The 56082-nt window shown below is 73.4% G+C and carries 53 protein-coding genes (1 of these 53 running past the window's edge); 23 read left to right on the top strand and 30 right to left on the bottom strand.

All coding sequences use genetic code 11. The features are described 5' to 3' along the window. Positions 1 to 496 carry the 5' portion of an ABC transporter ATP-binding protein gene (locus CXR44_RS27595; RefSeq protein ID WP_101789044.1) on the bottom strand. 245 nt of this gene lie to the left of the window's left edge, so only the first 496 of its 741 coding nucleotides appear in the window; the start codon lies at positions 494 to 496; its stop codon lies off the left edge, out of view. 68 nt (positions 497 to 564) lie between these two features. On the opposite strand from CXR44_RS27595, the gene CXR44_RS27590 reads away from it, so the two are divergent. After that, complete coding sequence (locus CXR44_RS27590) at positions 565 to 1206, top strand: TetR/AcrR family transcriptional regulator (RefSeq protein ID WP_101789043.1); 642 nt, start codon at positions 565 to 567, stop codon at positions 1204 to 1206. A gap of 111 nt (positions 1207 to 1317) precedes the next feature. Here the strand turns inward: CXR44_RS27590 and CXR44_RS27585 are convergent, their stop codons facing one another. Then, complete coding sequence (locus CXR44_RS27585) at positions 1318 to 2982, bottom strand: serine/threonine-protein kinase (protein ID WP_101789042.1); 1665 nt, start codon at positions 2980 to 2982, stop codon at positions 1318 to 1320. 150 nt (positions 2983 to 3132) lie between these two features. Further along, entirely contained in the window at positions 3133 to 3450 is a 318-nt protein-coding gene (locus CXR44_RS27580; RefSeq protein ID WP_101789041.1) for a DUF4190 domain-containing protein, read from the bottom strand. Positions 3451 to 3548: 98 nt separating this feature from the next. Between CXR44_RS27580 and CXR44_RS27575 the strand changes: the two genes are divergently transcribed. Together CXR44_RS27575 and CXR44_RS27570 are read left to right on the top strand one after the other, a co-directional pair. Further along, positions 3549 to 4025, top strand: coding sequence for a nitroreductase family deazaflavin-dependent oxidoreductase (locus CXR44_RS27575; protein ID WP_219602014.1), 477 nt, complete (start codon positions 3549 to 3551; stop codon positions 4023 to 4025). A 67-nt stretch (positions 4026 to 4092) separates the two neighbouring features. Beyond that, positions 4093 to 5007: an ion transporter gene (locus tag CXR44_RS27570; protein WP_101789040.1), complete on the top strand. Its 915-nt coding sequence runs from the start codon at positions 4093 to 4095 to the stop codon at positions 5005 to 5007. 67 nt (positions 5008 to 5074) lie between these two features. Here the strand turns inward: CXR44_RS27570 and rpsD are convergent, their stop codons facing one another. Then, on the bottom strand, positions 5075 to 5689 hold the full coding sequence (gene rpsD / locus CXR44_RS27565) for a 30S ribosomal protein S4 (RefSeq protein WP_101789127.1): 615 nt from the start codon (positions 5687 to 5689) through the stop codon (positions 5075 to 5077). A 77-nt stretch (positions 5690 to 5766) separates the two neighbouring features. Between rpsD and CXR44_RS27560 the strand changes: the two genes are divergently transcribed. Both CXR44_RS27560 and CXR44_RS27555 read left to right on the top strand, forming a co-directional pair. After that, a complete protein-coding gene (locus CXR44_RS27560) occupies positions 5767 to 6480 on the top strand; it encodes a DUF2470 domain-containing protein (protein WP_101789039.1) in 714 nt (237 codons plus the stop codon). A gap of 130 nt (positions 6481 to 6610) precedes the next feature. After that, entirely contained in the window at positions 6611 to 7219 is a 609-nt protein-coding gene (locus CXR44_RS27555; protein WP_101789038.1) for a hypothetical protein, read from the top strand. Here CXR44_RS27555 and CXR44_RS27550 read toward each other — a convergent pair. After that, on the bottom strand, positions 7216 to 7794 hold the full coding sequence (locus tag CXR44_RS27550; RefSeq protein WP_101789037.1) for an HAD family hydrolase: 579 nt from the start codon (positions 7792 to 7794) through the stop codon (positions 7216 to 7218). The two genes, CXR44_RS27555 and CXR44_RS27550, sit on opposite strands and share 4 nt — an antisense overlap. Positions 7795 to 8235: 441 nt before the next feature. On the opposite strand from CXR44_RS27550, the gene CXR44_RS27545 reads away from it, so the two are divergent. The 4 genes from CXR44_RS27545 (at position 8236) to CXR44_RS27530 (ending at position 13028) form a co-directional block, all read left to right on the top strand. Beyond that, positions 8236 to 8676: an SAM-dependent methyltransferase gene (locus CXR44_RS27545; RefSeq protein WP_245899445.1), complete on the top strand. Its 441-nt coding sequence runs from the start codon at positions 8236 to 8238 to the stop codon at positions 8674 to 8676. 17 nt (positions 8677 to 8693) lie between these two features. Then, positions 8694 to 9512, top strand: coding sequence for an SDR family oxidoreductase (locus CXR44_RS27540; RefSeq protein WP_101789036.1), 819 nt, complete (start codon positions 8694 to 8696; stop codon positions 9510 to 9512). A gap of 12 nt (positions 9513 to 9524) precedes the next feature. Then, positions 9525 to 10172, top strand: coding sequence for a carboxymuconolactone decarboxylase family protein (locus CXR44_RS27535; RefSeq protein ID WP_101789035.1), 648 nt, complete (start codon positions 9525 to 9527; stop codon positions 10170 to 10172). 141 nt (positions 10173 to 10313) lie between these two features. Further along, positions 10314 to 13028, top strand: coding sequence for a helix-turn-helix transcriptional regulator (locus CXR44_RS27530; protein WP_101789034.1), 2715 nt, complete (start codon positions 10314 to 10316; stop codon positions 13026 to 13028). A gap of 6 nt (positions 13029 to 13034) precedes the next feature. Here the strand turns inward: CXR44_RS27530 and CXR44_RS27525 are convergent, their stop codons facing one another. The 3 genes from CXR44_RS27525 to CXR44_RS27515 form a co-directional block, all read right to left on the bottom strand. Beyond that, complete coding sequence (locus CXR44_RS27525) at positions 13035 to 13751, bottom strand: hypothetical protein (RefSeq protein ID WP_101789033.1); 717 nt, start codon at positions 13749 to 13751, stop codon at positions 13035 to 13037. A gap of 71 nt (positions 13752 to 13822) precedes the next feature. Continuing rightward, the gene (locus CXR44_RS27520; protein WP_101789032.1) at positions 13823 to 14200 is read right to left on the bottom strand and encodes a hypothetical protein; all 378 of its coding nucleotides are present in this window, start codon (positions 14198 to 14200) and stop codon (positions 13823 to 13825) included. Continuing rightward, positions 14197 to 15414, bottom strand: a complete 1218-nt coding sequence (locus tag CXR44_RS27515; RefSeq protein ID WP_144070095.1) for a hypothetical protein — start codon at positions 15412 to 15414, stop codon at positions 14197 to 14199. Before CXR44_RS27515 ends, CXR44_RS27520 begins: the two co-directional genes overlap by 4 nt. A gap of 165 nt (positions 15415 to 15579) precedes the next feature. On the opposite strand from CXR44_RS27515, the gene CXR44_RS27510 reads away from it, so the two are divergent. Both CXR44_RS27510 and CXR44_RS27505 read left to right on the top strand, forming a co-directional pair. Continuing rightward, on the top strand, positions 15580 to 16182 hold the full coding sequence (locus CXR44_RS27510) for an HXXEE domain-containing protein (protein ID WP_180903726.1): 603 nt from the start codon (positions 15580 to 15582) through the stop codon (positions 16180 to 16182). A 128-nt stretch (positions 16183 to 16310) separates the two neighbouring features. Next, positions 16311 to 17321, top strand: coding sequence for an alpha/beta fold hydrolase (locus CXR44_RS27505; RefSeq protein ID WP_180903725.1), 1011 nt, complete (start codon positions 16311 to 16313; stop codon positions 17319 to 17321). A gap of 45 nt (positions 17322 to 17366) precedes the next feature. On the opposite strand, the gene CXR44_RS27500 is transcribed toward CXR44_RS27505, so the two are convergent. Next, positions 17367 to 18557 carry an ROK family transcriptional regulator gene (locus CXR44_RS27500; protein ID WP_101789028.1) on the bottom strand — a complete coding sequence of 397 codons (1191 nt, stop codon included), beginning with the start codon at positions 18555 to 18557 and terminating at the stop codon, positions 17367 to 17369. A gap of 138 nt (positions 18558 to 18695) precedes the next feature. Between CXR44_RS27500 and zwf the strand changes: the two genes are divergently transcribed. From zwf to CXR44_RS27470, 5 genes are all read left to right on the top strand, one after another. Further along, on the top strand, positions 18696 to 20207 hold the full coding sequence (gene zwf / locus CXR44_RS27495; RefSeq protein WP_281260304.1) for a glucose-6-phosphate dehydrogenase: 1512 nt from the start codon (positions 18696 to 18698) through the stop codon (positions 20205 to 20207). A gap of 47 nt (positions 20208 to 20254) precedes the next feature. Next, positions 20255 to 22249, top strand: a complete 1995-nt coding sequence (edd, locus tag CXR44_RS27490) for a phosphogluconate dehydratase (protein ID WP_245899444.1) — start codon at positions 20255 to 20257, stop codon at positions 22247 to 22249. After that, positions 22246 to 23415 (top strand): glucokinase, encoded by a 1170-nt coding sequence (locus CXR44_RS41200; RefSeq protein ID WP_245899443.1) that lies wholly within the window; start codon positions 22246 to 22248, stop codon positions 23413 to 23415. Before edd ends, CXR44_RS41200 begins: the two co-directional genes overlap by 4 nt. A 202-nt stretch (positions 23416 to 23617) precedes the next feature. Further along, positions 23618 to 24229 carry a bifunctional 4-hydroxy-2-oxoglutarate aldolase/2-dehydro-3-deoxy-phosphogluconate aldolase gene (gene eda / locus CXR44_RS27475; RefSeq protein WP_101789026.1) on the top strand — a complete coding sequence of 204 codons (612 nt, stop codon included), beginning with the start codon at positions 23618 to 23620 and terminating at the stop codon, positions 24227 to 24229. 262 nt (positions 24230 to 24491) lie between these two features. Then, positions 24492 to 26390, top strand: coding sequence for a serine/threonine-protein kinase (locus CXR44_RS27470; protein ID WP_101789025.1), 1899 nt, complete (start codon positions 24492 to 24494; stop codon positions 26388 to 26390). On the opposite strand, the gene CXR44_RS27465 is transcribed toward CXR44_RS27470, so the two are convergent. The 6 genes from CXR44_RS27465 to CXR44_RS27440 all read right to left on the bottom strand — a co-directional run bounded on the left by CXR44_RS27465 (position 26377) and on the right by CXR44_RS27440 (position 31760). After that, positions 26377 to 27174 (bottom strand): MauE/DoxX family redox-associated membrane protein, encoded by a 798-nt coding sequence (locus CXR44_RS27465; protein ID WP_101789024.1) that lies wholly within the window; start codon positions 27172 to 27174, stop codon positions 26377 to 26379. The genes CXR44_RS27470 and CXR44_RS27465 overlap by 14 nt on opposite strands. Positions 27175 to 27183: 9 nt before the next feature. Then, positions 27184 to 27783, bottom strand: coding sequence for a cell wall protein (locus CXR44_RS27460; RefSeq protein ID WP_101789023.1), 600 nt, complete (start codon positions 27781 to 27783; stop codon positions 27184 to 27186). Between the two features lie 8 nt (positions 27784 to 27791). Beyond that, positions 27792 to 28241 (bottom strand): RlpA-like double-psi beta-barrel domain-containing protein, encoded by a 450-nt coding sequence (locus CXR44_RS27455; RefSeq protein WP_101789022.1) that lies wholly within the window; start codon positions 28239 to 28241, stop codon positions 27792 to 27794. A gap of 149 nt (positions 28242 to 28390) precedes the next feature. Further along, positions 28391 to 29272, bottom strand: coding sequence for a carbohydrate kinase family protein (locus CXR44_RS27450; protein WP_101789021.1), 882 nt, complete (start codon positions 29270 to 29272; stop codon positions 28391 to 28393). Beyond that, positions 29269 to 30294 (bottom strand): LacI family DNA-binding transcriptional regulator, encoded by a 1026-nt coding sequence (locus tag CXR44_RS27445; protein WP_101789020.1) that lies wholly within the window; start codon positions 30292 to 30294, stop codon positions 29269 to 29271. The genes CXR44_RS27450 and CXR44_RS27445 overlap by 4 nt, the downstream gene beginning before the upstream one ends. Further along, a complete protein-coding gene (locus tag CXR44_RS27440) occupies positions 30291 to 31760 on the bottom strand; it encodes a glycoside hydrolase family 13 protein (RefSeq protein ID WP_101789019.1) in 1470 nt (489 codons plus the stop codon). Before CXR44_RS27440 ends, CXR44_RS27445 begins: the two co-directional genes overlap by 4 nt. 225 nt (positions 31761 to 31985) lie before the next feature. Here CXR44_RS27440 and CXR44_RS27435 point away from each other — a divergent pair, with 225 nt between their 5' ends. From CXR44_RS27435 to CXR44_RS27420, 4 genes are all read left to right on the top strand, one after another. Then, on the top strand, positions 31986 to 33263 hold the full coding sequence (locus CXR44_RS27435; RefSeq protein ID WP_101789018.1) for an ABC transporter ATP-binding protein: 1278 nt from the start codon (positions 31986 to 31988) through the stop codon (positions 33261 to 33263). A 91-nt stretch (positions 33264 to 33354) separates the two neighbouring features. After that, entirely contained in the window at positions 33355 to 34608 is a 1254-nt protein-coding gene (locus CXR44_RS27430) for a serine hydrolase domain-containing protein (protein WP_101789017.1), read from the top strand. A 278-nt stretch (positions 34609 to 34886) separates the two neighbouring features. Next, on the top strand, positions 34887 to 35678 hold the full coding sequence (locus CXR44_RS27425) for a cyclase family protein (protein WP_101789016.1): 792 nt from the start codon (positions 34887 to 34889) through the stop codon (positions 35676 to 35678). Between the two features lie 35 nt (positions 35679 to 35713). Further along, the gene (locus CXR44_RS27420) at positions 35714 to 37123 is read left to right on the top strand and encodes an MmgE/PrpD family protein (RefSeq protein ID WP_219602012.1); all 1410 of its coding nucleotides are present in this window, start codon (positions 35714 to 35716) and stop codon (positions 37121 to 37123) included. Between the two features lie 3 nt (positions 37124 to 37126). Here CXR44_RS27420 and CXR44_RS27415 read toward each other — a convergent pair whose 3' ends face one another. Then, the gene (locus tag CXR44_RS27415; protein ID WP_144070093.1) at positions 37127 to 38332 is read right to left on the bottom strand and encodes a hypothetical protein; all 1206 of its coding nucleotides are present in this window, start codon (positions 38330 to 38332) and stop codon (positions 37127 to 37129) included. A gap of 97 nt (positions 38333 to 38429) precedes the next feature. Between CXR44_RS27415 and CXR44_RS27410 the strand changes: the two genes are divergently transcribed. After that, a complete protein-coding gene (locus CXR44_RS27410; protein WP_144070092.1) occupies positions 38430 to 38930 on the top strand; it encodes a hypothetical protein in 501 nt (166 codons plus the stop codon). 233 nt (positions 38931 to 39163) lie between these two features. Further along, a complete protein-coding gene (locus CXR44_RS27405; RefSeq protein ID WP_180903724.1) occupies positions 39164 to 39811 on the top strand; it encodes a response regulator transcription factor in 648 nt (215 codons plus the stop codon). Between the two features lie 45 nt (positions 39812 to 39856). On the opposite strand, the gene CXR44_RS27400 is transcribed toward CXR44_RS27405, so the two are convergent. From CXR44_RS27400 to CXR44_RS27345, 12 genes are all read right to left on the bottom strand, one after another. After that, the gene (locus CXR44_RS27400) at positions 39857 to 40999 is read right to left on the bottom strand and encodes an RNA polymerase sigma factor (protein WP_101789013.1); all 1143 of its coding nucleotides are present in this window, start codon (positions 40997 to 40999) and stop codon (positions 39857 to 39859) included. Positions 41000 to 41005: 6 nt separating this feature from the next. Beyond that, complete coding sequence (locus CXR44_RS27395; protein ID WP_101789123.1) at positions 41006 to 41413, bottom strand: YciI family protein; 408 nt, start codon at positions 41411 to 41413, stop codon at positions 41006 to 41008. 97 nt (positions 41414 to 41510) lie between these two features. Further along, complete coding sequence (locus CXR44_RS27390) at positions 41511 to 42005, bottom strand: pyridoxamine 5'-phosphate oxidase family protein (protein ID WP_101789012.1); 495 nt, start codon at positions 42003 to 42005, stop codon at positions 41511 to 41513. A gap of 108 nt (positions 42006 to 42113) precedes the next feature. After that, positions 42114 to 42590, bottom strand: a complete 477-nt coding sequence (locus tag CXR44_RS27385; RefSeq protein ID WP_245899442.1) for an NUDIX domain-containing protein — start codon at positions 42588 to 42590, stop codon at positions 42114 to 42116. A gap of 82 nt (positions 42591 to 42672) precedes the next feature. After that, positions 42673 to 43005, bottom strand: coding sequence for a YybH family protein (locus CXR44_RS27380; protein WP_101789121.1), 333 nt, complete (start codon positions 43003 to 43005; stop codon positions 42673 to 42675). Positions 43006 to 43096: 91 nt separating this feature from the next. Beyond that, on the bottom strand, positions 43097 to 43978 hold the full coding sequence (gene sigJ, locus CXR44_RS27375) for an RNA polymerase sigma factor SigJ (RefSeq protein WP_101789011.1): 882 nt from the start codon (positions 43976 to 43978) through the stop codon (positions 43097 to 43099). Next, positions 43975 to 45144, bottom strand: coding sequence for an NAD(P)/FAD-dependent oxidoreductase (locus CXR44_RS27370; RefSeq protein ID WP_101789010.1), 1170 nt, complete (start codon positions 45142 to 45144; stop codon positions 43975 to 43977). The genes sigJ and CXR44_RS27370 overlap by 4 nt, the downstream gene beginning before the upstream one ends. A 102-nt stretch (positions 45145 to 45246) precedes the next feature. Then, positions 45247 to 46422, bottom strand: coding sequence for an acyltransferase family protein (locus CXR44_RS27365; RefSeq protein WP_245899441.1), 1176 nt, complete (start codon positions 46420 to 46422; stop codon positions 45247 to 45249). 304 nt (positions 46423 to 46726) lie between these two features. Continuing rightward, positions 46727 to 47890, bottom strand: a complete 1164-nt coding sequence (locus tag CXR44_RS27360) for an acyl-CoA dehydrogenase family protein (protein ID WP_101789009.1) — start codon at positions 47888 to 47890, stop codon at positions 46727 to 46729. A 16-nt stretch (positions 47891 to 47906) separates the two neighbouring features. Then, complete coding sequence (locus CXR44_RS27355; protein WP_101789008.1) at positions 47907 to 48425, bottom strand: MaoC family dehydratase; 519 nt, start codon at positions 48423 to 48425, stop codon at positions 47907 to 47909. 96 nt (positions 48426 to 48521) lie between these two features. Next, on the bottom strand, positions 48522 to 49130 hold the full coding sequence (locus CXR44_RS27350; RefSeq protein WP_101789007.1) for an ACT domain-containing protein: 609 nt from the start codon (positions 49128 to 49130) through the stop codon (positions 48522 to 48524). A 175-nt stretch (positions 49131 to 49305) separates the two neighbouring features. Continuing rightward, positions 49306 to 52419: a bifunctional cytochrome P450/NADPH--P450 reductase gene (locus CXR44_RS27345; protein ID WP_245899440.1), complete on the bottom strand. Its 3114-nt coding sequence runs from the start codon at positions 52417 to 52419 to the stop codon at positions 49306 to 49308. A gap of 67 nt (positions 52420 to 52486) precedes the next feature. Between CXR44_RS27345 and CXR44_RS39045 the strand changes: the two genes are divergently transcribed. Beyond that, a complete protein-coding gene (locus tag CXR44_RS39045; RefSeq protein WP_180903722.1) occupies positions 52487 to 53113 on the top strand; it encodes a TetR/AcrR family transcriptional regulator in 627 nt (208 codons plus the stop codon). Here CXR44_RS39045 and CXR44_RS27330 read toward each other — a convergent pair. Next, a complete protein-coding gene (locus tag CXR44_RS27330) occupies positions 53091 to 54260 on the bottom strand; it encodes a macrolide family glycosyltransferase (RefSeq protein WP_219602011.1) in 1170 nt (389 codons plus the stop codon). The two genes, CXR44_RS39045 and CXR44_RS27330, sit on opposite strands and share 23 nt — an antisense overlap. A gap of 179 nt (positions 54261 to 54439) precedes the next feature. Beyond that, positions 54440 to 56082 (bottom strand): glycoside hydrolase family 13 protein (locus tag CXR44_RS27325; RefSeq protein ID WP_245899439.1); only part of this gene is annotated, 1643 nt, incomplete at its 5' end.

Below are 56082 nucleotides of genomic sequence, written 5' to 3'. Positions count from 1 at the left end.
GGTCGAGCCCGGTGGTGGGCTCGTCGAGGAAGAGCAGGGCCGGCCGGTGCAGCAGGCCGAAGGCGATGTCGAAGCGGCGCCGCTGGCCTCCCGACAACGCGCCTCCCGGCAGGTGCCGCAGGTCACCGAGCTCAAGCCGCTCCAGCGCCTCCGTGACGCGCTCGCGCGCCTCGGCGCGGCTCAGGCCGTGCAGCATGGCCTGCAGCACGAGCTCCCCGTCGAGGGGGGCGGCCAGGTTGACGCCCCCGCCCTGTGACACGTAGCCGATGTGCCGGCGCACGCCCCGTGGATCCGCCAGCAGGTCGTGCCCCGCCACGGTGGCGGTGCCGGCCGTGGGCCGCAGGAGCGTGGTGAGCATGCGCATGGTGGTGGTCTTGCCGGCGCCGTTCGGCCCCAGGAAGCCGACGATCTCGCCCCGTTCGACAGTCATGTCCACGCCCCGGACGGCCTCGGCGCCGCCCTTGAAGGTCTTGCTCAGACCTCGTGTCTCGATCATTTTTCATCGCCTCCAAATTTAGGGTAGATGAAATTTTGGAGTCGATGCAAACTCGGTACCATGAGGGTATGGAGGAGGGCCTGCGCGAGCGCAAGAAGCGGGAGACGCGGCGACGCATCGCCGACATGGCGATGGGACTGTTCATGACGAAGGGGTTCGACAACGTCACGGTGGCCGAGGTGGCCCGCGCCGCCGACGTGTCCGTCAACACGGTCTTCAACTACTTCGGCACCAAGGAGGATCTGTTCCTCGACCGGGAGCAGGAGCTCCAGGAGTCCTATGACCGGGTGGTGCGCGAGCGCGCCCCGGGCGAGAGCGTGGTGGAGGCCTTCCGCCGTGACTACTTCGCGGCGATGGACGCGGGCGACTGGCGCTACGGGTTCAACGAGGGCGCCGACGTCTTCAGCAGACTGATCATGGAGAGCCCGTCACTGCGGGCACGGGCGCGCGAGATCGACCACCTGATCACGATGAGCCTGGCCGCCACCCTCGCCGAGGAGACCGGCGCCGACCCCGACGACCTCGCGCCCGAGCTGGTGGCCGGCCAGATCCTCGGGCTGACCCGGGTGGTCAGCCGCCACCTGCTGCGCCGCACGACGGCGGGTGAGGGCAGGCGGGAGGCCCTGGCCGCGCTCCGTGAGCAGGCGCGGGCGGCGTTCGACCGGCTGGAGTCGGGGATCGGCGGCTACGGCCGGCGTCCCGTGGAGTGACCGTGACGTCCGCCGGCCCGGCGTCCCGTCGCATGACCGTGACGTCCGCCGGCCCGGCGATCCGTCGCATGACCGTGACGTCCGCCGGCCCGGCGATCCGGCATGCACCGATCACAGGTCGACGGGCAGCGACACGAAGGAGGGTGACGGCAGCCACCGCCGGCCGCCGTATCCGGCGAGAGCCTCCATCAGGTCCGTCCGCTGCCGCTCCGTCATCGGACCGAGGACGCAGACGGGGATCCTCGAGCGGCTCCTGACCGTGTCCGGCCGGGGATAGATCCATCCCGCCGGTCGCGTCATCGTCGGCCGCGTGGCGCCGGGAGCGAGGTCGACGTGGACTCCGGTGTAGCGATACGGCGGCGACCCCTGGATCTCCTCGATGGAGACCCGCTCGATCCGTTCCCAGGCGAACTCATGCCTCCCCGCGGCGCCGTGGGTCACGATGCCTCGGGGGCCGACGTGCAGCTCCCAGGCGGCCCTCCTCTTGCGCATGACCGCGTGCTGCAACTCGCCACCCAGGAATACCGTCAACGCGACGAGGGCAACGAGGGCGAGAAGGCTTCCCATCACGGGGATCATCACCGCCGGGTTGTCATCGTCTGCGTGGGGTCCCAACTCGACGAGCCTCGTGCTGAACGGGAAGTAGATCATCGCCACCGCCGGCACCAACGCCAGTGCCGACAGGATGAAGACCTTGATACCCACCTTCCTTCCCGCGTAAGTGGACAGCCGTTCCTCGCCGGTCCAGGCCGTGTCGAACGGCATGGCCGAGCCGCGCAGCGGCCGGGTCGGCCGCGTCCCCTCGGGCGGCCGGAGTGCACCTTGCCCGAGGGGGAGGGTTTCCGCCCTGGCCAGCACCGCCCTCATCGCCCCCGCCGTCCTGGCCAGCAGCGCCTCGCGCGCCTCGGCTCCCGGACCGGCGGCCGCATCACCCCCGCCGGCGTCGAGACCGGCCCGGAGGCGGCCGAGGCGCGCGAGGACGTGCCGGGCCGACTCGGGGCGTCGCCCGGGATCACGGTCCAGGAGTTCGGCCACCAGCGCCGTCAGGGCGGGCGGCGAGTCCGGGCGCAGCGCGGCGAGTGGGGGTGCGTCCTCGTCCAGCTTGCGGCGGACGACCGCCAGAGCGTTGTGCCCGGTGATGGGCGGCCGGCCGGTCAGCATGGCGAAGAGCACCGCGCCGAGCGCGTACAGGTCCGAACGCCCGTCGCCCCGTTCGGCGCCGAACTGCTCGGGCGAGCCGTACTCGGGGGTGCCGGCCGGAGTCAGCTGCGACGAACCCGCCATCGTGAACATGGTCCGGACGAATCCCGCGATGCCGAAGTCGACGACTTTGACGCCCCGGTCGGGGGTGATCATCACGTTGTGCGGCTTGATGTCGTAGTGGATGACACCGGCCTGGTGCGCGGCGACGAGTGCCGCGCAGATCCCGTGGGCGATCTCCAGCGCGCGGGCCAGGTCCATCGGGCCCTCGTCGCGGATGTGCTCGGCGAGCGTCGCGCCCTCGACCTTCTCCATGATCAGGAACAGCGCGTCCTCGTGGACACCGCGATCGTGGAGGACGACGGCGTGGGGATGGTTGATCTGCGCGGCGGCCACCGCCTCGCGCTCGAACCGCAGGGCGAGGTCGGGGTGGGGCGCGTCGTCAAGGACGAGCAGCTTGACCGCGACGTCGCGGCGCAGGCTGCGGTCCCTGCCGGCCCACACCTCGCCCATGCCCCCACGGCCGAGGCGCTCGACCAGCTCGTACCGGCCCGCGATCAGCTCCCCGCGTTCCATCGCCCACCCCTCGCCGGCTCGCCCATGCCGGTGTCCGCCAGGATACGAGCCGGGTCATCGGCGAGCACGGCCTTTTGACGGCTTCGCGGCCGGACGCGGGCCCGCTCGGCTGAGATCCGCAGGAGACGGCCCTGTCCGCAGGACACGGCCCTAGCGGGCGATCCCGTCCAGGATGGCGACGCCGCCGAAGATCACCGCGAAGATCGCGTACAGGCCGATCACGGCGAGCATCAGGCAGGTGCCGACGATGCCGCAGATGCGGCCGGCCTGCACCGAGCCGCGGTTCTCGTAGACGTGGCCGCTGGTGTCGATCTCCCGCAGCGCCCGGTTGCCCATCACCCAGGCGAACGGGCCGATGAGCGAGCACACGACGAGGCTGAGGATGCCCAGCACGAGGATCGTGGTGCCGTTGGGGTGCGTCAAGGGCGGCGGCCCGTACGGGAAGGGACCGTGGTTCGGATAGGACATCTGCGGTTCGGCCCCTCGTCCAACGGCTGGTTACGGCCGTTTTATACCACAGCGGACCTGGGTCTGGCAGTTGAACGAGCGCTTGCTACACTCACGGCATGATGGCCGTTCTGAAGCCCTTCGCCCAGTGGCTGGCCTCGACCGAGTGGTTCATGAAGGCCGGGCCCCGGTTCGTCCCGCAGCTCGACCGGGCCCTGCACCGGCTCACCCACGGCAGGCTGATCAGCAGCGACCGGGTCATCCCGTCCCTGGTGCTGACCACCACGGGCGCGCGGACGGGCCTGCCCCGCGACTCTCCGCTGGCCTGCCTGCCCGAGGACGACGGCGGCTTCCTCATCGTGGGCAGCAACTTCGGCGGACCCGCCCATCCGGCCTGGAGCGCCAACCTGCTCAAGAACCCCGAGGCCGTGGTCAGCCACCGGGGCCGGGAGATCCCCGTGGTGGCCACGCTGCTGACCGGCGAGGCCCGCGCCGAGGCGTGGCCACGATTGCTGGCCAACTGGCCGCTCTACGACCGCTACACCGAGAGGTCGGGGCGCGAGCTGCGGGTCTTCCGCCTGACGCCGATCAGGTGATCAACGTGTGGTGATCGCTTACGCCATCATGGTGGGGCAGGCAGCACGTCCCTAGGAGCCCCCACCCGTGCGCGAACGCATCCGCGTCATCGTCTTCAGCAGGCGCTTCCAGCAGTTCATCGTCGCGGTGATCCTGGTCAACGCCGCCACCCTCGGTCTCGAGACGGTGCCCGCCGCGGTCGCGCGGCACGGCGACCTGCTCACCCTGATCGACCACGTGGCGCTCTACGTGTTCGTCGCCGAGCTGGCGGCCAAGATGTACGTCGAACGGTGGCGGTTCGCCCGCGACCCGTGGAACGTCTTCGACACCCTGATCGTGGCCGTCGCGCTGCTGCCCGCCACGGGCGGGCTGTCGGTGCTGCGGTCGCTGCGCATCCTGCGCGCCCTGCGGCTGCTGTCGGTGGTGCCCAGCCTGCGCCGGGTGGTCTCGGCCCTGCTGCGCGCGATGCCGGGGATGAGCTCCATCGTGCTGCTGCTGTCGCTGGTGCTGTACGTGGCCGCCGTGATGGCGACGAAGCTGTACGGCCGGACGGCGCCGGAGCGGTTCGGCAGCCTGCCGTCGTCGCTGTTCACCCTGTTCCAGACGATGACGGGCGACGACTGGGGCAACATCGCGCGCGAGGTGATGACCCGCCATCCGTCCGCCTGGGTCTTCTTCACCGCCTTCATCCTGGTCAGCACGTTCATCGTGCTGAACCTCTTCATGGCGGTCGTGGTGAGCGCGATGGAGGAGGAGGCGGCCGCCGAACGTCAGCGCGCGGTGGTGGACCTCGCCCTGGCCGGCTCCGGCCGGGCGCAGGCCGGCACACCGGCCCCGCCGTGCCCGGCCCTCCCGCTCCCGCAGGAGCGCGTCCCGCAGGAGCGGCTCACGGAGGAGCGGCTCACGGAGGAGCGGATCCTGGAGGAGCTGGCCGCGCTGCGCGGGGAGGTCGCCGCGCTGCGGCGGCAGCTCGCGCTCGCCGAGCCCGCCCGCGGGAAGTAGCCCGCCCGGCCCGCCAGACGCCGTCCACCACCGGCACCACGAGGGCCGGGGCTCCTCCCCGCCCGGATCAGCGGGAGTAGAACTCCACGACGAGCTGCTCGTCCACGGGGACCGTGATCTGCTCGCGTTCGGGCTTGGCGGTCAGGGTGAAGCGCAGGTCGGCGTGGTCGACCGACAGGTACGGCGCGATCCGCTCGTCGGCGTGCACGCCCTCGGCGGCGGCCACGAACGGCTGCATCCGGCGCGACCGCTCGCGCACCGTGACGACCTGACCCGGCTTGACGAGGTAGCTGGGGATGTCCACCTTGCGGCCGTCCACGGCGATGTGCCCGTGCGTCACGTACTGCCGGGCCGCGTAGATCGACGGCGCCAGCCCGGCGCGCAGCACCAGCGAGGCCAGGCGGGTCTCCAGCAGCGCGACCAGCTCGGCGCCGGACGCGCCCGGCTTGCGGACCGCGAGGTCCCAGTAGCGGCGCAGCTGCCGCTCGGACACGTCGTAGTACCAGCGCAGCTTCTGCTTCTCCAGCAGGCGGAGCCCGTAGTCGCCGGTGTTGCGACGGTTGGTCTTGCGGCCGTGCTCGCCCGGCGGGTAGGGGCGCTGCTCGAAGTAGCGCACGGCCTTCCTGGTCAGCGGGACGCCCGCGCGGCGCGACAGGCGCACCTTGGGACCGGTGTAGCGCACGTTCACCTCAATGTGATTAGGTAATCCTTACTTAGGTAAGGCTAACCTACAGTTGATGGCGATCTCAAGGAGCCCCCATGCTGCCGATCCCCGAACGCGTCCGCACGCTCGCCGCGTCCTCGGCCGTCGCCCGCATGACCCTCGACGGCGTGCCCTCCCCCGCCCGCGGCGGGGTGGACGAGCGGGGCCGTCCCGTGTTGCTGGTGCGGCCGGGCGAACGGCTGTACGGGCTCGACGACGAAGCGGTCGTCGCGGTGAACCTCACCGCGACGCGCCGGCTGGGCGAGGTGGAGCACCCGCGCGGGCTCATCGAGGTGCAGGGGTGGGCGCAGCCCGTACCCGCCGCGGAGGCGCGCGCCGCGGCGGTCGCGGTGGCCGCGGCGAGCCCGGACGAGGCGCTGTTCGAGGCGCTGGAGAGGTACGGCCGGCCCGGCGCCCCGCGCCTGCTGCGGCTCGACGTGGCGCAGGTGGCCTACCTGACCGGCCAGGAGTCGGGGATGCTCGACGCCGACGACTACCTCGACGCGAACCCCGACCCGCTGGCCGAGACGGCCGAACGGGTGCTGGCCCACATCAACGAGGCGCACCGGGCGCAGCTGGCCGGCGGGGTGTCCCGGCGCCTCGGCGAGCCGTCGCCCGCCGGAGCGGACGAGGTGTGGCTGTGGGAGCTCGACCGTTTCGGGGCGACGGTGCAGGTGGACGGCTCGCTGGTCCGTTTCCCGTGGCCGGTCCCGGCGCACACGGGGCAGTGCCTGGAGACCGCGCTGCGCAGCCTGCTGTGCACCTGCTGAGAGGGGCGACGGGGCCGGCCGACCCGGGGGCGGCTTCCTGACGCGCGACAGAATCCGGACCCCATCGTCTTGATCACGATTAGTCGGGAATAGCACGACCGGTGGTCCTGGGTCACTATCATCGGCGCCTGTGAGCGACACCGAGCGGCGCAGACGTGTCCTGATGGTCGCCGGCGTGCTGACCGGCACGGCCATGCTGGCCGCGGCGGCGGTCCTGGGCGGCGGGGAGCTCTCCGGGATCCTGCTCTCGCCGGCCGACCTTCCGGCGGGCGATCCGGTGCGGCCGGTCACGATGGCCGCCACGGACGGCGCCCCCCGCTCCCCCTCCTCCGGCCGGGCGGAAACCGTCCCGCCCGCGCACCGGACCCCGTCCGCCGATCCCCCCGGCGCGGAACCCACGCCCGACGCGGGCCCCTCCCGGACGCGCACGCCCCAGCCCGAGCCGGAACGCACCCGAGGCGCGCTCCCCGCGACGCCGCCGGAGGAGGCGGCCTCCGGTGGGCCGGCGGAACCTCAGGGGAGCACCCGGCCGCCCGGGACCGTCCGCCCCTCCGGGAGCACGCCCGCGCGGGCCACCTCGCAGGCGCCCAAGCCCACCAAGGGCGACTCCTCGCCCAGCCGGACGAAACCCGGCCGGACGGCGAAGCCCGTCAGGGGCGAGGACGGGTCCGGCGCGGCCGAGACCGCCGGAGCCGGCAGGCCGGGCACACCGCAGGACGTCCAGCGGGACAAGGGCTAGGTCAACACCGCGGCGAGGTCCGCCACGGTGCGGTAGAGCACGGCGGTCATGCCGAGCGTTCTGGCCGCCTCCACGTTCTCGAGCCGGTCGTCCACGAACAGGCAGCGCTCCGGCGCGGCACCGGCGAGTTCGGCGGCGATCTCGTAGATGCGCCGGTCGGGCTTGGCCACCCCGACCTGGGCGCTGCTGACCACCGCGTCGGCGAAGTACGCGAGCCCGGCCCGGTCCAGGTGCTCGTCCAGGGTGTCCGTGGCGTTGGTCACCAGCACCACCGGCACCCGCTCCTGCGCCTTCGCCAGCAGCGCCCTGACCTCCTCGTCCACCGTGAACGGTACGGCGACGAACTCCGCGACCGCGAGCCTCGCCCGTTCGTCTCCGCCGAGGGCCACGGCGACCGACTCGGCCCACTCCTCCTCGGTGATCAGACCCAGCGTGGCCGGCCCGATGAGGGCGGGGTCGAAGGCGGTCCGCATCAGCGGCAGCCCGTACCGGGCCTCGATCTCGGCCTGAACGGCACGGTCGAACAGGCGGAGCACACCGTCAAGATCGCAGAGCACTGCGTCGAAGGGCATCATGGCCCCCTATTGTGCGGTGCGGACCGGTGGACGCGTCCACGGGTCGGCGGTTCGCCGGCCGGGGTCCGGGCCGGTGATCTTGACGACCGGTGGGTGATATAGGGGAATTGGTGCGATTCCAAGGTGCGGCGGTGACACCCGCCGGTCCCGCTGAAGAGCACCGCCTGCTCGTCGCGACAGGGCAGCAGACGCTGATGTGCGTCAAGGAGAGATCCTGACAGCCGGAGAACCATCCCTCGTCCCCGGGCATCGCCCTCCTCGTCCGCAGGGCCGTCCCGCACCGCGTCCGATCATGATGCTGAGCCCCCTGCTTAACCGGCCCGGGGGAACCCCGCAGGACTCCGGTCGCCTGACTGATCCGCCGCGGAGCCGCCACGCCGTACGGTCGTGGCCGGCCACGTGAATCGGGAGGAAGCCGTGCAGACCATCACCTTGGAACCTGTGGGACGTGTCGTCGGCGGACGTATCGAGGCGTTCGACGACGACTGGGACACCGAGCAGGCGTTGATCCGCCTCGACGGGACCCGTTTCGGCCCGGAGGCGCTCGCCGGGCTGGACGCGTTCTCGCATCTGGAGGTGGTGTTCCACTTCCATCTCGTGGAGCCGTCCTCCGTCACCGGCGCCGCCCGTCACCCCCGGGGAAACACCGACTGGCCCAAGGTCGGCATCTTCGCCCAGCGGGGCAAGAACCGCCCGAACCTGCTGGGCGTCTCCCGTTGCCGCCTGCTCGCCGTCGACGGACTCGACCTCCACGTACGCGGTCTGGACGCCGTCGACGGCAGCCCCGTCCTCGACGTCAAGCCGTACATGGCCGAGTTCGGCCCGCACGGGCCGACGGAGCAGCCGGAATGGGCCACCGAGCTGATGCGCGCCTACTACTGATTGTGAGAGGACTCCTCATGTCGAAGACCGTGCTGGTGACCGGTGCCTCCACCGGAATCGGCCGCGCCACCGCCCTGCTGCTGGCCCGCGAGGGCTTCACCGTCCACGCCGGCGTGCGCAAGGAGGCCGACGGCGAGGCACTCGGCCCCGCCGTCACCCCGATCAAACTCGACGTCACCGACGCCACCCAGATCGCCGACGCGGCCGAGCGGCTCGGCCGGCTCGACGCCCTGGTCAACAACGCCGGGATCGGCGTCACCGGCCCCGTCGAGTTCGTCCCCCTGGAGGCGCTGCGCCGGCAGTACGAGGTCAACGTCTTCGGTCAGGTTGCCGTCACCCAGGCCATGCTGCCGATGCTGCGCGCCTCGCGCGGCCGGGTGGTCACCGTCGGCTCGGTGGGCAGTTGGATCACCCTGCCCTTCGGCGGCCCGCTGTGCTCCTCCAAGCACGCCATCCGCTCGCTCAACGACGCCTTGCGCATGGAGCTCAAGCCGCACGGCGTGGCGGCGGTCCTCGTCGAGCCCGGTTCCATCCACACCGACGCCGTCGACAAGCTCGAGGACGAGGTCGAGCCCCGCCTGGCCTCCCTCGGCGAGGAGGGCAGGAGGTTGTACGGCGCCGCCTACCGGACCATGACCACGGCCGGGCTCAAGGAGGAGCGCTCGGGCTCCAGCCCCGACGTGGTCGCCCGCGCCGTCCTGCACGCCCTGACCGCGCGCAAGCCCCGCTCCCGCTACCCGGTCGGCAAGAAGTCGCGGCTGATGAGCACCCTGGGCCGCGTCGTCCCCCAGTACACCCTCGACGCCCTGCGCCTGCGCGCGCTCGGCCTGTCCTGAACGGAGCCCACCATGACCCAGCTCGCCGGCGCCGACGCCCTCGTCCGGCTCGACCCCGTCTTCGCCCAGCTCGCCGTGGGCGCGGGCCACAACCTGTGGGGCCTGCCCCACCTGACCATGCGCGAGAAGGCCTTCGTCTGCCTGACCGCCGACCTGTGCCACCCGCACCTCGACCTGCCCCTGGCCATGCATGTCCAGATGGCCCTGTCCAACGGCGTCGAACCGGAGGCGATCAGAGAGCTGTTCCGGCACCTGGCCCCCTACGTGGGCTATCCGATCGTGGTCACCGCCTTCCAGCGCCTGGTCGAACTCGGCCTGCCCGAGGCGCTGGACGGCGAGGCCGTCGAACCGACACCGCTGAGCGGGGCGCTGATGCGCGCCGTCCACGATCTGGAGAAGGTGGACGCGGGCCTGGCGGCGTTCACCGAGGACCAGCTCGCCCAGCGCTGGGCCAGGCCTGGCCTCGGCGTCCGCGAGCGGGCGATCGCCTGCCTGGTCGTGGACATCCTCTACCAGACGCTGGGCGAATCGATGCGTCTGCACGTGGAGCTGGCCAAGTCGGCCGGGGCCACGGACGAGACCGTGCGCGACCTGCTGCGCGGCGTGGCAGAATTCGGCCTGCCGCGGGCCTGGGCCGCCGCCCGCGCACTGGGCCTGTGACGACCGTCGCGGGCCGGGGGCCGGCGCGCTGAGCGTCTTCCCCGGCACCGGCGGGGCACTCGAGGGGTGAGCCGTAGGCGTCGCGTCACATTCGGCGGGTCTGTCTCGTCGTACTGCAAGGACGACCTGCAAGGGAGTGCCATGCTGTACGGCCGGACGGCGGAGCAGGCTGTGGTGGATCAGGTGTTGCTCGACGTGCTGCAGAGCCGTCCAGGGGCGCTGGTCGTACGCGGCGAGGCGGGCATCGGCAAGTCCGCCCTGCTGGACTACGCCGGCGCCACGACGCAGGCGCACGTGCTTCGGGTCACAGGCGTGGAGTCGGAGGCCGAGCTTCCCTTCGCCGCCCTGCATCTGCTGCTCCGTCCGGTCCTCGACCTGGTGAGCACCCTCCCCGCTCAGCAGGCCGAGGCCCTGCTCGGCGCGTTGGGTCTGGGCGGCGTCAACCGAGGAGACCGCTTCCTCGTCGGGCTGGCCACGCTCAGCCTGCTCGTGGAGCTGTCCGTGCAGGGGCCGCTGGTCTGCCTGGTGGATGACGCGCAATGGCTGGACGGTGAGTCGGCGGACGCGCTGCTGTTCGCCGCGCGCCGCCTGCACGCCGAGCCTGTCGCCCTGCTGTTCGCCGCGCGCGCGGGCATGCCTTTCCCCGCCGCGGGGCTGCCCGAGCTCCAGTTGGGGCAGCTGGAGCTGGAAGCCGCCGGGCAGCTCCTGGCCGAGCGCGCCGGAATGCTGCCACCGGCCGTCCGCGACCAGTTGGTGACCGAGGCCCAGGGCAACCCGCTCGCGCTCATCGAACTGCCCCGCATGCTCACCCCCGGGCAGAGGATCGGCGCGCCGGCCCCGCTGTCCTTCTGCCTGGGCAACGCGGAGCCGGTGACCAACAGGGTGCTCGCCGGATTCCGCGACCGGATCGCCGGGCTGCCCGAGAGCACCCGCTCATGCCTGCTGGTGGCCGCGCTCGACGACCGCGGCCAGCTCGCCGTGCTCGCCCACGCGCTGAGCCTGCTCGGCGCGTCGCTCGCTGACGCCGCCCCGGCCGAGCGGGCGGGCCTGATCCGGATCACCCCTGACGGTGTCACCTTCCATCACCCCCTGGTACGGGCCGCGGTGCTGCTGGCCTGCGACATCTCCGCACGGATGGCCGCGCACCGGGCCCTGGCCGAGGCGGTCGACGACGACCGGCGAGCCTGGCACCTGGCCGCCATCGCCCTGCGGGCGGACGAGCAGGTGGCCATGGAGCTCGAACGGCTGGCGCTGCGCGCGCAGCAGCGAGGCGGCCAGGCCGCGGTGTCGGCGGCCTACGCGCGCGCCGCCGAGCTGTCGGTCGCCCCCGCCGACGCCATCCGCCGGTACACGGCCGCCGCACGCACGGCGGCCGAGGCCGGACTGTCGCAGCGTGCCGCCGAGCTGGTCGTCCAGGCGCGGCGCAGGGCGGGTCCGGTGGCGGTGCCCGGGTCCGTGGTGGCCGAGCTGGCCGAGGTACGGGCACGGCTGGCCTTCGAGGCGGGCCGCCCGCTGGAGGCCGCGCGGTTGTCGCTGGAGGGCGCCGAGGCCGGCACGGACCTCCTCACCCGGCTGTCTTTGCTCAGCATGGCCGGTTTCTACACCTGGACCAGCGCCGCGCACCCCGCCCAGGGCGAGCTGGCCCGCCGTATCGAGGAGCTGACCCCGACGGGCGAGGGGGCGGCCATGGCGGTGAAAGCGATCAACCGTGACTTCCGCACGATCATCGGAGGCGGCACCACGGTCGCCGCCACGCACCTGGTCCGGCTCGAACAGGCACCGTTCGAGCTGCGGATGATCTTCGCCTTCCAGGCCGTCATTCCCGCCGACCGCGAAGGGATGCTCGACGCCGCGACCGAGCTGGTCCAGGAGTGCCGGACGGAGGGGCGCCTGGGACGGATGCCGCAGGCGATGACGCTTCTGGCTATCGCCCAGCTGATGAACGGCAGGCATCCGGCGGCGCGCGCCACGACGGCCGACGGACTGGCTCTGGCCGCCGACGTGGGCCAGCCGATGTGGCGTGGCTACCTGGCCGGCGTGCGCGCCTGGCTGTCGGCGGTCGCCGGCGCCGAGGAGGAGTGCATGGTCATGACCACCGAGGTTTTCCATCACGCAGACACCACGGCATGGATGCCGAGCCGCTGCTGGGCCGAGTACGCCGGGGCACTGCTGGAGCTGGGCCTGGGCCGGTACGAAGCGGTGCTCGACCGGATGGACAGGGCGACGGAGGGCCCGTCACGCCATGCGTTCATCTGGCGGTACGCCTGGCCCGACTACATCGAAGCGGCCGTCAGAGCGGGCACGCCGGAGCGCGCGGAGGAGGCGCTCCACCGGTACGCGGCTTGGGCGGAGTCCACCGGACAGCCGGGACCACTCGCGGTCCTGCACCGGGTGCGGGCGCTCGCGGCCGCCGACGACCGGGCCGGACCGCTGTACGAGCGGGCCCTGGAGCTGCACGTCCAGCATGTGCAAGCCTTCGACCAGGCGCGCACCCGTCTGGTGTACGGCGAGTGGCTACGCCGGCAGCAGCGGCGCAGCGAGGCCCGCATCCACCTGGAGGCCGCCAGGGAGGCGTTCGACCGGCTGGGCGCGGCGCCGTGGTCGGCCAGGGCGGCCGGCGAGCTGCGCGCCGCCGGCGTCTCGGTGCCCGGCCACCGCGCCGGCGACCTGCTGTCCGCGCTTACGCCGCAGGAACTCCAGGTGGTGAGGCTGGCCGTCACGGGAGCGTCCAACCGCGAGATCGCCGCCCAGCTGTTCCTGAGCCCGCGCACGGTGGCCTCCCACCTGTACAAGGCCTTCCCGAAGCTGGGCGTCACCTCCCGCGCCGAGTTGTCCAGGGTGCCGGGTGTGTCCTGAGGCAGGTCACACCCGGCGGTAGATGATCGGCTGCGCGGCGATGCCGTTGGCCTGGAAGTTCGCCAGCACGAACCTGCGGAAGGTCGGCCGGAAGATCAGGCTGGGGAGGAAGGTCCGCCAGTTCGGCCAGCTCGCGTGGTTGACGAGCCCGTAGTCGGCACGCTCGCCTGCCAGCGGCTGCATCAGCGCGGAGTTGGGCAGCGAGGTCTTGGCCTGGAACCACCCGGCGGTGTACTCCCATACCTTCAGCAGGGTCTCGCGGTCGTCGGCGTAGAAGTAGTTGAACAGGAAGCAATGGTCCTGGCTGTGATCCACGTCGCCGAGCCGTCCGGCGTTGCTCGCGACGATCTCGTGGGTACGGCGCGCAGCGGCGCCCATGGTCTCGGCGATCTCCTTGTAAGCGGCGTTCTGGCGCAGGGCGAGGGCCGCCTCGACCGACGCGGTCCGGATGAGCACGACGACGTCGTAGCGCGCCGGCCGGATCCCTCTGGCGGCCAGCAGCTCGTCGCCCTCGCCCGGCGTGCGCAGGACGGCGCGGAACACGTTCGCCTCGCGTGCCTCGACGCCCGCGGCCAGAGCCTTGAGACGGGCGGCCAGCGGTGCGGGAGGGAACGCGAAGTGGCCGCGCCAGGAGCCGGCCTCGCCGGCCAGCATGAGGAAACCGTCGCCGGTCGGCGGCAGCACACGGGCCGCGACGGCCAGATGATCATTGATCAGCTCCATGCCGCCGACGCTAGCCCGAGGCATTCGCGGATCGCCTCCGTCACCTGACTGATGTGACGGAGGCGCGCCCGTCAGTCACCGGCGACCACCGCGCTGACGGTGATCACGTCTTCCCCCCGATCGCCGGAGAGGGTGATCGACAGTTCCCATACGCCGTCCATGCCGAACACGTCCTCCTCGGCGACGAAGCGGCCGGGACCGGCCTGTACGGTGCCTGTCGGCGGCAGCGCGTGGCCCATGCTCGGCATGACCGCCGCCAGCGTGACCGTCTCGGCCTGGCCCGAGGTCACCCGCACCTCGACCGGATCGGCCGGCAGCACGGTGACGGTGTACCGTGCGCCGGCGGCCTCCACGATCTCGGGGCCGCCGCCGAGCCGGCGAGAGGTGACGGCGAACAGGACGCCGGCGGCGAGCAGGCAGACGGCCGCCAGGGACCGGGCGCGCTTCATCGCCGCACCTCCAGGGTGAACGACCGGGTCACGAGCCGGCCTTCGACGGCGTACTGGGCCCAGGCCAGGTAGCGGCCCGGCTCCGGCAGGGTGAGGGTGAACCGCAGCGCGGAGGCGCCGGCCGCCGTGCCGTGCACGTGCGCCAGGTGGACGCCGTCCCCGCTCCTGACGATCAGGTGGCCGGGCATGCCCAACCACGGCTTGATCGGTCCCTCCGGGCTGATCTCGATGGTCGCCGGGCTTCCGGCGGCCGGCGCGGCCGGGGTGACGCGCGGCGTGGCGGTCTCCTGGGAGGAGGCGTCCGGCGGGGCCGCGCCGGAGACCTCGAAGGCGCCGGAGAGGAGTTGCCCGCCCGAGTCCTGCCGCTCGATCTCGGCGTAGGCGAGATAGCGCCCCGGGTGCGGGACGCGCAACCGTACCGCCAGCACACCCGGCCCGGTCCGCAACGGGTGCACGTGCCGGAAGACCGCGCCACCCTCGCTGGTGACGACCAGATGCGCGGGGGCCTCGTGGTGGACGGCGAGATCGTCCAGCGGCCGGCCGGTCGCGCCGTCCGTGAGCCGCAGGATCAGGGTGAACTCGGCGCCCGTGGCAGGCAGGGCGGGTGATGTCGAGAACCGGCCCTGCGCGTACGGCCGGCCGGGGTCGGCGACCGGTGCGGCGCCCTCCGGCTGGGCGGCGGGCAGGTACGGCGCCAGGAGCATCACGGCGACCGCGAGCGAGGCGGCCGCACTCGCGCCGCCCACGACGAGCCGGGACATGCGGCCGGCGAGCACACCGCCCACCACCAGCAGGCCGGCCACCAGGAAGGCGCCGTCCATCAGCATCGTCCAGGGGGCGCTGGTGGGCACCAGGACCCGCAACGGGATCAGGGAGACCTCGTCGCCGGCGCGGACGCGCAGCTCGTGCGGGCCGACGTGGCCGGCCCGCAGGGCTGCGGCGCTCTGCCCGACGCTCACCGAGCCCGTCGACCTGCTCCCGTCGGTCAGCGAGCGCAGTTCCAGCTCCAACCTCAGGCTCGTGGGGTGCACGGCCTGCGCGCTCACCCGCAACGACGCCGGCACCCGTGAGACCCCGGCGACGACGAGCGTGACCTCGCCCGCCGCGAAGCTCTGCGTCACCCGCAGATCCGCTCCCGCCTCGACGACGTGCGCCCGGGCCGGAAGGGCCATGGACAGCAGCAGAAGGAACGCGACGGCGAAGAGGCGGATCATGCCGTGGACGGGCACGTGGCGCGGCGTTCATCGATCGGCTTCATGCCGGGGACGCTAGCCGTGGGCTCTGGCGCAGCGCCTCCGTCATGTGACTGGTGTGACCCGGACGCACATCAGTCACGTGACAGAGGCGGTGGTCATCGCGGTCTTCGTAGGGTCCCGGCCATGACCAAACGACCTGAACCCTACTCGGCGACCGTCATGGCGATCCTGGCCGTGGCCTTCTGCGCCTGGGCGCTCCTCACCCTCCCGCTGCAGGGCGCGCTGGTCCTCGTGGTGGCCAGCGTGCTCGCCTGGAGCGGCTGGATGACCTTCAGCTACACCCGCCCGGTGAGATCGAGGAAGGTGATCGCCGTCTACCTGTGCGCGGTGGGCTTCCAGCTCATTCACATGGCCGAGGAGTACACCGGCGGCTTCCCCCACGAGATCGTCGAGCTGTTCGACTCGCCACGCGACTGGCCGATGAAGGAGTTCCTGCTCGTCTTCGTCTTCGGGTTCGGCGCGCTCTACTTCTTCGCCGGCGCGGGCGCGCTCTACCAGATCCGCGTGTCCAACTTCTTCCTGTGGTGGTACGCCCTGGGCGCCGGCCTGCTCAACGGCATCGCCCACTTCGTCTTCCCCATCCTCAAGGGCGGTTACTTCCCCGGCCTGTACACCGCTGCCGGTCACTTCGTGATGAGCGGGCTGCTGATCTACTTCCTCATCAAGGAGAACCGCCGGCTCAAGGCGGCCGAACGGGAGGAGAGGCTCCTGCTGCCGGCCAGGTAGCACGGATGGCGGACCGCGCCCGCCGGGTGTGTGAGCCGCGTCTCCCGTCGCGCGTGTCACGTCGACCGGTGCTCGCCCGTCCGCTAGGTGACGACCCTTCGACGACCTTCCAGCGAGCGAGGACGATCATGGCTGTAGTTGACGAGAACTCCCGGACCGATGCCGAGCGGCCCGCCGGCCGGCCCCGACGGCGGCGCCGGCCGCGTCGGGTGGCGGCGGTGGTCGCGCTCCTGGTGGTCGCGCTGCTGGTGGCCGCGGTGCTGTTCGGGGCGTACGTCTGGCAGCCGGCCGAGGCCGGGCGCGGTTTCCGCTCGCCGTATCTGGCGAGCGTCGGCTCCCGCTACGTCGACACCCCGCTCGCCCGTTTCCACTACATCCGGGCCGGTTCCGGCACCCCGGTGGTGCTGCTGTCGCCCGGCGGCACCTCGGTGATCGGCTGGAGGGACCAGTTCGCCGCGCTCTCCCGCGACCACACCGTCTACGTGGTCGACCTCCCCGGCCAGGGCTACACCACGCTCCACGACCGCGACTTCCGCTTCGACCTCGACGCCATGACCGACGCCGTCGGCACGTTCATGGACGCCGTCGGCGTGCCGCGCGCCGCCCTGGCGGGCAACTCCTGGAGCGGCGGCTGGGCCCTGGCCTTCGCCCAGCGGCACCCCGACCGCGTCACCAGACTCGCCCTGCTCGACGCGACCGGCCTGGACCTGCGCGGCACCCTGATGTGGGAGTCCCTGAAGATCCCCGCCTTCGGCGAACTGGCCACCAAGCTGTCCACCGGCAAGTCGACCGTGCGCGGCCTGGCCGAGGGCATGATGGTCAACAAGGACCGCATCACCGACGAGTTCCTGGACGAGTGGTGGGCGCCGATGACCTTCCACGACAACATCCGCGCCACCTACCTGCTGGAACGCCGCCTGGACTGGGCGCGGACCGAACGCGCCCTCCCCACGACCACGACCCCGACCCTGATCCTGTGGGGCAGGCAGGACACCGTCCAGCCCGTCGACCGCGCCCACCGTTTCGCCGCCCTGCTCCCCGACGCCCGGGTCCAGATCCTGAACGGCTGCGGCCACGCCCCCCAGCTGGACTGCCCCGGACCCGTCAACGACCACCTCCGCGCGTTCTTCGCCGGATGACCGGCGAGGAAGACGGCCGAAGGACCCGGCGCGCCCTCCCGGGTGTCACGGCAGGGAGGCGGGGCGTCTGGTCAGGCTGTCGTCCACGGCGTCCGGCGACAGGACGTGGTCGAGGACCATCACCGCGCAGCCGCTGATGCCCGCCCCCGCGCCCAGCCGGCTCGGCTCGATGCGGAGCCGGCGGGTGGCCAGCGCGGTCGAGCGGCGGTAGACGACCTCGCGGATGCTCGACACCAGCGGTCCGAACGTCTCGGCCATGTCGCCGCCGAGCACCACCACCGACGGGTTGAGGATGTTGACCGCCCCGGCCAGCACCTCGCCGATCCGGCGGCCGGCCTCGCGGACGGTGGCCATCGTCTCGGCGTCGCCCGCGCGCACCAGCGCCGTCACGTCGCCGATGGTCTTGACGTCCTTGCCCGCCTCGCGCAGCTGCCGCAGCAGCGCGGTGCCGCTGGCCACGGAGTCGACGCAGTCGAGGTTGCCGCACCGGCACAGCACGCCGAGGCCGTCGCGCACCGGGATGTGGCCGATCTCGCCGGCCGCCCCCATGGCGCCGCGCAGGATCTCGCCGCCCGCGATGACGCCCGCGCCGATCCGGGTGGACACCTTGACGAACATCAGGTCGCCCAGCTCGGGGTAGACGCCCCGGTGCTCGCCGATGGCCAGCGCGTTGACGTCGTTGTCGACGAGCACGGGAACGGGGAAGCGCTCGCGGATGATCGGCGGGATCACCACGCCGGTCCACGACGCCATCACCCGGGCGCTCTCGGTGCGGCCCTCGGCGAACTCCACGGTCGCGGGCACCCCCATGCCCACACCCCTGATCATCGAGCGGGGACGGTCGCCGAGCAGCTCGTCCCAGGTGTCCATGAGCAACGGCAGCACCACGTCGGGCCCCTGCTCGACGTCCATGGCGAACTCCCGCCCGGCCAGCTCGCGGGCCGCGAGGTCGCAGACGGCGACCCTGGTGCGGGTCGCGCCGAGGGCGGCCACCAGCACCACACCGCCGTCGGCGTTGAACTCCAGCCGGACCGGGGGCCGGCCGCCGGTGGACGGGGAGTCGGCGCGCTCGACGACCAGCCCGCGGTCGAGCAGCTCGCCGACGCGCAGCTGCACCGCGGGCCGGGACAGGCCGGTCACCCGGCCGAGGTCCGCCCGGGTCACGGCCTCGCCCGTGCGGATCAGGCGGAGCACCTCGCCACTCGTGGCGAGCGTCGCGGCGGTACGTCGGGCCATCGGCTTAGTGAACCACAGGAGGTTAGGTAATGAAAACTCCCGACTTTTTCATCTCAGATGCCAAAACTCCGCTTGTGCACGACCCTAACTCTGACTAGTGTCCGTTCTATCCCTCTTACAGATCATCGGAGTTCCGCCTTGTCCTCCCTCACGACGTCCGCGCTCCCGACGTCCGCCGCGCACACGGCCGATCTGGTGGTGTTCGGCGGCACCGGAGACCTGTCCATGCGCAAGCTGCTCCCCGCGCTCTACCACAGCGACAGGGACGGCCGGCTCTCCCCTGAGACCCGCATCATCGCCCTGTCCCGGGGCGGGCTCGACGACGAGGACTTCCGCGGCAAGGTGGACGCCGAGGTGGGCGACCAGGTGCCCGGCGACGACCCCGCCGGGTGGCGGCGCTTCCTGAACCGGCTGCACCACGTGACCGTCGACGTCGGCGTCCAGAACGCCGACGGGACGCCGGGCCGGGGCGGGTCCGGATGGGACGCCCTCACGGCGCTGCTGGCCGGGCACGAGGACCGCGACCGCGTCTTCTACCTCGCGAGCCCGCCGCGGACGTTCGGCGCGTTCTGCCGCGAGGTGGCCGCGGCCGGCCTGGTCACGCGGCGCTCGCGGGTGGTGCTGGAAAAGCCGCTCGGACACGACCTGGCCTCCGCCCGGCACATCAACGACGAGGTCGGCGCGATCTTCGACGAGCAGCAGATCTTCCGCATCGACCACTACCTGGGCAAGGAGACGGTGCAGAACCTGCTCGTCCTCCGCTTCGCCAACGCCTTCCTGGAGCCGATCTGGAACTCCCTCTGGATCGACCACGTGCAGATCACCGCCGCCGAGACCGTCGGCACGCCCGGCCGGCGCGGCTACTACGACCACGCGGGCGCGCTGCGCGACATGGTGCAGAACCACCTGCTCCAGCTCCTCTGCCTGACCGCGATGGAGCCGCCGGCGCGCAACGACCGCGAGGCCATCCGCGACGAGAAGGTCAAGGTGCTGCAGGCGCTGCGGCCCATCACGGGCGGCGAGGTCGACCGGTTCACCGTGCGCGGCCAGTACGTCGAGGGCGGCGGCATGCCCGGCTACCTCGACGAGCCCGGCTCCACCCCGCCGACCGAGGAGTCGTGCCGGGTGGAGACGTTCACCGCGATCCGCGCCGAGATCCGCAACTGGCGCTGGGCCGGGGTGCCGTTCTACCTGCGCACCGGCAAGCGCATGCCGCGGCGCGTGTCGGAGATCGTGGTGCAGTTCAAGGACGTGCCGCACTCCATCTTCCCGGGCGGCACGCCCAACCGGCTGGTGCTGCGGCTGCAGCCCGAGGACGGCATCGAGCTGCACATCATGGCCAAGGAGCCCGGCGCGGGCGAGGTCACGCTCAAGCCGGTGCCGCTGAGCCTCAGCTTCGGCAAGACGTTCACCGCGCGGGTGCCCGAGGCGTACGAGCGGCTGCTCACCGACGTGCTGGCCGGCAACCCGACGCTGTTCATGCGCCGGGACGAGGTCGAGGCCGCCTGGCGGTGGATCGACCCGATCCTGGCCGCCTGGGAGACCTCCACCGACCTGCCCGAGCCCTACCCCGCCGGCACGGCCGGCCCCGAGGGAGCCCGCGAGCTGCTCGGCCGCAGCGGCCGCTCCTGGCACGAGGAGGAGTCGTGACCCCGCCCACCGTCCCCGGCAGCCGACCGCCCCACGAAGGAGCGTCCATGCACCCCGTCATCCAGGAGATCACGGACCGGATCGCCGACCGCAGCCGTGCCAGCCGTGGCGTCTACCTGGAGCGGATCCGCCGCGACGGCGAGACGGCGCGCGCCAAGGGGCCCGCCCGCGCGCACCTGGGCTGCGCCAACCTGGCCCACGGCTTCGCCGCCGCGCCCGCCGCCGACAAGCCGGTGCTGCGGGGCACGGCCAAGCCGGGCGTCGCGATCGTGACCAGCTACAACGACATGCTCTCCGCCCACCAGCCGTACGAGACGTACCCGGCGGCGCTGAAGGCGGCGGTGCGCGCGGCGGGCGGCGTCGCGCAGGTCGCGGGCGGCGTGCCGGCCATGTGCGACGGCATCACGCAGGGCCGCGCCGGCATGGAGCTGTCGCTCTACAGCCGCGACGTGATCGCCATGTCCACGGCCATCGCGCTGTCGCACGACATGTTCGACGCGACGCTGCTGCTGGGCGTCTGCGACAAGATCGTGCCGGGCCTGCTGATCGGCGCCCTGCACTTCGGGCACCTGCCCGCGCTGTTCGTGCCGGCCGGGCCGATGACCTCCGGCCTGCCGAACAAGGTCAAGGCCCGCACCCGCCAGCTGTACGCCGAGGGCAAGGTCGGCCGGGACGAGCTGCTCGACGCCGAGGCCAAGTCCTACCACTCCCCCGGCACCTGCACCTTCTACGGCACCGCCAACTCCAACCAGGCGCTGATGGAGGTCATGGGCCTGCACCTGCCGGGCTCGACGTTCGTCAACCCGCACACCGAGCTGCGCCAGGCGCTGACCGAGGCGGCCGGGCGGCGGGCCGTGGAGATCACCGCGCACGGCGGCGAGTACACCCCGATCGGCGAGCTGGTCGACGAGAAGGCGATCGTGAACGCCTGCGTCGCGCTGCTGGCGACCGGCGGCTCCACCAACCACACGCTGCACCTGGTGGCGATGGCCGCCGCAGCGGGCATCGTGCTCACCTGGGACGACCTGGCGTGCCTGTCGAAGGTGGTGCCGTCGCTGACCCGCATCTACCCCAACGGCCAGGCGGACGTGAACCACTTCCGTGACGCCGGCGGCATGCAGGTGCTCATCGGCGACCTCATCGACGCCGGTCTGCTGCACGCCGACGTGCTCACCGTGGCAGGGCGCGGCCTCGACCGCTACCGGTCGGCGCCCGAGCTGCGCGACGGCACGCTGGTGTGGGAGGAGGTCACCGGAGGCAGCAAGGACCTGGAGGTGCTGCGGCCGGTGTCCGACCCGTTCGCGGCCGACGGCGGCATCCACATGGTCGAGGGCAACCTCGGCCGCGCCGTCAGCAAGGTGTCGGCCGTCAGGCCCGAGCACCTGGTGATCGAGGCGCCGGCCAAGGTGTTCGACGACCAGCTCGACCTGCTGCGCGCGTTCGAGGCGGGCGAGCTCGACGGCCAGGACTTCGTCGCGGTCATCCGCTACCAGGGGCCGAGCGCCAACGGCATGCCGGAACTGCACAAGCTGACCCCGCCGCTGGCCGTGCTGCTCGACCGCGGGCAGCGGGTGGCGATCGTCACCGACGGCCGCATGTCGGGCGCGTCCGGCAAGGTGCCCGCGGCCATCCACCTGTCGCCCGAGGCGGCCGACGGCGGGCCGATCGCGCTGGTGCGCGAGGGCGACGTGGTCCGGCTCGACTCGGCGGCCGGAACGCTGGAGCTGCTCGTGCCGGCCGAGGAGCTGGCCCGCCGCACGCCCGCCGGCCGGCCGCTGAGCGACGCCCAGTGGGTCGGCACCGGCCGGGAGCTGTTCGCGACGTTCCGCCGGATGGCGGGACACGCCGAGCAGGGCGCGGGCATCTTCGGCGTCAGCGGCGCCGAGTCGCCGGACCACGGCCCCGGCCTCGGCTTCCCCGCCCAGGCGGGCGCCTCCCACCTGGAGACGGGGCACCTGGAGGCGGGCCGGCCGGAGACGGGCCGGTTCCCTGCCGGCGCCCAGGCGGGGGCCGGCGGACGCGCGGGGACCGGCGGACGGTGAGCGCTCTGCCGTACCCGTGGCTGGTCGCCGACGTCGGCGGTACCAATGCGCGTTTCGGGCTGGTCACCGGCCCCGGCGCGCGGCCGTCGCAGGTGGCGGTCCTGGCCGGCGCCGAGCACCGCACCCTGCCCGACGCCGTGGCGGCCTACCTGACGGCCCACGCCGGCGGCGTGCTGCCCGGAGCGGCGTGCCTGGCGGTCGCCGGGCCCGTCGAAGGCGACCGCTACGCGCTGACGAACCTGCCGTGGGCGGGCTCCGCCCGCGACCTCGGCGTGCCGAACGCGACGCTGCTCAACGACTTCGAGGCCCTGGCGCTGTCGCTGCCCCACCTGGACGGCGACGACCTGGTGCCGATCGGCGGCCCGGCGCCCGCGCACGGGGTCAAGGCCGTGCTCGGGCCGGGCACCGGGCTCGGCGTGGCCGGCCTGGTGCCGGCGGACGGCGGCTGGATCCCGATCCCCGGCGAGGGCGGGCACGTCACCGTGCCGGTGCAGGACGACCGGGAACTGGAGGTGCTGCGGGTGCTGCGCGCCCAGGCCCGCCGCTCGCTCTCCCCCGCCGCCGACCCGTCCGCTGCCGGCCCGCCTGTCGTCGGCCCGCCTGTCGTCGGCGCGCCTGTCGTTGGCGCGTCCGGTGGCGTCCCGTCCGCAGTCGTGCCGTCCGGTGTCGTGCCGTCCGGTGTCGTCGAGGCGGATCAGGTGGTGGCGGAGCGGGTCCTGTCGGGGCCCGGTCTGGTGCGGCTGCACCGCGCGCTCGCCGAGGTGAACGGCGTGGCCGCGCCCGAGCTGACCGCCGCGGGCATCGTGGCGCGGCAGGACGACCCGCTGTGCGCGGAGACGATCGAGGTGTTCTGCGGGATGCTGGGCAGCTTCGCCGCGAACGTGGCCCTCACCCTGGGCGCCCGCGGCGGGGTCTACCTGGGCGGTGGTGTCCTGCCCCGTATCGTGGAACGGGTGTGTGCCGGCGGCTTCCGCGCCAGGTTCACGGCGAACCCGGGCATGTCGGGCTACCTGGACGCCATCGCGACCATGCTGATCGTGGCGCCGCAGCCGGCGCTGACCGGCGCCGCGGCCTGGCTCGCCCGGCAGGCCGCCGCCACGCCCGCTGAGACACCCGCTGAGACACCCGCCGGAGTCACGTCCGGCGGCCTGACCGCCACCGCTTGACCACGCACCACCCGACCACGCACCGCTTGACCACGCACCACCCGACCGCCGCCGTTTGACCACGCAATGCCAGCCCACCAACGCTTGACCCCGCAACGCCAGCCCACCACCGCTTGACCACCGCGACGCCCTGACGGGCGTATGACAGCCGTGCGGGACCAGGACGACCGCGTCGCCCGCGCGGGCCGATGAGGAGAATCCCATGAGCCTGCTCGACCTCGCCCCCGTGATCCCCGTCGTGGTGATCGACGACGTGGAGACCGCCGTGCCGATGGCGCGGGCGCTGGTGGCCGGCGGCCTGCCGGTCATCGAGGTGACGCTGCGGACCGAGCCCGCGCTGGAGGCGATCGGGCGCATCGCCGCCGAGGTGCCCGACGCCGTGATCGGCGCCGGCACCGTCCGCACGGCCGGCGACGTGACGGCCTCGGTGTCCGCCGGGGCCAGGTTCCTGGTGAGCCCCGGTGCGACGCCGTCGCTGGCCGACGCCATGGCCGCGAGCGGCGTGCCGTTCCTGGCCGGGGCGGCCACGGCCTCCGAGGTGATGGCGCTGGCCGAGCGGGGGCTGAAGGAGCTGAAGTTCTTCCCCGCCGAGGCGGCGGGTGGCGTGCCCTACCTGAAGGCGCTGGCGGGCCCGCTGCCGGACGTGCGGTTCTGCCCGACCGGTGGCATCCGGCCGGGCACGGCGGCCGACTACCTCGCCCTGCCGAACGTGGGCTGCGTGGGCGGCACCTGGCTCACCCCGGCCGACGCGCTGGCGACCGGCGACTGGGATCGCGTGGAGAAGCTCGCCGCGGAGGCCGCCGCCCTCCGTTGACGGCCGCCCTCCGTTGACCACCCCGCTGACCACCCCGGGCGTGAGCTGCCCGTTCTCCGCGTGCGGGCGGTCCGGCGGCCGGAGGCGCGGGCCGCGGCGCCGGACCGTCAGAGGCCCGGGAACGAGCCACGCGCCGCCCGGCGCGTCAGGTGGCCACCGGGCAGGCCCTTCCTCCGTTAGAGTCTGGGGGGAAAAGGGCATGCCGGGCGGAGGATCGGTCGGTTGAGGCGGGCGGGATGACGACGGCGAGAGGACAGCGACGTTGGGGCAGCTAGGCCGCTCCGCGGGCACCCCGCTGACGCCCGAGGACCCGCCGGCGATCGGCCCCTACGAGCTGGTCAGCCGCCTGGGCTCGGGCGGCATGGGCACCGTCTACCTGGCCAGGGGCGCCGACGGCGCGCAGGTGGCGCTCAAGGCGATCCGCCGCGACTACGCCGCCGACCCGGTCTACCGGGCGCGCTTCCACGAGGAGGTGTCCAACGCCCGCAAGGTCGCCTCGTTCTGCACAGCCCGGGTGCTGGACCACGGCGAGCACGACGGGCTGCTCTATCTCGTCACCGAGTACATCGACGGCATCTCGCTCGAGGACCATCTGATCCAGCACGGGGCGCTGCCGCCGTCCGTCCTGCACTCGGCCGCGGTGGGCGTGGCGGCGGCGCTGACGGCGATCCACGCCGCCGGTCTCGTGCACCGCGACCTGAAGCCGGCCAACGTGATGCTGACGCTGGCGGGGCCGCGGGTGATCGACTTCGGGCTGGCCCGCTCGACGCACGTCGGCTCCCGCCACACCAACGCGGGCATGGTCATGGGCACGCCCGGCTGGATAGCCCCGGAGCAGGTGTTCGAGGGGCGGACGAGCCCGGCCGGCGACGTCTTCGCGTGGGGGTCACTGATCGCCTACGCGGGGCTGGGCGGGCACCCCTTCGGCGAGGGTGACGCGTACGTGATGGCGGCCCGCGCCCGGACCGCGCCGCCCGACCTGCGGGGGCTGCCGGCGCCGCTGGACCGGCTGGTCGCCGCCGCGATCCATCCCGACCCGGCCCGGCGTCCGGCCGCGCGGCAGCTGCTGCTGGAGCTGGTGGGCGCGGCCGACGAGCCGGCCGCGCAGCTCGCGGCGACCCGGCACCTCACCGACGCGTGGAATCCCACCGAGTTCCCGCCGCTGGCGGAGTTCCCGCAGGGCCCGCGCGGGGCGCAGGGGCCGCCCGGCGTCCAGGGGCGGCCGGCCCCGCCGCCCCATCCGCAGGCGTCGTCCCGTACGGTGCGCGCCCCGCAGCCGCCACCCGGCCCCCAGCCGGCGCCCGGCCCGATGCCGGCGCCGGAGCGGACCGGCCCGGTGCCGCCCGCCCATCTCGCCGCCCAGACGGGACAGGTGCCGCCGGCCGAGCGCAGCGGGCCCGTCCCGCACGTGCGCCCGGCACCCCACGTGCCGCCCGCCGAGCGCACCGGCCCGGTGCCGCCTGTCCATCGCACGGGCCAGGTGCCGCCCGCCGAGCGCACCGGCCCGGTGCCGCCCGTCCATCGCACGGGCCAGGTGCCGCCCGCCGAGCGCACCGGCCCGGTGCCCTCGCGCCCGCCGGGCCCGCCGCCGCACCACCAGACGGCGCAGGGACCCCTGCCTGCGCCCGCGGGACGGCACACGGGGCAGGGACCGCTGCCGCCACCCGGCGGGTACGCGCCGCCCAAGCCGGGCAAGAGCGTCTTCACGGGCTGCGTGACGGCCGTGGTGATCGCCGTGGTGCTTCTCGTGCTCGTGCTGGCCGTGATCGCCTGGGCGTCGCGGACGCCCGCCGAGGGGGGCGTCGACAGCCCGGTCCAGGACGGCCGGCTGAGGTTCGCGGTGACCGCCACGACGTGTCCCAAGCCGGCCAGGTCCGCCAGGCAGCGCACCTGCCGGGTGACGGTGCGGGTGACCAACGTCGGCGAGGAGGCCAGGGTGCTCTACCCGGGCCAGCAGAAGCTGTTCGACGAGGACGACCAGGAGCACGGCGGCGTCCGGCTGCTCGACAAGGAGGGTTCGGAGATCGCGCCGGTCCGGGTCGGCCCGGGCTCCTCCTTCACCGGCACGGTGGTCTTCGAGCTGCCCAAGGACGCCCGGCCCACCGGCGTGGAACTGCACGACTCGGGCCTCAGCAACGGCGTGCGCGTCACGTTCGGCTAGCGGACGGCGGCGCGAGGGGCGCGCCCTCCACCAGGGCCACGCGCACGTCCGCCGGGTCCGTTCCCCCGAGGGGGACTCCGAAGACGGCCGTGCGGTCGCGGGCCGCGTACACGACGAACCTGACGTCGTCCTCGTCCCACACCTCGCGCACGTCCGAGGTGAGGTGCGCGGCGGCCGAGCAGTAGGCGGGGCTGCGGTACAGCAGGCGCAGCGACGTCTCCAGCGGGACGTCGCGCGGCGGCGGCGCGGCGAGCGGCCGGCGCAGCCGGACGAGCAGGCGGCGCAGCGGCACCAGCCAGTGGCGGTCCAGCTCCGCCGACAGGGCGAGCAGCGCCACCACCTCCGCCGCGCCGAGGGCGGCGAGCGGCGGCGTCAGCGGGCGCGGCCCCGCCCACAGCGCGGCGACCGAGGCCGCGAGCAGCAGGCCGGCGCGGGCGAAGGCGCGGCGGTCCACCGGGCGGCCGTGCCCGCCGAGGCATCCGCACGTCGAGGTGGGCGCCACCCGGTGGGCGTAGCCGAGGTAGGCCAGGAATCCCGTGGAGAGCGCGACGGCCGCCGCCCCCTCCACGGGCCGGGCGGGCGGCAGCAGCAGCGCCGCCGCGACGGCGAGCTCCGCCAGCCCGACGAGCATGAGCGCGGGGACCGCGCGCGCCGGGCCGGTGAGCCGGGCGAGGGCGGTCCGCCCGGCCTGCTCGCGCGCCTGCCGGCTGAGCAGTTTCGTCAGCGCGGCCCAGACGAGGAACAGGGCGATCACGTACGGCTGCGGCGCGGCGATCTCGTGCATGCGGCGCTCCTAGTGAGGGGAGAAGACGGTGGCGATGTCGACCTCGTTGGTGTCCGGCCGCCAGGCGCCGAGGACCTGCACGTGCTGGCCGACGCGCAGCACGGACAGGTCACCGGAGGCGGGGCCGCCCGCGTGGATCGCCACCGACGTCCCGGCCACGACGTGGCAGACGATGTCCTGGCCCTTGTGGTCCAGGTGGACCTTCTCGCGGGTGATGTTCTTGACGTGGCCCTTGACGTTGACGATGTTGAGCCAGACGGACTCGGCGGCGAGCATCCCGTCGGGCATCCGGACGCCCCTCGCGTACAGGCCGTCCCCGGGCCGGGCCTGGTCGAGGCCGACCGGGCCGAGCTTCCACAGGCTGGTGCCGCCGACGACGCGGATGGTGTGGAAGACGAGGTTCGAGCCGAGGACGAGGAGGGTGTCGTCCTTGACGGACCGGATGCGCCCCTCGGCGAAGTCGGGGTCGGCGGCGCCCGGATCGACCCCGAGGCGAGGTTCGGCGGCGAAGGCCGCCTCGGGGCCGAGCGAGCCCAGCGCGGTCGCGGCGACGACCCCGGCCCCGGCCCCGAGCAGTGCGGACTTGAGCAGGTCTCTCCTGCTGGCCATCGGCTCTCCTAGACGGTCGAGATCTCGCACGGCCGCAGCCCGGTGGACAGGCTGGCGATCCGGCTGTAGGCGGCCGGGGTGAGGTCGATGAGCCGGTTGCCGGCGCAGGTGGAGCCGCAGCAGCTGCGTTCGCCGCAGAACAGGTCGGTCTGCGGGCCGCAGTCGGCGATGGCGGTGACGACGGTGCCGCCGCCGCACAGCGAGGTGGTGCGGTGCTGGTAGCCGCACGTCCGGCGGGACAGCGACACGCCGCAGGCGTCGGGCCGGGTGATCGCCCAGCAGGCGTCGGAGGTGTTGGGCCAGGCGTGCTGCAGGCTCCCGGAGTTGCAGGTGCCGCAGGCTCCCCTGCCGGTGCTGCTGCACGGGCCCCAGGCGGTGCCGCAGCAGAACCAGGAGACTTCTCCCTGGACGGGGGCCAACAGATCGGCCGGCGGGTCGGTGGACGGGGTGCGCGCCATGGGCGTCCTCCTTGGTGGGCTCTGGCTGGTCCCCCGATGGATGGTGCGGCGCCGCTGAAGGTTTCCGACTGATCCATTGATAACATGTAGAAATTTTTCGTCAATGCCTCACGCGGTGCCGGGTCGCGGCCGGGCGAGGCTCCCAGGTGTCAGGGGGCCAGGAGGGCGTCCTCGGTGATCGGCGACTCGTGGGTGCCGGGCACGGTGCAGGCGTGGGCTCCCGCCCGGGCGCCGAGCCGTACGCACTCCTCCAGCGGCAGGCCACGCAGCCGGCCGTAGAGGAAGCCGGAGACGAACGCGTCGCCGGCGCCGTTGCTGTCGGCCACCGGGCCGGGCAGCGGCGTGGCGGGGAAGGCGCACACGGTCCCGCCTCGGGTCAGCACGAGGCAGCCGTCGGCCCCCCGCGTGCACACCACCGTCTCGGCGCGCCCGCGGTCGAGGATGTCGCGCATGGTCGCCTCCGGCTCCGGCAGGGCCGCGGCCGACAGGAAGACGAGGTCGGACCGGTAGGCGAAGTCCTGGTGGTGGTCGTCGCGGCCGTTCCAGTCGTGCAGGTCGGTGGAGACGGACATGCCGTCGAGGTGGTCGTAGGCGTGGCGGCCGAAGTCGGTGATCGAGACGTGCGCGTGGCGCGCCCGGACGTCCGTGTAGAGCTCGGGCGCCAGCCGCTCCCCCGGCGTGACCTTGGGGTCGAACAGCGAGGTGCGCCGGCCGTCGGGGCCGACGAGCAGGACGCTGCGGCGGGTGCCCGCCTCGGCGAGCCCCCACCTGCAGTCGACGCCGCGCATCGCCTGCCGGATCAGCGCGCCCTGCGGGTCGTCGCCGATGAGGTCGGCGAACGCGACGGACAGGCCGAGCGCGGCGCAGCCGAGCGCCACGCCGGCGCCGGTGTTGCCGATGCGGTCGACGACGGGCGGCACGGCGTAGGTGTCGGCGTACGGCAACGGCAGCTCGGGAACGTAGACGGTCGTGTCGACGCCGGCCCCGCCGAGGACGAGCACGTCGTGCGTGAGCGCCGGGCGGGCGCTCACCGGTTGACCAGCGGGCCGGAGCCGGTGGAGCCGCGGACCACGAGCTCCGGCTGGAAGACCAGCTCGACGTGCTTGGCCGGGGCGCCGTTGACCTCTTCGAGCAGTGTCTGCACGGCGGCGGAGGCCATCGCGCCGATCGGCTTGCGCACGGTCGTCAGCGGCGGGTCGGTGAACGCGATCAGCGGCGAGTCGTCGAACCCGACCACCGACACCTCCCCCGGCACCGACAGTCCCCGCTCGCGGCAGGCGCGGATCGCGCCCAGCGCCATCAGGTCGCTGGCGCACACCACTCCGGTGCAGCCGCGCGCCAGGAGCTGCGCGGTGGCGGCCTGCCCGCCCTCCACGGAGAACAGCGAGCTGGCGATGAGGTCATCCACGTCGGTGGCGCCGAGCAGCTGGCTCATGGCCTGCTTGTAGCCCTCGATCTTGCGGATGACGGGGACGAACCTGCGCGGCCCGAGGGCCAGCCCGATCCGCTCGTGCCCGAGGTCGACCAGGTGCTGCACGGCCAGCCGGGCGGCGAGCCGGTCGTCGACCGAGATGAACGGCGCCTCGATGCGCTGGTTGTAGCCGTCGACCAGGACGATCGGCAGGCCCCGGTCGGTGAGCCGGGTGTAGCGGTCCATCCGGGCGGTGGTGTCGGCGTGCAGGCCCGAGACGAACACGATGCCGCTCACCCCGCGGTCCACGAGCAGCTCGGTGAACTCGTCCTCGGGAGCGCCGCCGGGCAGCTGCGTGCACAGCACGGGGGTGAACCCGTGCTGGGTGAGCGCCTTCTCGATGGCCTGGGCGAACGCGGGGAAGATGGGGTTGTCGAGCTCGGGGGTGACCAGGCCCACCAGCCCGTTGCTGCGCTGGCGCAGGCGCGGGGGGCGTTCGTAGCCCATGAGGTCGAGCGCGGCCATCACCGCCTGCCGGGTCGCGGCCGAGACGCCCGGCTTGCCGTTGAGCACCCGGCTGACCGTCGCCTCGCTCACGCCGGCCTGGGAGGCTATGTCGGAGAGCCGCGCGTGATTGTTCATGGCAGCCACTTTACTTTCCACCAGGCTGCCGAATCGGGCGCTCCGGGCTCGTCGGAGGCGATCAGCAGCTCGCCGTCGACCTGGAGGTCGGCGGGCTCGCCGGTGAGGTTGACCGCGCAGACGACGTCGCCGCGGGAGAAGACGAGCGTGCCCTCGGGCGAGTCGTGCCAGACGAGGTCGCCCTGCAGCGCCGGCCGCAGCCGCAGCGCCCGGCGGTAGAGCTCCAGCGTCGAGCCGGGGTCGTCCTGCTGGGCCTCGACGCTCAGCTCGGCCCAGTCGTCGGGGATCGGCAGCCACGGGTCGCTCCAGCCGGACTCGCGCGTCCACGGGATGGGCACCCGGCAGCCGTCGCGCCCGCTGTCGGGGTCGCGCAGCCGCTGCGGGTCGCACAGCACGTGGGTGGGCAGGTCGAGCACCTCGGGCAGGCCCAGCTCCTCGCCCTGGTAGACGTAGGCGGAGCCGGGCAGCGCGAGGGTGAGCAGGGCGGCGGCGCGGCCCCTGGCCAGGCTGCCGTAACGGGTGACGTGCCGCTTGACGTCGTGGTTGGACAGCACCCAGGTGGACGGCGCGCCGACGGACCCGGCCGTGGCCAGCGACTCGTCGATCACCCGGCGCAGCGCGGCGGCGTCCCAGGGCGCGAACAGGAAGTGGAAGTTGAACGCCTGGTGCAGCTCGTCCGGCCGGACGTAGCGGGCCAGCCGCTCGGGGGTGGGCGCCCACGCCTCGGCCACGCCGATGCGGTCGCCGGGGTAGGAGTCGAGCACCCGCCGCCAGGCGCGGTGGATCTCGTGCACGCCGTCGTTGTCGAAGAACGGGACGGGCTCGGCGCCGATCATCCGGGAGTGGCCGGGGCGGCCCACGTCCGGCAGGCCGGCCGGCTTGACCATGCCGTGCGCCACGTCCACCCGGAAGCCGTCGACGCCCAGGTCGAGCCAGAAGCGCAGGATCGACTCGAACTCCGCCCGCACCTCGGGGTGGTCCCAGTTGAGGTCGGGCTGGGACGGGTCGAACAGGTGCAGGTACCACTGGCCGTCCTCGACCTGCGTCCACGCGGGGCCGCCGAAGATGGACTCCCAGTCGTTCGGGCGGTCGCGGAAGATGTAGCGGTCGCGGTTCTCGCCGCGCAGCGCCTCCTGGAACCACGGGTGTGCCGAGGAGGTGTGGTTGGGCACGATGTCCACGATCACCCGCAGGCCGTGGCCGTGCGCCTCGTCGATCAGCGCCTTGGCGTCGGCGAGGGTGCCGAACAGCGGGTCCACGTCGCGGTAGTCGGCCACGTCGTAGCCGAAGTCGGCCATCGGCGACGGGTAGAACGGCGTCAGCCAGACGGCGTCCACGCCCAGCCCGGCCAGGTACGGCAGGCGGTCGCGCACGCCGATCAGGTCGCCGACGCCGTCGGCGTCGCCGTCGGCGAAGCTGCGCACGTACACCTGGTAGATCACGGCATCGCGCCACCATGCGGTCATCAGGGCACCCCCAAGAAGTCGTCACCATGAAAGCGATTGCCGCAACTTTACGCAAGTCCTTCCAAGACCCTTCTTGTCACACTTCGGGCACGCCGTTCTCACAAGCCCGAAAACACGCTCGAAACAGTTCTTTTATGTCAAGGGTGGACATCCAGCGTTGAAGCGCGATGTACTACCTCTCCAATCAGCCCCGTCACAGGTGACACGCGCGCAAGGTGTGAGCCCATGAGCTCAGTCGTTCTCGACAAAGTGACCAAGGTTTACCCAGGCGGCCACCTGGCGGTGGACCGGATGAACCTGAAAGCGGACAACGGCGAGTTCCTGGTGCTGCTGGGCCCCTCGGGCTGCGGCAAGTCGACGCTGCTGCGCATGATCGCCGGCCTTGAGGAGATCACGGCGGGTGACCTGTGGCTGGACGGCGAGCTGGCCAACCACCTCCCGCCGCGCGACCGCGACGTGGCCATGGTGTTCCAGAACGGCGCTCTCTACCCGCACCGCACGGTCCGCGGCAACATGGCCTTCCCCCTGGAGATCGCCAAGGCCGACCCCGTGCAGACCCGTGAGCGGATCACCGAACTGTCCAAGGTGCTGCACATCGAGGAGACCCTCGAACGCCGCCCCGGCACGCTGTCCGGCGGCCAGCGCCAGCGGGTCGCCATGGGCCGGGCGATCGTCCGCCAGCCCAAGCTGTTCCTCATGGACGAGCCGCTGTCCAACCTCGACGCGGGCATGCGCACCGAGCTGCGCATGGAGATCTCCTCCTTGGTCAGGTCGCTCGGCGTCACCACCATCTACGTCACGCACGACCAGGTCGAGGCGCTCACGCTGGCCGACCGGATCGCCATACTCAACCGCGGGGTGCTGCAGGACGTCGGCACCCCGGCGCAGATCTACAACGACCCGGCGACGGCGTTCGTGGCGGCGTTCCTCAACTCCCAGCAGCTCAACCTGCTGGCTGCCACGGTGCACACGCCGCAGAACCAGTACGTGCTGCTCGACTTCGGGCCGCACCGGCTGATCATGCCGTGGAACGATCCCCGGGCGTACGCGGTCTCGCAGTACGTCGGCGGTCAGATCCTCGTCGGCGTGCGCCCCGACGGGCTGACGCCGGTGCCCGAGTCCTACGACGGGCCGGCCTTCTTCGGGCGGGTGCGGGCCCTGGAGTACCACGGGCACGAGTGGCTCGGCTACATCGAGTGCGGCATGCCGGCCGTGCCCGTGCCCGAGCCGCCGGATCCGCGCATCCGCGCCGCCGCCCAGGACGGGCCGGGCAGGCTGGCCGGCATGGTCCGCCGGCTGTTCGGCACCCGTGAGGAGCGGGAGGAGCAGGAGCAGACCGGACAGCACCCCGGCAGCGGCACCCACCGCCGCGCCGACCTGATCGTCCGGATGGGCGGCCGGCCGGTGTGGCGCGCCAACGACGCCGCCAAGGTGGGCGTCGACCTGTCCCGGGTCATGCTCTTCCGCCCGGACGGCTCCCGCATCGACACCCCGCGCCGCTGATCACTCTGCGTCAAGGTGCGGAAACCGGGTTGATCCTTTACAAAGGGCACGCATAAGACTGTCCTGCCGTGAAGACCGACAAGGATTCCCCATGACGATGCTCAGCAGGCGAAGGCTGCTCCAGGCCGGCGCCGCGCTCGTACCGGCTGTCACCTTGGACGCCGCGTTCCCCCGGACGAGTTCCGCCGCGACGGTGCAGACCTCCGGAGTGGCCCCCGCCGCCCTGGCCGGTTTCGACCGGGTCATGAAGACCTACGTGGCCGAACGCGACATCTCGTGCGCGCAGCTCGCCATCTCCAAGAACGGCCGGCTCGTGCTGGCCCGCGGCTACCGCTACTCCTCCGACGGGCGGGCCGTCCCCACCGTGTCCCCCACCTCGCTGTTCCGCCTGGCCAGCCTGAGCAAGCACATCACCGCGGCGGCCGTCATCCGCCTGGCCCAGGACGGCAAGCTGAGCCTGTCGGCCCCGGTGGCCCCGCTGCTCGGCCTGTCGACAGCGGCCGATCCCCGGCTGGCGAAGGTGACGGTGTGGCGGCTGCTGCAGCACACCGGCGGCTGGGACCGCGACATCTCCAAGGACTACCTGTACCTGGACCACACCATCGCCGCCGCGCTGGGCGTCCCGCTGCCGATCGACCAGGACGACATCATCAGGTACGCGGGCAGCCGCGCCCTCGACTTCGACCCCGGCTCCCGCTTCGCCTACAGCAACTACGGCTACCTGCTGCTCGGCCGGATCGTGGAGAAGGTGTCGGGGATCGGCTACGAGTCGTACGTCAGGCAGAAACTGCTCGCCCCCGTGGGCATCACCCGGATGCGGCTGGGCCGCACGCCGCGATCCCAGGCGGTCAGCGGCGAGGTGATCTACGAGTCGGCGTACACGTCCAAGACCGTCACCGACGCCTCCGGCGCCGTGGTGCCCACCCCCTACGGCGGCTTCAGCATGGAGAACCGCGGCCCCGGCGGCGGCTGGCTCGCCTCGGCTGTCGACCTGGTCCGGTTCGCGAAGATCTTCGACGCCCCCGGCCCGGTGCTGAACGCCACCTCGATCAGCCGGATGTTCGCCAAGCCCGAGATCGGCACGAACGCCGACGGCTCGTGGTACGGAGCGGGCTGGTACGTGCGCCAGGTCCCGGGGCACCTGAACACCTGGCACGCCGGGTCGCTGCCGGGGACGTACACCTACCTCGCCCGGCTGCAGAACGGCTTCACCTACGCCGCCCTGTTCAACCGCCGCGAGGAGGGCTCCAGCCCCGACTTCGACGTGCTGAGCCCGCGGATCAACGCCGAGATCGGCAAGGTCACCACCTGGCCCACCACCGACCTCAGCTCGCGCTACTTCTGAGCCGCGCGCCGCGCCTGGGCACCGCGAGCCGCCCGCCGGGCGAACGCGGGCGGTGACGCCGTCCAGGCGCGGCCGGACCGCCGCCGCGCGCCCGCCGTCCGCGTCTGTCCGCCCGGGCGGCGGGTGCGCGGGCGTCTGTCCGCCCGGGCGGACAGACGCCCGCGCCGGTCGACGTCACGATCGTGACCGATCACCTGAAGGCGGACTCCTGGCGATCCGGGGACAGATGTGTACTGTCGTGAGCAAGATTCTTCCCCGACCGTCTGGAGCCGTTCGAGATGTCGCTGTGGAAGGCACTGGAAGGCGCCCGCGTGCTGGACCTGGCGCAGCCGATGCGCACCGGCATGCCGCAGTCCCCCAACCACCCGCCGTTCCGGATGGTGCTCGAACGCCGGCACGGCGACCGCGTCCGGCCCGACGGCGGCTCGGCCGCGAACGAGGTGATCGTCACCGGCGGGCACGTCGGCACCCACGTGGACGCGCTCGCGCACGTGTCGCAGGACGGCCTGCTGCACGGCGGCCGGCCGGCGGCCGACGTCATGTCGCACGAGGGGTTCAGCGCGCTGGGCATCGACGCCTTCGAGCCGTACGTCGGCCGCTGCGTGCTGCTCGACGTGGCCGCCGCGCACGGCGTGGACACGTTGCCGCCGGGCTACGAGGTGACCGCCGGGGACCTGGCCCGGGCCGCCCGCGACGTGGACGTCCGCGAGGGCGACGCCGTGCTGGTGGGCACCGGCTGGTCGCGGCTGTGGTCGTCCGGGGAGGACTTCGTGGGCGTGCGCGGCGGCGCGCCGGGGCCGGGCATCGGAGCGGCCCGCTGGCTGGCCGAGCGGCGGCCGCGCGTGGTGGGCGGTGAGACCGTCGCCTTCGAGCACGTCCGCCCCGGCCGGGGGCACACCACGCTGCCGGTGCACCGGATCATGCTGGTGGAGGCGGGGATCAACATCGTGGAGACGATGCGGCTGGCCGACCTGCTGGACACGGGGGTGCGGGAGTTCGTGCTCGTGCTGAACCCGCTGCCGATCGCCGGCGCCACCGGCGCCCCGGTCCGGCCCCTCGCCCTGCTCTGACCACGCCGCCGGCGCCGCACCCCCTAGGAGGCATCGTGACCACGCATGTGCAGCGGCTCGCCGAGTTCGCCGTCCGCTGCCGCGACCAGGGCGTCCCCGAGCGGGTGCGCGAGGACGTGACGGGGCGGGTGACGGACGTGCTGGGCAACTGCCTGGCGGCCCACGCCGACCCGGACGGCGACGCCGCGCCCGCCGTCCTGCGCGCCGTGCGCCGCTGGGGCGGCACCGGGGAGGCCACCGCGGCGGGCAGCGGCGACCGGCTGCCGGCACCGGCGGCCGCGCTGGTCAACGGCACGCTCGCGCACGCTCTCGACTACGACGACACGCATCTGCCGTCCGTGCTGCATCCGAGCGCCCCCGTGGTGCCGGCCGCGCTGGCCGCCGCCGAGGCGACGGGCGCGGACGGCGCCGCACTGGTCGCGGCCGTCGCGGCGGGCATCGAGGTGTGCAACCGGCTGGGCATGGCCTCCTACCTGCCGGAGGCGCGCAACTCGCTGTTCTTCGAGCGTGGCCAGCACGCCACGTCCATCTGCGGCACGCTGGGCGCGGCGGTCGCGGCCGGGCTGCTGTACGGGCTGACGGAGGAGGGGGTCGCGCACGCGGTCGCGGTGGCGGCCAGCATGGGCGCGGGGCTCCTGGAGGCCAACCGCACGGGCGGGACCGTCAAGCGGGCGCACTGCGGCTGGGCCGCGCACGCCGGGGTGTCGGCGGCCGTGCTGGCGGTGGAAGGGGTGACGGGGCCGCCGACGGTGCTGGAGGGCGGGTTCGGGTTCTTCGCGGCGTGGCTCGACGGCCGCTACGACGAGTCGGCCATGCTGTTCGCGCTGGGCCGCAGGTGGGAGCTGCTGCGCACCGTCTACAAGCCGTACCCGACGAACCACTTCACCCACCCCGGCATCGACTGCGCGCTGGCCCTGCGCGCGGCCGGTCTGCCGCCCGGCGAGGTGGAGGAGGTCGAGCTGGGCGTGGCCGCCCCGGTGCTGCGCACGATCGCGGAGCCGCGGGAGGAGAAGGTCCGGCCGCGTTCGCCGTACCACGCGAAGTTCTCCGGCCCGTACACGGTGGCGGCGGCGCTCCTGGGCGGCGGGGGGCTGGGCCTCGCGGCCGACGACTTCGCCGCGCTGACGCCCGGACGGCTGGCGCTGGCGGCGCGGGTGCGGTGCGTGGCGGACGAGCGGGCGTCGGAGATCTTCCCGCGCGCGTTCGCCGCCGTCCTACGGGTGCGGCTGCGCGACGGCGGCACGGTGGAGCACCGGGTCGACTCGTCCCGGGGCGGCCCGGAACGGCCGTTGACGCGGGAGGAACTGGCGGTCAAGTTCCGCGCGAACGCGGGTCGGGCGCTGCCGGCGGACCAGGTCGAGGCCCTGCTCGCGGCGGCCCGCGACCTGCCGGTGTCGGCGTCGCCGGCGTCGCTGCTGAGCCTGACGGTCGCCCGGCCGCGCTAGCCGTCAGCGGGGCGGGGTGGTCCAGCGGGGGCCGTCGGGCGTGTCCTCGACGAGCACGCCGCCCTTGGCCATGGCCTGCCGGAGAGCGTCCGCGATCTCGTAACGTCCGCTGCCGCGCAGGTCGTCGCGCAGCGCCAGCAGCGGTTCCACGAGGCGGCGCAGGCTCGTGGCGGGCGCGACCTCGGCCAGGCGGGCGATCAGCAGCCGCAGCAGGTCGCGGGCCTCGTCCACGCCGCCGGCGTCCTCCTCGGTGTCGGCGGCCCAGCGGACGAGCTCGGCTTCGAGGCGGAGCACGGCGCGGGCCGCGGCGGCCGGGTCGGGCTCCGGGCCGGCCAGGGCCGCGGCGAAGCGGCGCTCGCACGAGCGGACCGTCTCCTCCAGCGTCTCGCAGGCGGGCGCAGCCGTGGGCGGCGGGGTGGCGGGAAGGACGGCGGCACCGGTCCCTTCGGCGAGGCGGCGCAGCTCGGCCAGCCCGATGCGGGTGCCGGCGGGCAGGACGGCCGAGGAGCCGGCCCGCCGTACGGTCAGCCCGCCGCGGCCCGCCACGTCGAGGGTCTCGTTCACCAGGTCGATGAGGACGGCGGTGTGCTCGTCCACGCCGAGGACGGCGGCGCCGGGCGGCAGGTCGCGTTCCATCCGGGCCAGCCGCCGTTCCCCGAGGTAACAGAAGCGGGTGTCGTGGGTTCCGCCCTCGGCGTTGTCGAAGTGCGGGACGACGGCGGCGCGCAGCCCGAGCGGCTCCAGCAGGCCGAGCCCCGGCCGCCAGTGCGGCTCGGCGCCCACCTTGTAGATCTCGTAGACGGGCACCGTGGCCAGGCCGGCCGTGCACGCCGCCGCGGAGGCCAGCACGGTCACGCCGCGACGGCTGCGGACACGGGCGCGCAGGTCGCCACCCACGGGGCCGCCGGCCCACCGGTCGAGCGCGTACGTGGGGCTGCCCGGCCCCGAGAACACCCAGTCGGCTCCGGTCACGTCGCCGGACACCTCGACCCGCAGCCCCACGCTGCGCTCGAAGTAGCGACAGGCCCGGGCGGAGATGTCGGCGGCGTTCTCCTGGAAGGCGTAGGGGGTGTCGAGCAGCACCGCGCGCGCTCCGGACCGCAGCCGCCCGGCCACCGCGCGGTGGACCTCCACCATGGTCGGGCTGGTCTCGCCCGATCCCATCAGCACCAGCATCCCCGGCACGGCCTGTCCGCCTCTCTCTCGCACACCCCTGACTACACCCGTGCCCCGCCCTTGTCTTCAAGGGCCTCACCGATATGCGATGCTGTCGTTCTTGCGAATGTCTGGCAGTAAGTGGGTGGCGGTGACGGGAACACTCCTGGTCTCGGTGGAGACGCTCATGCTCAGGGCGGACGCCGACGGTCGCTGGGCCTACCGGCGGGCCGTCACCGTGCCCGGCTCGGGCGAGAGCCCGGACGCGGCCGCCCGCCGCGCCGCCGGCGTCCGGGCGGACGACCCCGGCACGGTCGTGCACTCCTCGAGCTGGCGCTACCTGCCCGAGGGCGAGGTGGTGCTGACGTACGCGGTGTGCCCGGACCCCGAGCCGTGGCGGCCGGCGACGGAGCTGCCGGTGCTGGAGATCGCCCGCGGCCCCGCCCCGGCCGCACCCGCGCCGGAACGGGCCGAGACGGCGCACGTGGCCGCGCACGCGGTGCGACATCTGGCGTTCCTGATGGCCGGTGATCCGGTGGTGCGCGAGGCGCTGTCGCGCCACCCGGGGATCGCGGCGGCGCTGACGCGGCAGCCGGGGGTCACGGCGGCGCCGGTCGGCGGCGCCCGCCGACGCCGGGCGCCCGCACGCTGATCCCCGCCGCCCGTAGGCAGGGACGACGAGACGAACTCCGGCGCGGCGTCGAACCAACGGCCGTGCAGCGACGTCCAACAGGATCACAGCGTCAGAAGGGACCCCTGTGATCGACTGCTTGAGCGGCACCTTCGGGGCGGCGGCCATGTCACCGTGGACGGGCCTCGCGCCCGCCGGGCGACCGGGCCGCGCATGACGCGGGGTGCCCGCGCGGCCGTGGGCGTGTCCCCGGCATGGTGATCCGCAGACGCGCCCCACGCTCCTCGCCGCGCATCGACGTGACCTGCCTTCCCGAGGACGTCGTGGCGCTCATCGACGCCCTGGAGCCGGGCGAGCACCTGGTCCTCACGCGTGACGGCGCGTCGATCGCGACGATCTCCAGCACCGTCGACGTGGTCCAGGGCGCCGTCGTCGAGCGGGACGCGCCGGACGAGGCCGACGGACAGGCGCCGATCGACCACGAGAGCGTGACCGTCGTGGCCACCGCGATGGAGCTGTCGACCGCGGCCCGGGTCGCGCTGGCCACCCGGCTCGGGGCGGACTACGTGGTGCTCGACATGCACGCGGCTCCCGCGACCACCGACGTGCTGCTCGTCCCTCCCGGCAGCCCGCAGCTGATCGCGGCGCTCCGCGCGATGTTCCCGGAAGCCCGCGTCATCGTCACCGAGATAGAGGACCACGAACTCGGCGTCCAGTACCACGGTCCGGTCCGGCGACTGCTCGACGCCGGCGCCGACGCGTATCTGCCTCCGGCGACCCTGCCCCACCTGGCCAGGCAGCTGGACTACACGCTGAACCAGGGGCGCGAGCTGTCCGGCGGGGCCGCGACGCCACTGGAGATCGCGCCGAACGGGGAGCCGGCGGATCCGGGAGGCCAATGAGACCGGGCCGACCGGACCGCCCCGGCTCCGGCGGTCACGGCGGGCTCACCGCGACCCCGTGTTGAGCCGGGCGGCCTGGCGGGTGAGGTGGTCGCGTTCGGCGAGGTTCTGCGCTGATCGGGCGGCTTCGGCGTAGAGCCGGGCCGCCGTCGCCAGGTCGCCGTCACGTTCGCGCAGGTACGCCGCGGCGGCGGTGTGGCGGGGCAGGGAGGGGTCGAGCTCCGCCAGGGCGGCCAGGCCGGCCCGCGGGCCGTCGGCCTCGCCGACCGCGACGGCCCGGTTGAGCCGGGCCACCGGGTTGCCGGTGAGGCGCACCAGCTCGTCGTACCACTCGACGATCTGCACCCAGTCGGTCTCCTCGGCCGTCCGGGCGTCGGCGTGCAGCGCGGCGATGGCCGCCTGGGCCTGGAACTCGCCCAGCCGGTCGCGGGCGAGGGCCGCCTGGAGCACGTCCACGCCCTCCCTGATCAGCCGCGTGTCCCACAGGCCGCGGTCCTGCTCGGCGAGCGGGACGAGCCTGCCGCCGGGCCCCGTCCGCGCCGGGCGGCGGGCGTGGTGCAGCAGCATGAGCGCGAGCAGGCCCGCCACCTCCTCGTGCCTGGTCCTGGCCGCGAGCCGGCGGGTGAGGCGGATCGCCTCGGCGGCGAGGTCCACGTCGCCGGAGTACCCCTCGTTGAAGACGAGGTAGAGCACGCGCAGCACGGTGGCGACGTCGCCGGGCTGGCCGAACCGGACGGACGAGACCGTCCGCTTGGCGCGGCTGATGCGCTGCGCCATGGTCGCCTCCGGCACCAGATAGGCCTGCGCGATCTGGCGCGTGGTCAGGCCGCCGACCGCGCGCAGCGTCAGCGCGACGGCCGAGGCCGGTGTCAGGGACGGGTGCGCGCACAGGAAGTAGAGCTGGAGCGTGTCGTCCGCCTCCTCGCCTGGACCGGGCACGGGCTCGCCCCCGACGAGCGCCTCGCGGTGCCGCCGGGAGGTGTCGGCGCGGGCGGCGTCGAGGAACTTGCGCCAGGCCACGGTGACCAGCCAGCCCTTGGGGTCGCGCGGCGGGTCGTCCGGCCACACGCGCAGGGCCTCGATCAGGGCGTCCTGCACGGCGTCCTCGGCCGTCGCGAAGCAGGCTCCGCGACGGACGAGGATGCCGATCACCGTGGGGGTGAGGGTCCGCAGCAGCGGCTCGTCCACCGTTCGTCACTCCGTGATGGTCGGGGGCTCGGTCAGGAACGGGCGCCCCTCGAGCCACTCGTGGATCGGCTCGCCGCCCGCGCCCGGAGCCGCGGACAGCTCGGCGGCCAGCTCCAGCGCCCGCTCGTGGCTGTCGACGTCGATCACCATCCAGCCGGCGATCAGGTCCTTGGTCTCCGCGAACGGGCCGTCGGTGACCGGCGGCCGCCCCTCGCCGTCGTACCGGACGAACGTGCCCTCCGGGGAGAGCGCCTGGCTGTCGACGAACTCGCCGGTGCCCTCCAGCCGGGCGGCGAAGTCCCGCATGTACTGCACGTGGGCCGAGAGCTCCTCCGGCGTCCACTGGTCCATCGGCACGTCGTTGACCGCTGCCGGCGCGCCCCGGTAGTGCTTGAGCAGCAGGTACTTGGCCATCATGTCTCTCCTTCGCCCGGTACGGCCATTGTGGCCGGTGTTCGTGGCGGGGACGGAGCCGCGCGCGGGTTCTCGACATCGCGCGGCGAGCAATTTCTCAGGGGCGGCGTTCCGCCCGCTGCCGGACCAGTTCCTCGACCGCGCTCGGCAGCGTCGTCTCGAAGTCGATCAGCTTCACCCACGTCGGGGTGACGACGATCCTGACCATGCCGTCGTAGAGCGATCGCACCTCCGCCTCCCACGCGACCCGCTGCTCGGGCGTCATCCGGTAGGAGCCGTTCATCCGGAGGTACTCGTCGGGGATGCCCTCGACGACGTCCAGCTCTGCCTGGCCGCGGATGAGCAGGATCTTGGGCGGGTGCACCTCGGTGTCGATCGTCAGGGCGACCGCCGGGTTCCGGCGCAGGGCCGGAAGCTTCGGGGCGTTCTTCGCGGTGCACATGACGATCTCCGAGCCGTTCCAGGTGAACGCGATCGGGACGTTGCGTGGGGTGCCGTCCTGGGCGATGTAGGCCAGGCGGGTCAGGTCGCGTGCCAGGAGTTCCCGGCTGTGCGGCCGGTCCAGGATTGCGGTGATCTCGTTCGGCCCCATGGCCGGCCCCTTCCGTGGTGGCTGCTGACGACCTGGGACGGAGCGGGCGCGGCGTTCTCGACATCCACCGGCCCGCCCGTCCCCCGCGACGCTGACGCGCCGGCGTGCCTACCGCGCAGGCAGGTAGACGGTGCGGGACTCCGTGCGGGCGCGCAGCGCCGCGGGAAGGCGGGCGGAGGTGGTGTCCGGGAGCATCCTCGTGGCCTCCCCCCAGGGGAAGAAGCCGTAGTGGTCCAGCTCGGACGTCTGCAGCGTGACCTGGCCCGTGTCGATGACCGTGCCGCCGTCGAACAGAAAGTTGATCATGCTGTGCGGGCGGTCGCCCATCGGCGGGGTCCAGTCGACGACGAGCAGGTCACCGGCCCGGACGCGCAGGCCGAGCTCCTCGGCGATCTCGCGCTCGGCACACGCGTGCGGATACTCGCCGGCGTCCACGACGCCGCCCGGGATGGCCCAGTGCGGCCGGTAGTTGGGTTTGACCATCAGGACCCGGCCCTCGGGGTCGGTGAGCAGCATGCAGGCCGACGCGTAGTAGGTCGGCAGCGAGGCGTACCACTGGGCGGGAGGCAGGTGCTGCTGGCTCACCCCGACACGCTACCCGGCCCTGATCTCCGCGAATCCCCCGGCGTGGCCCGGCCGGAGCGGCACCGGGCGCGGCGGCGACCTGTCAGGGCTCGAGGTCGGTCACCCCCCTGCCGCTCCGCACGTCGAACGGCACGGACACCTGGTCGTGCACGATCAGCCATTCGCCGTCGATCTTCCGGAGGCCGAAGGTGGCCCGGACCCACATGCCCTTCGCGACCGTCCCGAACACGTTCGCCCAGTTCTTCGCCTTCGCCTCCACCCCCACGTGCTGCAGCGGCGGCTCCACGTCGAAGGAGACGACGTCCGGCGCGTAGAGCCGCTCCAGGGCCTGGAGGTCCTTGGCCCGGATCCCTTCGACGATCTTGTCGATGTGCCGCCTGATCGCGGTCTCGTCCGTCTCGTGTCGCGTCGGCATCGCCACTCGTCCTTCCTCTCAGCGGGAAAACCCGGCTTTCCACTTCTCCGACGACACGGCGCCCCGGGGTGTGAGCCCCGCGGCCGTGCCGCTACCGGCGGATCCGGCGCGGTTCCGCCAGCGCGAGGAGCTTGTCCGGATTGCGGATGACGTAGAAGTCGGTGATCTTCTCGTCGGCGACGTCGGCCAGGAAGACGCCCTCCAGGCGATCGCCGCGGTAGGCGGCCAGTGCAGGGGCGCCGTTGCAGTTCACGGCCTCGACCCGCACGTCCGAGCGGATGATGCCCAGGAGGAGCGCGGCCACCTTCTCCGCGCCCACCATCGGGTGACGCGCCGCGATCACCTTGCCGCCGCTGTCGGCGGTCCAGGTGACATCCGGTGCGAGCAGCGCGAGCACGCCTTCCAGGTCACCGGTGGTCACCGCCGCCATGAACCGCTCGGTGATCCGCGCGGTCCTGGCGGCGCTACCGGGCTCGAACCGCCTGCGCCGCGCCCGCACGTGCTCGCGGGCGCGGTGCGCCATCTGGCGCACCGCGACCACGGACTTGCCCACCGCCTCGGCGATGTCGTCGTGACCGAACCCGAACACCTCGCGCAGGACGAACACCGCGCGCTCCTCGGGGGTGAGCGTCTCGAGGAGCACGAGCATCGCCATCGACACCGACTCGGCGAGCACCACGTCCGCCGAGGCGTCGTGCTCGTCGAGCAGCAGCGGCTCGGGCAACCACACACCGACGTAGTCCTCGCGGCGGCGCGCGCCGGCGCGCAGCGCGTTGAGCGCCTGGCAGGTCACCAGCCGCGCCAGGTACGACCTGGTGTCATGGACTCCCGCCAGGTCCACCTTCGCCCACCGCAGGTAGCTGTCCTGCAGCACGTCGTCGGCCTCCGTCGCCGAGCCGAGGATCTCGTAGACGATCGTGAACAGCAGCGGCCGCAGCAGGGTGAACCGCTCGGCGTGCTCGTCAGTGGTCATGATGCCGCGGACATCCCGGCAGCCTCCTGTCCGGCCTTCTTCAGGACGATGACCCCGGGGTCACGGGCCTCCATGGTGATGCCCTTCACCGCGTCGCGGCAGAGCTTCTCCTTGATCTCCGCGGCCTCGGGCCCGTCGAGGACGGAGTCCAAGGGGACGTCGTCCGGGTCGGCGTACTGCATCGTGCCGGCGTGCCGGCCCAGGCTGACGCACGATCCGGCGAAGGTCACCTGCGCCGCGGCGGGCGCGGTTCCCGCGATGAGGCTCAGCACGGCGTCGGCGGCCTGCACGCCGAGCCACCCCGCGGCCTGACAGCTCATCCGCAGCGGCCGGCCCGACGGTGAGGCGGCGTCGCCCGCCGCGACGACGCGGTCGTCATCGACGCTGACCAGCGCCTCGTCGGTGAGCAGCCGGCCGAGCGCGTCGACGCGCAACCCGCTGGCCGCCGCCAGGCCCGGCACGCCGAAACCGGCCGTCCAGATGGTGAGCGCGCCGTGCCGTACCGATCCGTCGGTGAGGACGACCGCGTCCTGCCGCACCTCGGCCACCACGCCGGTCTCCAGCACGGTGACGCCGTGCTCGGACAGCCACGTCGCGACGGACCGGCGGCCGGCGTCGCCGAGTGCCGGGGCCAGGGTGCCGCCGCACACCAGGGTGACCGCGCGTCCCTGGTCGGCGAGCTCGGCGGCGGTCTCGATGCCGGTCAGCCCGCCGCCGACCACGGTGATCGGGGCGTCGGCCGGCAGCTCCGCCAGCCTGGCGCGCAGCCGCTCGGCGGCCTCGAACTCGGCGACGGAATGGGCGAAGTCGGCCGCGCCCGGCACCGAGGCGGGGATCGCGCCGGTGCTGCCGACCGCGTAGACGACGTAGTCGTAGTCCAGCGTCCGGCCCGACCTCAGCTCCACCGTGCGCGAGGCGGTGTCGACGCGCGTGGCGTCGTCGACCACCAGCCGCACGCCGTCACCGAGCAGCGTGCCGTAGTCGACCGCCGCGTCGTAATTCCCGGCCACGTACTGGTGCAGCCGGATCCGCTCGACGAACTTCGGGCGGGAGTTGACCAGGGTGACGCCGACGTCCGTGCGCGCGCGCAGGCGGTTGGCCGCCATCGTTCCCGCGTAGCCTCCGCCGATGACGACGACCTGGTGAAGTGTGCTGTGTTCGACCATGCCCTCAAGACACCGGGGCCAGCCGCGACGTGACACGGCGTGATGCGCATCACAGCCGGTCGCGCGGCGGGCGCGGGCGGCCGGCCGGTCGCGCGGGGGGCGTCAGGCACGGGCGAGGCGGCGGCCGAGCGCCTGCATGGGACGTTCCACGAACCGGTACGCCAGCGCGCTCACTCCCAGCACCACCGCCAGGGCCAGCACCGACATGGCCAGTTGCAGCGGCAGCGGCGAGCGGCGCAGGTCTCCGGTGATCTCGTAGAAGTACTTCAGCAGCGGATGGTGCACCAGGTACAGCGAATAGCTGATGAGGCCGAGCCAGGTCAGCAGCCGGGGCAGGCGCCGCCCGCGCAGCGCCATCGCGGCGGCGAACGTGGCCGCGGCCAGCGCGAGCGTGGTGATCCACACGTCCGGCTCGGCCCACCACCAGCCCGACATGACCGCCCGGACGGGCGCGACGGCGACCAGCGCGGCCGCGGCAGCCACCGGCCAGAGCGTGCCGCGGCCGCGTTCCCACCGGTGCACGGCGGTGCCCGCGAACATCACGCCCAGCACGGTGACGCCCATCCACGGCACCCGGCCGCCCAGCACCAGCAGCGTCACGCCCATCAGGCCCAGCGCGCACGCCCCCGCAGCCCGGAACCTGCCCGAGACGACGCAGGCCAGCCCGGCGGCGAACACCGCGGCCGAGGCGTAGGCGACCCAGCCGCCCGTGACGACGGCTCCGGCCAGCGCCACCCCGACGACGACCGAGCCGGCCGCGAACAGCACGGCCAGCAACCCGCTGCGCCGGTGCGCCCCGGCGACGAACAGCGCGGTCACCAGGAGGTAGAAGACCATCTCGTACGACAACGTCCACATGGTGTCGGCGACGCCCCCCACGTCGACGACGTCGAGCAGCATCGTCGCGTGCCCGGCCACCGCCGACCCGTCGCGCGGCACCTCGCCCCGCACCGGCACCCACCACGCCAGCCCCACGACGAGCGCGGTGACCGCCAGGTAGAGCGGGTAGAGCCGGAACGCGCGGCCGATCCAGAACCGGCGCACGTCCCCGTGCCGCTCCAGGGACGCCGGGATGATGTAGCCGCTGACCAGGAAGAACACCATGATCCCGTAGACGCCGAGACTGAACCAGAACGGCCGCAGCGACGGCAGGAACCACGGCAGCAGGTGCTCGGCGACGACCGCCATGGCGCCGACCCCGCGCAACGCGTCCAGCCACGCCAGCCTGGCCCCCTCCCCCTCCCCGGCCCCGGCCGCGCCGGCGGGAGGCGTGGACACGGAAGCCGAAGGAGCGGGCGCGGAAGCAGGAGGGGCGGGCGCGGAAGCCGAAGGAGCGGGCACGGAAGCCGAAGGAGCGGGCACGGAAGCCGAAGGAGCGGGCACGGAAGCCGAAGGAGCGGGCACGGAAGCCGAAGGAGCGGACGCGGAAGCGGGGTGGGTGATGGCGGGCGTGGCTGAGACGGGGGGCGTGGGCTCGGGCGGCGGCTGGGCGGCGGCTGGCGACACCCGCCCCAACCTACCCATAACCACACAAGTGATGCGATGGCCCCTCAGAGGCGCGTGCCGGCCGGACCCGGCGGGCTCACCAGCCGACCCGGCCCTTGCCGGAGACGAGCGCGCGGGCGATCACCAGGCGTTGCACGTCGTTGGTGCCCTCGCCGATCGCCATCAGCGGCGCGTCCCGGTAGAGCCGCTCGACCACGTACTCCTGCGAGTAGCCGTAGCCGCCGTGGATCCGCATCGACTCCAGCGACGCCTTCAGCGCCACCTCCGAGGCGAAGTACTTGGCCATGCTCGCCTCCATGTCCACGCGGGCGCCGCCGTCGGCGCGGGAGGCGGCCCAGTAGGTGAGCAGCCGCGCCGCCTGGATCTCGGTGGCCAGGTCGGCGAGCTTGAGCTGGACGGCCTGGAAGCCGGCGATGGGCCGGCCGAAGGCGGTGCGTTCGCGGGCGTAGCCGAGCGCGGCGTCGTAGGCGGCCTGGGCGACGCCGACGGCGCGGGCGGCGATGTTGATGCGGCCGAGCTCCAGCCCGGCGAGGACCTGCTGCATGCCGCGTCCCTCCACCCCGCCGAGCAGCGCCGCGACCGGGACCCGCACCTCGTCCAGCACGACCTCGCACGTCTCGGTGCCCTTGTAGCCGAGCTTGGGCAGGTCGCGGCTGACGCCGAAGCCCTCCGATGCCGGGTCGACGAGCAGCACCGACATGCCCTTGTGCGCGGGTTCGGTGAGGGAGGTCTTGACGAGGACGGGCAGCGGGTCGGCGTGCCGGGCGTTGGTGATCCAGGTCTTGGTGCCGGTGACGACGTAGTGGTCGCCGTCGCGGACGGCGCGCGTGGTGATGCCCTGCAGGTCGGTGCCGGCGCCGGGCTCGGTGAGCGCGATCCCGGTACGGCGGGCGCCCGTGGCCAGGTCGGGCAGGTGGAGGCGCTTCTGCTCGGCGGTGCCATGGCGGGCGATCATGGAACAGGCGATGGAGTGGGAGCCGATCGTGCCCGCCACGCCCATCCAGCCGCGCGCGATCTCCTCGAAGACCAGCGCGAACGACACCATGTCGACCGCCAGCCCGCCGTACTCCTCCGGCACGGACAGGCCGAACAGCCCCATCCGCTTCATCTTCTCGACGATCTCGGTGGGCTGGCGTCCGGAGTGCTCCCACTCGACGGCGACGGGCATGATCTCCTTGTCCACGAACGCGCGCAGCGTCTCGCGGAAGGCCTGTTGCTCGGCGGTCAGTTCGAAGTCCATGTGGTCGCCGTTTCGCTCAGGGGGCGAGAGGGCCCGACTTGGCCCGCGGGAAGTGGTGCTTGTCGTGCGGGGCGTCGCGCTTGTAGACCATGACGGTCCGGCGCCAGGACATGATCTCGTCGCCGTCCTGGTTCAGCCCGCGCGTGCGGCAGGTGACGATGCCGGCGTACGGGCGTGACCCCGACTCGCGCTTGGCCGTGACGACGGACTCGGCGTAGAGGGTGTCGCCCACGAAGACGGGGTGGGTGAGCCGGATGTCCTCCCAGCCGAGGTTCATCAGGGCGGTCTGGCTCATGTCGATCACCGACAGGCCGAGCACGACGGCGACGGTCAGGCCGGAGTTCACGATGATCCTGCCGGTCGGCGACGCGGCGGCGTAGTGGGCGTTGAAGTGGTTCTGGTTGGTGTTCATGGTGAGCAGCGTGAACCAGGTGTTGTCGGCCTCGCCGATCGTGCGGCCGAGCGGGTGCTGGTAGACGTCGCCGACCACGAAGTCCTCGTAGTAGCGGCCGATGGCGGGTTCGTGGACGGTCACGGGGCGGCCCCTCCTCACGACGGCCTGGCGATCACACCGCCTGGTGATCACGCTAGGAGCCGCACCCGCGCCCGGTCAACGCCGACAAGCGGTGTTCTACGAGGAGGACGCCGGCAGCAGCGCGGAGACGACGGCGACGATGCGCGCGGCGCGGTCCAGTTCGGCGCGGTGGAACACCGGCCCGTCGGCGCGGGCGACGACCACGTGCAGGCCGTGCGCCGCGACCGGCAGCAGCATCAGCCGCAGTTTCTCGGTCACGCGGGTGGCGGCGCGCAGCGGCGGCTCGGGCAGGTCGAACGACGGCGGCGCGGCCAGGCTGGCGTGGCGGACGACGCCGCCCGACAGCGCCAGCGACCACTCGGCCCCGCACAGCCCCGGCAGGGCGTCCACCAGCGTCGCCAGGCCGCGCTCCGGCTCCGCCGCCACGTGCATGAGCAGGTCGTAGTCCGGCGCCGCGCCGGGCACGTCCTTCGTCGGCCAGACCCCCTCCACCCGCACTCCGGGCATGCCGGACAGCCGGTCGCGCACCTCGTCCGTCGTGGCCGCGCCCGGCCAGGACACGGTGAAGTCGTCAACGGCCCGTCCGGCTTCGCGTTCGAGCACGGTGACCTGGAGAATGTCGGCGCCCAGCGCGCCGAGCGCCCTCGCGACCTGCCCGAGGCAACCCGGCCGGTCCGGTAGCGACACCCTCAGTCGCAGCAGCATTGCCGCCTCCCTTCCAGAGGCTCTCACAGTGCCGCTCCAAGATTTCGGGCACGTTCCAGACACATGTCACACATGCTGCGGTTATGTCCAAGCATGCAGGCTGACGAGTGGATTGTCACGGGTGGGCGGCGGCCTTCCGCGCGCGACCGCACGGCCGGCCGCCGCCACCGGCCCGTCAGGCGAACACGTCCTGCTGGTAGCGGCCGCTCTCCTCCAGGCCGGCCAGCCACGCCTCCCCGCCGCGTCCGGCGCGCTCGCGGTACAGCGCGAGCAGCGCCGCGCGCACGGCGGGCGCCATGCGCAGCCCGTCGCCGCACACGTACACGTGCGCCCCCTGCTCCAGCAGCTCCCACACGGCGTCCCCGGCGGCGGCGACGGCGTCCTGGACGAACCGGTGCGGGTGCCCCGGCACGGCGGAGAACGCGGTGTGCACGGTCACCCCGGGGGCGCTGCCCCAGTCCTCGAGTTCCTCCCGGTAGAGCAGGTCGTGGTCGGGGTGACGGCACCCGGTGAACACCTCCGCCCGCCCGGTCGCGCCGGTCAGCGCCCGCTCCTCCAGGAAGCCGCGCAGCGGCGCGAACCCGGTGCCCGGCCCGATGAGGACGACGGGCGTGGCGGGGTCGTCCAGCAGGCGGAACGGCGGCGCGGGCTCGCGGACGTAGCCGTAGAACGTCTCACCGGCGGCCAGCCCGGCCAGGTAGGCCGAGCACATGCCGTGGTAGTCGCCGCTGCCCGACCAGGCGGGCCCCTCCACCAGGCCGACGGTGATCCGCAGGCGGCGCGGATCGGCCAGCGGCGAGGACGACACCGAGTAGTAGCGCGGCTTGATCGGCCCGGCCATCTCCAGGAACGCGGCGAGCGGCAGCTCGATCGCCGGGTACCGGTCGAGCAGCGCCAGCGGCGAGACCCGCTTGGCGAGGATCTCGTCGGCGTAGCCGGCGGCCAGCCCGGCGAGCTGGGCGCGCGTCCACGGGCAGGAGGTGTGGGCCGCCAGCGTGTCGAGGTCGGAGCGGGTGGCGACCTCCTGCAGCTCGGCGAACTCGGTGAGCAGCAGCCCGGCGGTGACCGGCCGGTCCACGGGCAGGTGCGTGGCCGAGCGGGAGCGCAGCCGGACCACCTGCTCCCTGGGGACGCGCAGGCAGCGCAGCGCCCACTCGACCAGCTCGGGGTCGTTCTTGGCGAAGACGGCCAGGTGGTCGCCGGCGTGGTAGGTGACGCCCTCGGGCAGCTCGGCGACGATCGAGCGGACGCCGGGCCGCGGGGCCTCCACCGAGAAGTCCCACAGCCCGGCGGGGTCGCGGGTGAGCTCCTCGTTGGCGACGACCGTCAGCGGGAACGCCCGCGCGGAGACCACCGCGGGCCGCACCTCGGCCTCGGTGAGCACCTCGAGCTCGTAGCGGGGACCGGCGTCCTCGGCGGTGGCGCTGTACTCGGCGGCGAGCGCCGCCCACAGGCCGGCCGTCCAGGCGGACACGTCGCCGTCGAAGTCGCCGTCCGCGTCGGCCTCGCCCCGCTCCACCAGCGGCACGGCCCCGGCGGCGACGAGCTTGTCGCAGGCGCGGCGCGGGAACGCCTGGTAGGTGGGCCACTGGGTGTTGCCGCAGCCCAGCACGGCCAGCCGTACCCCCGACAGGTCGGGCAGGCTCTCCAGGGCGTCGAAGCGCTGGGCGTTGTCGGGCGCCTTGCCGTTGTAGGACGCGGCGACCACGACGAGCACCCCCTCGCGGGGCGGGTCGAGCTCGTCGAGGGTGGTCAGCGTGGTGGCGAAGCCGGCCCGCCCGGCGCGCTCGGCCAGCCGTTCGGCGATGTCGGAGCAGGTGCCGAGGTTGGAGCCGTAGGCGACGGTGAGGGGCACGCCGGTGACGGCGATGTCCTGCCCGGTCTCCGGCTCCGGCGCCGCCTCCGCCGCCGTGGGGGCGAACCGCTCGTGGGCGGCACGCTCGCGCACCCGCAGGGTGAAGCCGTCGGGCTTGAGCGTGAGCGTCTGCTTGATCTTCATCCGGTACGCCGCGGGGTCCGACAGGGCGAAGCGCCGCAGCACCATGGCCAGGGCCAGCCGGGCCTCGGTGAGCGCGAACTGGCGGCCGATGCAGGCCCGTTCGCCGTTGCCGAACGGCTTGTAGGCGGCCGGGTGGTGCTCCGCGCGCCGCTCGGGCAGCCAGCGGTCGATGTCGAACTCCGCGGGCCGGTCCCACGCCTTGGGGTGGCGGTGCAGCGCGGGCAGCAGCACGACCAGCGGGTCACCGGCGCTGACCGGGTAGCCGCCGCCGATCGTGGTGTCGGACTCGGCGCTCACGGCGAAGGCGGGGATGGGCGACCAGATCCGCAGCGTCTCCTCCAGGACGCGGGCGACCACGTCCAGCTTCATGATCGTCTCGTAGGCGGGCGGCTCGTCGCCCGGCAGCATCCGGTCCACCTCGTCGTAGGCGAGGGCCAGGGTGTGCGGGTTGCGCAGCAGGTTGTACAGGGCGAAGGAGAGCAGGCCGCTGGTGGTCTCGTGGCCGGCGATGAGGAAGGTCAGCACCTGGTCGCGGATGTTCTCGTCGGACAGCCGCTCGCCGCTGAGCGGGTCGGACGCCTCCAGCATCAGCCCCAGCAGGTCCTTGGCGCCGCCGCCCGACGCCCGGCGCCGCCGGATCACGTCGTCCACCAGCTCGCGCATGGTGGCGATGTCGCGCCGGTAGCCCTCCTCCTGCCTGCGCCGCAGCTTGGTGACCATGGGAAGCTGCTGGTTGCGCAGCATCGCCTCGGTCAGCGCGCCGCCCATGGCCTGCAGGAACGGGTGCAGCTCCGGCGAGTCGAACGACTGGAACCGGTAGCCGAACCCGGTGAGCGAGATGGTGTCGAGCGTCAGCCGCGTCATGTCGTCGGAGACGGGGAGATCCTCGCCCTGCCGGGCGGCCCAGGAGGCGACGAGCTGCTCGGCGACCTCCAGCATCTGCGGGTAGTACGCCTTCATCGACCGCTGGCTGAACGCCGGCATGAGGATGCGGTGCGCGTGCCCCCACACGGGGGCGTCGATGTCGGCGGTGAAGAGGCCGTCGCCCGCGAAGTCGCGCACGATCGCCAGCGGCGGCTGGATGCGCTTCTTGAACCGCGTTTCGTCGCACAGCTCGGCGACCAGGTCCGGGTCGTAGACGAACGTCACCTTCCGGCCCACGATGTCGAGCCGGAACAGGCCCTCCTCATAGCGGTCGGCGAGTTCGGTGAAGTACGCCGCGGGCGAGCGGGAGGGGATCTGCAGCGTGTTGCCGAGGAGGGGCAGGCCCTGTGGGGCGGGGATCTCCATGAGCACTCCGGGGTTTCGGCAGGCAACGGTAGCCATACGGTGTATGGCTACGGCTATCATACGGTGTATGGCTGCCGGTGCGCGCAGGGGTTCTCCCCTCACCCCCGAGGAGATCTACGCCACGGCGTTGCGCCTGGTGAACGAGGGCGGCGTCGAGGCGCTGTCCATGCGCAAGCTCGCGGCCGCCCTCGACGTCAACCCCATGTCGCTCTACCACCACGTCGAGAGCAAGACGGCACTGATCGACCAGATCTGCCTGACCATGGCGGAGCGGCTGGAGATCCCCGTCATGGACGGCGCCCCCTGGCAGGAGCGGCTGCGCGCCCTCGGCCACGCCTACCGGCGGCTCGCCACGACGTACCCGGCGCTGTGGAGCTACGTGCACACCCACCCGGAGCTGGTCGCCGCGCGCGAGGGCGGGCTGTGGGACGTGTTCCTGCCGATCCTGCGGGCGGCGGGGGTGCCCGAGGACGAGCTGCTGCGCACGGCCGACGTGCTGCACGCGTTCGTGACGGGCCTGCTCATCAACCAGCAGAACGGGCACATCGGCAGCGACCGGTCACCCGAGGCGATGGACCGGATGTTCGAGACGGCCATCGACCTGATCCTCGACGGCCTGACCGCCCGCCACTCCCCCGCCGGCCGAGCCGGAGGAGGAGCGGCGGACGAAGCTAGGCCAGCAGCTCCTCGATGAGGTCCGCCGCCCGGGCCGTGCCGCCCTCGGCGCGCACCTCGGCGCGCAGCGCCGCCGACCGGCGGGCCACCTCGGGGTCGCCCGTCAGGTCGAGCAGCGCCCCGCGCAGCGCCTCGGCCGTCGCGTCGGCCGTGTCCAGCCGCCGGGCGACACCCAGCTCGACCAGCCGGTCGGCGTTGGCGAACTGGTCGACGGCCTGCGGGACCGCGATCATCGGGACGCCCGCGTAGAGGCCCTCGCCGCTGCCGCCCATGCCCGCATGGGTGACGAACGCGTCGGCCTGGAGCAGGATGGCGAGCTGCGGCACCCAGGCGTGCACCTCGACGTTCGCCGGGATCGGACCGAGCACCGCCGGGTCGGTGTGGCGGCCGATCTGCAGCACGACGTGCCATCCGGGCAGATCGCCGAAGGCCGCCAGGCACCGGCGGTAGAACTCGGGCCGCCGGGTGTAGGCCGAACCGAGCGAGACCAGCAGCACCTTGCCGGCCCCGGCCGGACGGGTCCAGCCGCCCTGGTCCGACCGGCTGCCCAGGCACGGCCCGACGAACGTCACCGTCTCGGTGTCGACCCGGTCGGCGTTCGGCTGCATGGCCTTCGACACCACCGCCACGGTCCGGCCGGGCCGGCCGGGGAAGGCGTCGACGTCGGTGGTGACCGCACCGGAGCCGGCGAGCCACTCGGCGAACACCGCCCGGAACTCGTCGGCCCCCGGCAGCGTCCACAGGGGCGCCGCCACCTCCTCCTCGAAACCCTTCCACGCCACGTACGTGGGCGAGAGCTGCACCATCGGCCGGCCCTGCGCCTCGGCGAGCGCCCGTGCGGCGTAGGCGCCGATGTCGTACAGGTAGACGTCGGCGGGGTCGTCGTCGTAGGCGGCGCGCAGCTGCGGCAGCATCCGGATGTTGTCGTCGAGGAAGACCCGCATCGCGGCGATGGGGTCCTCGGGCCAGTCGTTGTCGGCTACGGGCAGGGTGGACTCGTACGGGACCAGCTCGGCGCCGGTCGGCGTGATCAGGTGGGCCACGGCCGGGTCGTTGGCGTAGGTCACCCGGTGACCGCGCGCCACCAGCTCGCGGATCACCTCGATGCCGGGCAGGACGTGGCTGACGGCCGGGACGCCGACCATGGCGACATGCTTGCGATGCATGACAGGACTCGTTTCAGATCAGGCTGGCAGGGACAAGCAGGCACGCCGCGGCGCGTGACGACACGACGCGTCACGGGCGCACCCGGCTGCGGGGCTCGACGGCCCCGGCCCTGCTAGCCGTAGATCTGAATCATGAGCATGCCGCTGAGCATACCCCGCGGGGAGGCGGCGAGCGCCCCTCAGCGGGCCAGGCGCCAGATCGAGAAGGACGGGCCGTCGCCGGGGAGGGTGTCGGTGGCGGGGCCGGTGGCGTTGTGGACGGGGGTGGCGGGGGCCGGGAGGGGCAGGGGCCGGCCGGGGGCGCGGCGGGCGCAGACCAGGAGCGACTCGCGCGCCGTCTCCCGGGCGAAGACGAGGCAGTCGTGGTCCGCGTGCAGCCAGCGCAGGCCGCCGTGACGCAGCGCGGGCTCGTCGCGGCGCAGGCGGAGCAGGTCGCGGTAGCCGGCCAGCGTCGCCAGGTCCTGGTCGGCGGGCCGGTTCCAGGGCATCGGGGTGCGCGAGTGCTCGCCGTTGACGCCGGTCAGCCCGAACTCGCTGCCGGCGAAGACCATCGGCGTGCCCGGCAGGGTCGCCTGCAGGCCGGCGGCGACCAGGTGGCGGGCGCGGGAGCCGGTGACGGTGCGGATGCGCGGCGAGTCGTGGGAGTCGAGCAGCTGCCAGGAGTGCGTGAGCGAGCGCCACGACATGTGCGCGGCGAACGTGCGCAGCGTGGCGAGGGTCTGCAGCCCGTCGCGGGACGGCACGCCGCCGGGCACGCCGAGGAAGTGGTCGAGGTCCAGGTCGGGACCGCGCAGCCAGGACCAGACGGGACGGGTGAAGCCGCCGTAGTTCATGGTGCCGTGCCAGCCGTCCCGGTCGAGGTCGGCGGAGGCGTCGTGGTTGTGCTCGGCGATGAGGGCGGCGCCGGGGCCGAGGGCGCGCCGCAGCAGCGCCGCGACCTCGTGGGTGTGGTCGTCGGCGCCGAGCCGGCCGGTCATGTTGGCGACGTCGACGCGCCAGCCGTCCAGCGGTCCGAGCCACCGGGTCAGCACGGCGGGCACCCGCTCGCGTACGAGGTCGCTGCCCCAGTTGAGCTTGGGCAGGCTCTTGACCCCCCACCAGGACGCGTAGTCGCCGGTGACCGGGTCGAAGTAGAACATCTCCCGCTCGGGGGCGTGCACGTCGGACACGGCGGCGGTGAACCACGGGTGGGCGTCGCCGCAGTGGTTCGTGGTGATGTCGCCGAGCAGGCGCATGCCGCGGGCGTGCACCGCGTCGGACAGGCGGTGCAGCGCCTCGTCGCCGCCGAGCAGCGGGTCGATCCGGTCGAAGGCGGCGGCGTCGTAGCGGTGGTTGGAGCGGGCGGGGAAGATCGGCGTCAGGTAGACGGTGTCGGCGCCGAGCGCCTCGATGTGGTCGAGGTGCCGGACGACGCCGTCGAGGTCGCCGCCGTAGAACTGCTGCGAGGTGCCGGGCCCGGACGGGATGACGGGGTCGCGGTCCCAGTCGCGGGGCAGCGCCCATCCGGGCAGGGGGCGGTCCTGCCCGGAGCGGCCGAAGCGGTCGGGGAAGATCTGGTAGACGACGGCGTCGGCCAGCCAGCCGGGTGGCGGCTCGTGGGTGACGAGCCGGAAGTCGGTGGCGTCGGTCACGTCGTGGGCGACGACGCCGGCCGCGGTGAGCCACAGCGGGCCGGTCCCGGCGCGCGGGCCGCCGGTGCGCAGCAGGAAGCGGTAGCGGGTGACCGGGTTGACGGCGCTGATCTCCGCGCGCCACCACACGTCGTCGGCCCCGTACCCGGTGATGGCGGACGAGGTCCGCTCGGCGTCCACGGCCGCCTCGG

Source organism: Nonomuraea indica, assembly GCF_002850745.1.
Lineage (GTDB): Bacteria > Actinomycetota > Actinomycetes > Streptosporangiales > Streptosporangiaceae > Nonomuraea > Nonomuraea indica.
The sequence above is the reverse complement of the archived record's forward strand: the minus strand, read 5'-3'. Positions and strand labels throughout refer to the sequence as shown.

Excerpts from the sequence above, each read along its gene's own strand:
- CXR44_RS27590 (WP_101789043.1), top strand. The coding sequence starts at position 565 with ATGGAGGAGGGCCTGCGCGAGCGCAAGAAGCGGGAGACGCGGCGACGC.
- CXR44_RS27585 (WP_101789042.1), bottom strand. The coding sequence starts at position 2,982 with ATGGAACGCGGGGAGCTGATCGCGGGCCGGTACGAGCTGGTCGAGCGC.
- CXR44_RS27580 (WP_101789041.1), bottom strand. The coding sequence starts at position 3,450 with ATGTCCTATCCGAACCACGGTCCCTTCCCGTACGGGCCGCCGCCCTTG.
- CXR44_RS27575 (WP_219602014.1), top strand. The coding sequence starts at position 3,549 with ATGATGGCCGTTCTGAAGCCCTTCGCCCAGTGGCTGGCCTCGACCGAG.
- CXR44_RS27560 (WP_101789039.1), top strand. The coding sequence starts at position 5,767 with ATGCTGCCGATCCCCGAACGCGTCCGCACGCTCGCCGCGTCCTCGGCC.
- CXR44_RS27550 (WP_101789037.1), bottom strand. The coding sequence starts at position 7,794 with ATGATGCCCTTCGACGCAGTGCTCTGCGATCTTGACGGTGTGCTCCGC.
- CXR44_RS27540 (WP_101789036.1), top strand. The coding sequence starts at position 8,694 with ATGTCGAAGACCGTGCTGGTGACCGGTGCCTCCACCGGAATCGGCCGC.
- CXR44_RS27535 (WP_101789035.1), top strand. The coding sequence starts at position 9,525 with ATGACCCAGCTCGCCGGCGCCGACGCCCTCGTCCGGCTCGACCCCGTC.
- CXR44_RS27530 (WP_101789034.1), top strand. The coding sequence starts at position 10,314 with ATGCTGTACGGCCGGACGGCGGAGCAGGCTGTGGTGGATCAGGTGTTG.
- CXR44_RS27525 (WP_101789033.1), bottom strand. The coding sequence starts at position 13,751 with ATGGAGCTGATCAATGATCATCTGGCCGTCGCGGCCCGTGTGCTGCCG.
- CXR44_RS27520 (WP_101789032.1), bottom strand. The coding sequence starts at position 14,200 with ATGAAGCGCGCCCGGTCCCTGGCGGCCGTCTGCCTGCTCGCCGCCGGC.
- CXR44_RS27515 (WP_144070095.1), bottom strand. The coding sequence starts at position 15,414 with ATGATCCGCCTCTTCGCCGTCGCGTTCCTTCTGCTGCTGTCCATGGCC.
- CXR44_RS27510 (WP_180903726.1), top strand. The coding sequence starts at position 15,580 with ATGACCAAACGACCTGAACCCTACTCGGCGACCGTCATGGCGATCCTG.
- CXR44_RS27505 (WP_180903725.1), top strand. The coding sequence starts at position 16,311 with ATGGCTGTAGTTGACGAGAACTCCCGGACCGATGCCGAGCGGCCCGCC.
- CXR44_RS27500 (WP_101789028.1), bottom strand. The coding sequence starts at position 18,557 with ATGGCCCGACGTACCGCCGCGACGCTCGCCACGAGTGGCGAGGTGCTC.
- edd (WP_245899444.1), top strand. The coding sequence starts at position 20,255 with ATGCACCCCGTCATCCAGGAGATCACGGACCGGATCGCCGACCGCAGC.
- eda (WP_101789026.1), top strand. The coding sequence starts at position 23,618 with ATGAGCCTGCTCGACCTCGCCCCCGTGATCCCCGTCGTGGTGATCGAC.
- CXR44_RS27465 (WP_101789024.1), bottom strand. The coding sequence starts at position 27,174 with ATGCACGAGATCGCCGCGCCGCAGCCGTACGTGATCGCCCTGTTCCTC.
- CXR44_RS27460 (WP_101789023.1), bottom strand. The coding sequence starts at position 27,783 with ATGGCCAGCAGGAGAGACCTGCTCAAGTCCGCACTGCTCGGGGCCGGG.
- CXR44_RS27455 (WP_101789022.1), bottom strand. The coding sequence starts at position 28,241 with ATGGCGCGCACCCCGTCCACCGACCCGCCGGCCGATCTGTTGGCCCCC.
- CXR44_RS27445 (WP_101789020.1), bottom strand. The coding sequence starts at position 30,294 with ATGAACAATCACGCGCGGCTCTCCGACATAGCCTCCCAGGCCGGCGTG.
- CXR44_RS27440 (WP_101789019.1), bottom strand. The coding sequence starts at position 31,760 with ATGACCGCATGGTGGCGCGATGCCGTGATCTACCAGGTGTACGTGCGC.
- CXR44_RS27435 (WP_101789018.1), top strand. The coding sequence starts at position 31,986 with ATGAGCTCAGTCGTTCTCGACAAAGTGACCAAGGTTTACCCAGGCGGC.
- CXR44_RS27430 (WP_101789017.1), top strand. The coding sequence starts at position 33,355 with ATGACGATGCTCAGCAGGCGAAGGCTGCTCCAGGCCGGCGCCGCGCTC.
- CXR44_RS27425 (WP_101789016.1), top strand. The coding sequence starts at position 34,887 with ATGTCGCTGTGGAAGGCACTGGAAGGCGCCCGCGTGCTGGACCTGGCG.
- CXR44_RS27405 (WP_180903724.1), top strand. The coding sequence starts at position 39,164 with ATGGTGATCCGCAGACGCGCCCCACGCTCCTCGCCGCGCATCGACGTG.
- CXR44_RS27395 (WP_101789123.1), bottom strand. The coding sequence starts at position 41,413 with ATGGCCAAGTACCTGCTGCTCAAGCACTACCGGGGCGCGCCGGCAGCG.
- CXR44_RS27390 (WP_101789012.1), bottom strand. The coding sequence starts at position 42,005 with ATGGGGCCGAACGAGATCACCGCAATCCTGGACCGGCCGCACAGCCGG.
- CXR44_RS27380 (WP_101789121.1), bottom strand. The coding sequence starts at position 43,005 with ATGCCGACGCGACACGAGACGGACGAGACCGCGATCAGGCGGCACATC.
- sigJ (WP_101789011.1), bottom strand. The coding sequence starts at position 43,978 with ATGACCACTGACGAGCACGCCGAGCGGTTCACCCTGCTGCGGCCGCTG.
- CXR44_RS27370 (WP_101789010.1), bottom strand. The coding sequence starts at position 45,144 with ATGGTCGAACACAGCACACTTCACCAGGTCGTCGTCATCGGCGGAGGC.
- CXR44_RS27360 (WP_101789009.1), bottom strand. The coding sequence starts at position 47,890 with ATGGACTTCGAACTGACCGCCGAGCAACAGGCCTTCCGCGAGACGCTG.
- CXR44_RS27350 (WP_101789007.1), bottom strand. The coding sequence starts at position 49,130 with ATGCTGCTGCGACTGAGGGTGTCGCTACCGGACCGGCCGGGTTGCCTC.
- CXR44_RS27345 (WP_245899440.1), bottom strand. The coding sequence starts at position 52,419 with ATGGAGATCCCCGCCCCACAGGGCCTGCCCCTCCTCGGCAACACGCTG.
- CXR44_RS39045 (WP_180903722.1), top strand. The coding sequence starts at position 52,487 with ATGGCTGCCGGTGCGCGCAGGGGTTCTCCCCTCACCCCCGAGGAGATC.
- CXR44_RS27330 (WP_219602011.1), bottom strand. The coding sequence starts at position 54,260 with ATGCATCGCAAGCATGTCGCCATGGTCGGCGTCCCGGCCGTCAGCCAC.